Genomic DNA, 56,033 nt, shown 5'->3' with positions numbered 1-56,033 from the left:
CGGTAAGCATTGTCAAAGAATGGTCTGTCTGTTCAACTGTTGTCTGAATTAAATTCATCTGTGAAACAGTATCTTCAACAAAAACAGATCCTTTTTGAACTTTGTCATTCGTCGATACAGACAGCTCCATGGCATGATCAGCCTGTTTTGCGATCTCTTTTGCATCGTGCAGTACTTCCTGCGCGAAAGTTGAAGATTCCTCAGACATCTCTGTTTGCTGTGTAGCAGCATCTGAGACATCCTGAATCGAGATGGAGATGAGCTCTGTTCCCTTCATCGTTTCATCCGCACTGGCCATCAGCTCCTCGGCGGAGGCAGCAACCTGGTTGGCACTATTGGATACATGTGAAATAATATCCTTCAAATTGCCGGCCATCTGTTTGAAGGACTGCTGTAAATCCGCCACTTCATCACGCGTATGGATTTCCTCAAACTGCACACCTAAATTGCCATCTGCAATTTGCTTTGCATTTTCGGTCATATTGCGAATCGGCGCAACAATCCGATTCGTGAAGTAAAGTGCTGCCCCGATACTTACTACTAAAATGATCGTTGCCAGTATAATAGACATCCAGACAATCTTTGTAATTTTACTTTGCAGCTCTGCCTGCATGGAAGCATACCCTGCACTTACGTCTCTTTTTAACTCAATCACATCATTGACAATCCCTTTTGTCCGCAGAGACTGCCGTTTGATTTCCGTTACATTGGCCGTTTGCAGGGATTCTGCTGTCACGGCTGCAACGTCGGCAAATTTCATTTCAAACCGTTTGCCGAGTTCGTGCTGCCGTTCGGTTGTATAAGCGGCTTGCAGCTGTTGATAGATTTCCTCTGTCCCGGCCATATCATTCTCAATGTCCTGCTTATTGCTCTCCGAAACATTTAAGGAGTACACGCTAAGCGATTTTTGCAGGCTTTGCACAGAGCTGTTTAACTCTTCCACTGTAACGAGAGACGCCACTACCTCCTCAGTCGATGAATTCAAGCTTGTCAATTGAACGATATTATAGCCAATCACGCCAACCGCAAGCAGTAAAGGGATAATGGAAAGCATCAGTATTTTGGGTTTCAGTTTCATTTTTTTCACCTTACTTCCTATTCAGTAATCGTCAAACTTCCATCCGAAAGCTTTTCCTGCAGTGCATCAAGTTGTTTTTGCTCTTCTGCCGTGAGCGATAATACGCGGATAGGTGCAAGACTTACACCATTTTCCTTAATGCCTAGTACTTTATGTTTCTCAGACAACTTTCCTGACTTCACTATTTCCTCAATCGATTGATAAACAGCCGTATCCACACGCTTTAACAAGGAAGATACAATCGTTTTCTCAGCTAGGAAAAACTGGTCAATGTCTACACCAAATGCATAAACCCCTGCCTCCTGCGCTGCTAAAATCGACCCGACGCCAGTAAAGCCGGCAGCAGGGTATAAAAAGTCTGCCCCCTCTGCAATCATGTCTTTTGCGATAGTGGCACCTAAATGATCATCCCCGAAAGTGCCTGCATATTCGGACAATATTTTGGCATCCGGATTCACCTGCTTAACGCCTGCGGCAAAGCCTTGCTCGAATCGGTGAATTACCGGATTATCGACACCGCCTATAAAGCCGACTGTTCCAGTTTTCGATTTCATGGCGGCAAGAGCACCTAATAAGTAGGAGCCTTCATCCTCCTTAAACAGCACCGTGTTAATATTCGGTGCATCCGACATGGCATCAATTAATAAAAACTGCTGGTCCGGGTATTTTGCAGCGGCCTTCTCCATCGCCTCCTGTACGGAAAAGCCCAGCCCAATCACAAGATCCTGACCCCCTTCCACAAGCTCCTCAATGCCCTGCTCATATGTATCGGTTTCCGAAAGTTCACGGTAGTCAAAAGTAATATCCAGCTCATCCCGCGCTTTCTCCAGTCCTTCAAAGGCAATATCTGAAAAAGACTGGTCGCCGAGCCCTGCATCCGACAGCATGACCCCAACCTTCATACGTTCTTTCCCAGATACTTCTTCATTGCTGCTGGAGCACGCAGAAAGAAATAATAGTACAAAAAGACTTAACGATAAAATCCAAACTTTTTTCATATAATCAGTCCTTATCTTTTAATACATTAGACATCCGACAAATTCATCTGCCCAAAAACTTATAGTATAATGGTCCACAATATAACAAAAGATACAATATACCTATTTCACTTACTAATATTGCATAAATCGATTATTATAAGTTTATATAACTTGAAAAACAATCCTTGTTTAGTAGATTTTTTCCCGCAGGATTTTGCTATACTGAATTAAACCAATACGTTAGGGCAGCTGGATTACCTTGAGTGTATCATCGGAAGGCCATTATGGCGTCTAGACTGTACGCCTTGTCACAGGCAATATTGAGAAAAATAAAATAAGGAGGTGGCATCGTTGGCGCATGTTTTCATCCATGGACTTGGGCAGAATTCATCGAGCTGGGAGAGAACGGTTTCTTTGTTGCCGGAACATCGCCATGTAGATTGCCCGGATTTACCTGGAATGCTTGACCAAAAAGAGGTTACGTACAACAGCCTGTATACTCGTTTTGTAGAATACTGCGGAGGTATAGACGAGCCGCTGCATCTTTGCGGCCTGTCTTTGGGCGGGATTTTAGCACTGCATTATGCGATAGATCATCCAGAAAAAGCAGCGTCTATCGCTTTGATCAATACACAGTATCAAATGCCGAAGTACTTGCTGGCATTTCAAAATGTGATTTTCCGCTTTGTACCAAAGGCTGCTTTTCAGGAAATGGGATTTACGAAGAAGGACTTTATCCAGCTGACCAATTCAATGATGGATTTGAATTTCAGTAAACAATTACACACGATTTCTTGTCCCAGCCTGATTGTCTCTGGACGGAAGGATTATGCAAACAGAAATGCTGCTAAAGGGTTAGCGGAGCGAATTCCAGATGCAGAACTTCAGGTTATTTCAGATGCAGGGCATGAAGTAAACACGCAAGCACCGCATAGGCTGGCAGAGGTACTCGAAGTTTTTTATGAAAAACATCATTTATAAAAGCTGCTGATACATTCACACAGCAGAAACTTTACTAACACAATAGCCATTACAAGGAGAGCAAGATGAAGAAAACACTGAACAAACTATTTTTATCCCTTACGATTTTATCTTTCATTTTCATGGCGGTGCTGGATTTCTTCCCGTCCATTGGAATCAGCCCGAAAGCCGCTGTCATCGGTGTCGTCGTATTTGTGATCTTGACTGCGGTTACAGAATACAGGCCGTACACGACCGCTACACCAAAGAAGCGCTTCCGCCAATCCCTGATCATTACACACGCCATTTTAGCCGTACTCATACTGTTGACATTGGCTGGCGGACAATCCCAAAGCGGTATCAGCCTTTCAAATCCGCTTCTTTGGGTCCTTTATTTCTTTTCTGTTTTCGCATCATACATACGGTATAAAAAGCAGCCGACTGAGGCGTGAGCCTTTCGTTACAAAGATTGGGACTGCCCGGTATGTTTTATTAAAAGTGAAGAAAATAATTACAGAACCTGATAACTAACTATCCAATTATAATGTCACACATTATATAAGGTATTAAGAAAAGGATAGATGAACAGGCATTACACCTGCTTGTATCTATCCTTTTTGTACAGCATATGAACACATTTACTACTACAACCTTTATTCATTTATTAATAGAAATAATGCATAATCCTTCACTCACTCATCTTGTCAATCAGCTTTTTTATCGCACTTACTACCTCTTCAGATTCGACATTTTGAATATAATGAGTACTGTTTTTAGCTATTACCAATTCGCCATCAGCAGATATTTCAAGAATTTCTTCCTGCATTTTATTCCATAGCTCTTGTGATTCGTTTGAGTAATGATCTTTTTTACCAGCTGAAAGAACAATTACTGGGACAGTTAATTTTATTTTAGTATCTTTTAACTGTTCTAGACTTTCCATAAATTCATCATAGTTGCCTTCATAAATGAATTGCTTGTTGTATGCTCTTTGAAACTCTTTGGACATCGTTGGGAGGAATCTTTCTCTATAGTCTTCAGGTGTAGAGTCAACCAGGACAAGCCCGCAAACATCATTTTGATATTCAGTTGCAAATATTCGCATATTGACTCCACCGAACGAATGACCTACTAAAAGGTATGGTGGTCCTATATTAGCTTTAACAAGAAGCTCTTTCAATTCTTTTACCATCTCACGGCTGGTTCTTGGGTTCGAACTTCTTTCGCTTTTCCCAAGTCCAGCTCTATCATAAATTAAAACACTACCAAGTTTTGAAATATCCTCAATTACTGAATCCCAAGCCTTTGAGTAATCTCCATATCCTGCGTCCATAATGATAGTTGGTTTTCCCGTAGTTTCACTCAATAATTTAGCATATAGCTTATAATCACTTACTTGCACAAACATCTCTTTACTCATTTATTCGGTTCCTCTCATTTTACTAACTAATTACTATTTTATAGCCAAATAGAATGGATTGTTTATTTAGCGAGTAATCAATCACATACTCATTTACACTATATATATTTTTTACTTTCCTCGCGAACATGGGCTCCCAAGAAAACAGACGCATTTCTTATTAAAGAAGGTACTGCACCCGATTGTGGAATAACTTTATCTACTATATGAAATCCAAATTCTATATACTTCTTTACTATCGTCTACCTCGATCTTATCTCTATGCATGGTAACATGTACATTGGTGTATTCCGCCCATTGTGGTAGTAGTTCCGTTAAACAATCAATTACCTTTACATCAGGAGTTGCATAATCGATAGTTTCTTTTCTCCATGTTGACTTGGAATAAAGTTTGAGTAAAAATGCTCTTCAATCCTTATTTAACAACAAATGCAAAAACGCCATTTTGAAAAAAGATTGATCAAAATGGCATTTTTCGTTTTAGCTAAGTATGAGAACTTTATAAAAAAGTTTGATTATTTCCTCATAGTGTTGCTACATTTTTTTATTTTAAAGCAATATAAATTTCAATATCCCCTGTCGGTGTATATTTTTCAAAATCTACTGTATAAGCACGCTGCAATTCTCCGGTTTCTTCAAGCCCCCATATTGTTTGCCACATTTTATACACACCTTGCTCAATTTCTTTGTCTACAGAGAATACACGATATTGCTGTTCATCCTTTATTCTAATCGTTTCGCCACTGTTAGAAGATTCTACCGCAACTGACAATCGATAATCACCCTTATAGTTGGACATATATTTATCATACACACCATATACCGTACCTTCATAGCCCTGTAAACTTGCTCCTGCACGTTGCCAAAGCTCTCCTATAACTGTCGCCATATTAGGGTCTTCGAAATTATTTGTCTTAATGCTATCTACTACATTCAACTCCACAACTACCGCCTCCTTATAACTATAATACAAACATTCGTTCCCTTTGTAAAACTTAATATATAAGTTAATAAAATCCAAATCGGTAAACGTAAGCTAAACTATTTACGGCCAATATAATTTTATTTAAAGCCGTACGACTTTATTTCAAAGCTATAAGTAAAATGATGTCTAAACTTACTGTTTTGGAGAGATTGTTTTTAAAGACCGAAAAAGAAGAATGAAAGATTGTTGAGGCTTAAACCGTTAGTTGGTTTTATTAATTCAAAGGATTGTCTATCATCCGTAAATTTCTTTTATTTTTTCTCTATCATGTTTTCTCTAATACTGTCTAGTGTTAAATTGGAATGTTGTATTGTATTTTTAAATGTTGCACAGGTATGTTCTCCAAGATGATAATACTTTAAAATATCCGTATCCTTCAGAATATTTCCTGTCAAGATACATAATACAGATTCTTCTTTATCGATTACCTGCTTAGAAACTAAATTACGTAGTCCAGCAATTGTTGCTGCTGAGGCAGGTTCACAACCAATACCACTTCTATCAATGATAGCCTTTGCGTCAAGAATTTCCTCATCCGTTACTGAAATTGTAATTCCTCGTGTTTTGATTAGAGTATGTAGCGCTTTTTTCCAGCTTGGTGGATTGCCAATATTCAACGCAGAAGCTCGAGTGTATGGAAAAGGCTCAGGGGTAAGTTCTCTTTTTTCTTGAGATACCATTTTATGAAATGGGCTGGCCCCCTCTGCTTGAACGATTGCCACTCTTGGCATCTTATTTATTAATCCCAGTGTAAATAAATCATGTAATCCTTTACCTAATGCTGTTGCATTACTTAAAGCTCCACCAGGAACGATTATCCATTCAGGTAATTCCCAGTTCAAATACTGTGCGATTTCATAAATGATACTTTTTTGCCCTTCAATTCTAAATGGATTGATTGAATTACATACATATAATTCAAGATCACTGCTATATTTCTCTAAAAATTGTATGCCATCGTCATAAGTCCCCGCAAAACTAAATACTTTTGCACCATAAGACAATGTCTGCAGAACTTTATTTAAAGATATATCTTTATCTGGAACGAAGACATAAGAATCTGCATTAGCAATTGAAGCATACATCGCTAAAGAAGAGGAGGTATTTCCAGTTGAAGTGCAAGTAAATTTTTTATAACCTAAGAATTTACCATGAGAAACAGCAACAGTCATACCGTTATCCTTAAATGAACCACTAGGGTTCTCACTTTGTGCCTTTACAAAAACTTGTTTAAGTCCGGTATAGTTCTGTAGTAATTCTGAAGTATATAACCCTGTGTTCCCTTCATATTTTGTGACAATACAGTTGTCGGGCAACTCAGGAAATATCAACTCTTTGTACCTCCATACCCCACTCGCATAGGGGGTCATACGTTCAGAAAGTCGTTCTTTAAATAAATGTTTCAATAAGTCAGCATCGTATCGGTGGAAATCATGCACTATATCAAGCAGCCCGCCACATACACAATGAAATTCAAACTCGCTCGTAGGCGATTCCTTACCGCAGTCAATACATACAAATTTCATCATCACAAGGGTACCAATTTAGACCCCTTTCACCTCTCAAAAAGAATATTTTATTGCGAATCGATTTTCCTAATCTTAGAATAAAAGAGATCCATCAATAAATCTAATATATAATTATTTCGTATTAATAATTTTTATTTATGAATATAGAGGTGTAAAATGAATCTTCATGCATTGAGGCTATTTCACATAGTAGCTGAAAAAGGAAATGTTACTCGAGCTGCTGAGGAGCTTAATATAAGTCAGCCTGCTGTAACAGCACAAATAAAAAAATTAGAACAAGATATCGGTCTGATTTTATTAGCCCCTAAGGGCAGAGGAATTTTATTAACTGAAGCAGGGATTCAACTTGCTAAGCACACTAAAAGATTGTTTTCGCTTGAAGCAGAAATCGAAACCTATATTGAACAATATAAAAATGGATCTATTGGAAAACTACGTATTGCTGCAACATATCTTCCCGCAAATTTTCTACTGCCAAAATGGCTAGCGAGTTACAAACAAAGATACCCCGATGTTGAAGTAGAATTAACCACTACAAATTCGCTTAAAGCGATTGATCAATTAATTAATTATCAAGCAGAAATAGCTTTCATTGGTGGAAGGAGAGAGTTGCACCCTTTAATAAATAGGAGGGAATTATTTGAAGATGAAATGTGGTTTGTAGTGCATAAAAACCATAAGTTTGCTTCAAAAAAAGTTACTTTAGCACAAATTGTACAAGAGCCATTTGTGTTTCGAGAAGAGGGCAGTTCTGTACGTGAAAAGTTAGTTTCACTCTGTAAAATAAACAACGTAAATCAACCGACTGTTGGATTACAAATTAATGGATTAAATGAAACGATTAGGGCTGTTATGGAAGGTTATGGAGTTACTTTTGCTTCATCTCTAGAGGTTAAAGAATATATTGCTCGTGGCGACGTTGGGAAAGTTAATGTAGATGGGATTGAGTTAAAAAACCCTATTTCAATTTGCACGAGAATAGAAGATGGACTTTCAATACCTGCAAATCATTTAATACAAATGGTTATTAATGAGGTTAATAATTAACACATATTTTAATTTTATTAACCGCAGCGATTGTAAAAGGGAACAATAAAAAAGGGTCCTCGAAGAGAGACTCCTTTAACAAAACGGAACAAATGATGGATACCTTACCATAAGGAAAATTGGATAGGCTACACTAAGTTGGACAGATAAAATATGGGCTTGTAATCTTAGACTATCAATTAAAGGGAGCGTGCTATGATGACACGCGGGCGCCCGAACCTTTACATCCGAATTTAAACTGCAATTAGTGAAGCTTTATGGAAATGTTAGTCACGTGCTGATATTGCTCGAAAATAGGATATGACGACTTCTGCGTTGGATCGATGGATTAAAAATCAGCAGGAAGCAGAATCATTCGCAGCGAAAGATAATCGAACGGAAGAAGAAAACGAAATCGCTCGATTACGCAAAGAAAATCTACGTTTGCTAATGTTGAACGACATTTTAAAGCAAGCAGCCCAGGCCTCGGGACGAAAATAAATGTGATTCGTAATAACGCTCACAAGTATTCGGTATCAGCAGATGTTTTATGGGTGAAATGATTATGTTCATCGGTTCAACAACACCCGCATTCACGGAACACTAGGCTATTTAACGCCTTTGGAGTTCAAACAACAGCCCCTTAAATAAAAAATGTTAAGTAAGAACAGATATTCCGTTTCATTATATACAAAATGTTGTTGTAATAATAATTACTAAATGTTTTAGAAAATGACGTCATATAAGAGGCCTACTAAATAAAAAAGTACATCACGAATATATAAGTGATGTACTACTTCTCATATAATGGGTAACATTAAAGATAACTTACTGTTTTTAAAATAAAAACATACATTCACTTATCCTTAATCTTATAAGGTGGACAGTCCCCTTTCCTTTTGTTTGAAAGACATTAATTTTGATAGCATGTTTCATAGTCATTTTTCATCAGCACGCTTTTACAAGCCAACCCATTTTCGTGATAGATCTCTTTTTCAACAGTTAACGCTATACTTCTATCTGTATCCGGTTTTTCATCCTTATTCACAATAGATAGCGTATCCTCGTCAAGCCAATCCATGAAAAATTGATTTTTTGCATCCGCATAATAGACAGTCTTCGTTATCTTATCCTCATTGTTTGTTATTTCTACCCATACATGAACGCCTCCACTCGGCCCGGCACCCCCGTACGGTTCGTAATACGCATTGGCCGTATATTTCCCTGTTGGCGATAGTACAAGTTGAGGCCCTTCTTGCATATACTCTTTATTTATAACGTCAAACGTAAAGAAATATTGAATATAAACAAATATCCCTAAAAATGCAGCAGTAGCTATTATGGTGACTGTTAGCGTTTTTCTCGGGAAGTCTCTCTTTTTAAAAAAGAAAATGAGTAAGTTCACAATAAAAAGTAAGAGACATATTAATGTGAACACAAATAGAAAGAAGCCTGTTATATTAAGTAATACATTCATATTATTACCACCTTACTATAAAGAACGTATTAACAGCTAATATAGTTACAACAATTACGTTTAAACAAAGCTATATAATGCAATGAAGATACTATTTTTACCAAAAGAGCCCTGTACAAGCTATTATATGGTATAATTTTACTTGGTAATAAAAGGAGGCACAAGTCCAATGGTAAAAAACTAAAATGAGAAGATTTTCTATTGTTACTACACATGTAGATCTTCTCTTTCATAGAATCACGATTTTAACTAGAGGAGAAATGACATGTTAAATAAATTAAGTGATACGATTTATTATTTATCAAACGAAGATGAGAAAGAAAGACCAACATTAGGATTGGTATGTGGTGACCGATATAGTTTAGTAATAGATGCCGGCAATTCCACTCAGCATGCGAAAGATTTTTCACTAGAAATCGAGAAGCTCAATGTACCGCCAGTTAAATATCTCGTTATTACCCACGCGCATTGGGATCATTTCCTAGGAATGAATGAATTTGATGCAACGGTAATCGTGAATCGTCAAACAAAAGAACTGTTAAACGAATGGCAAAGTTATACGTTCGATGATCGTTCCCTGCAAAAATATGTGGATATGAACCAGATGAGCGCTAAGTGTATGGAGATTATCCAGGCTGACATGCCAAACAGGGATAGTTTTCAGCTGCATCCCCCTGCTATCATCTTTGAGAATACGTTAACAATCGATTTAGGCAATAAAATCTGTATACTCGACAGGATCCACAGTACGCATACAGACGACTCTACCGTCATTTACATTCCTGATGAAAAGGTTTTGTTTTTAGGTGATGCGGCATATGGGACAACAACAAATTCCCTGTTTCATATCAAGCAATCATTGCTGAAACCTATGATGGACGACATTCAAAGATATGATGCTGAATGGTTCCTGCTTGGTCATGAATCCATATGTGATGTGAAGGAAATGACTATTTATTGGGAAGAGCTAACAACAGCGAGTCTAGCTGTTACATCCGCCTCATTAAATGATGCAATAGAGTGCTTCACGGCAGAAATGAAAAGAGATCCGAATGAAAATGAGCTATTTTTCATCAAAGCTTTTATAAATGACCGAATCATTCAATCTCAATAATTGCATATAAGGTTTCCTTCAACGATAATCAGCAGCCGCTTCATTTTCAATTGTATGGGGCGGCTGTCATTATGCGCCACGTATACAGCACGGGCTTGCCCTGCCATAACCGCAAGTCTCAGGTAACTACTCCCTCTCTTTTTTGATTTTCTTCAAGGAAATTTTTCCAAAAATAGGTTAACCAACACTTCCCTTTATGTTAACATATTGTTAATCCCATTATTTGGAGGTGGTTGTTTGACTGACAAGAACAGTACATTAATAAGCTCCGTTAGTGGTTTGGCGTTATTTACTGTAGGAGCTTATAGAATCTTCACAAACAATCTGGAAGCCATGTCACTGCTAGTCGCCTATATTTTCTTGATTGGCGGATTGATAGGTTTTGTCTTTAGTGTTGCAAGGCTGTCTAAAATGAATCGAACTTAGCGTTGCTTTGGCAGCGCTATTTTTAATGCCACCGCACAAATCGTTTCTGTTATTCAATTGTTCCATTACCTAAACCTTACAAAACTATAATCATATTGTTAGTTAATCAAATAGTATAAATTTCACGTATATCCTACAATCAAAATGTACATACGAAAAAATGAAAAGAGATGGAGTTGTTTAATCATGCAATTAAAACTAGTAAGAAATTTATCCATTATGGGGGGTATTGTATTACTGGCCGTTGGAGCTTGGATCGTTGCCATCATGGATAACGGTACACCAGACGAATTCAGCCAAAAAGCTTGGCCGAACACAAAAGAGCTGGCTGAACAGGCTGCCATCAATCACTTTAAAAACGAAAGTAACGCAGATATTGTTATTAAAAGTGTAAGTCACTCAGGTGAATATGCAACATCTGAAATTTATATTTACGGGTATGTATCAAATGATCAAAACCAAAAATTTTCTGCTACTGTTAATTCCTCCAAGAACTATAAAATCACAAATCTAACACTGCATTAAAGCAGCCCCCCGGTTTCATACCGGGGTTTTTCCTTATGCACTTGTGCCTGCTGCGCATTGTATGGCAGCCGCTTATTATTCTCGAGATGCAAAATAAGAAATATGGTATTATTTTCAATATCATTTGTATTGGAGGCAATCAATATGTTATTTGCAAATACGCCCGCTCCTCCTTATTATGCGGTTATTTTTACCTCACAAAGAAACGAAAACGACCCTGACGGCTACCATACGATGGCTGATTTAATGGCAGAACTTGCTTCAAAGCAGCCAGGGTTTTTAGGCGTTGAAAGTGCTAGAGAAGAAAACGGACTAGGCATTACCGTCTCCTACTGGGATTCATTAGAGGCGATTCAGCAATGGAAGGAAAACCGTTCCCATATGAAAGCACAGAAAAAGGGAAAGAACGACTGGTATTCTTCTTATAAAACGCGCATATGCAAAGTTGAAAGAGATTACACAAACAGTATCTAATTTATGGAGCTTCACGACTTTTTAGTGAAGCTCTTTCTTACTATGTTTTTTGAAACCACTAACGGCATGGGGACGATTGCAGGTTCAGCAAAAATAGAGTTGTCAGCCCTATGTTTTTCGAGGGTTGTAGTTAACATGTTCAATGTATAGTTTCAATCGTGAAAAAGATAGTGCACCTCCTGCTTTTGCTTTTGCAGAAGAAGTTTAAGCAGTAATCTTGTTTCTTTGCTGCGATTGCTGTTACAAAGAGTGAAAGTAAATTTGTAGTCAATCCAATTCTAATAGGAGCGGCTCAATTTGTTTTTTTATCATGACAGTAAATGGTACTAACTTAAATGAACTTGGAATTTCCTGGTAATCGTTAAATTGCAGCGTATAAATGGTACGATTATTAATGAAATCGATAGATCCACGATCTGGAATAGTCAACCGATTATTCGTTACAATCTCCCACCCTTTAATACGGATTTTTGGCTCGCCTTCCGTGGAAATTTGAATGTTTAGTGTGCCTTGCTTTATTTCTAATGCATCAATAGAATAGGTTGCGTTTTCAAACTGAAATGGCTGTAAATGTGCTGAAGTCACTTTCGTTTCGTATAAATCAAGCACCTCTGCTTCCATTGCCAGCACTTCGAGTTTCGCTGGTTTTGTATAGCTCGGAACAGATATGGTGTAGATCATTTCCCCCAATACATCAGTTCCTTTACCACTAACTCCCCAATTTTCAAGCATAGGTTGCTCCCCTTCAACATGCCCTGCAATTAATTCCCCTGCTTCATTTCGAATAGCGATATGAGCGTTTGTCATTACTTTACCGAAAAATTCGTCCTGTGTATGATCGATCTGCGCTTGGTCAGCACGTTCTTCATAGGGATATCGCGTTCGAACCTGATCATACAAATTATCATTGTATCGCTGGTATTTATCGTTGAATTTGACACGATAAGAGATGTCAGTGTTGTCTCCGTTTTCCATCACCTCATTAATCGACACATCCAAAAATGGCTCATCATATCTTGGTACTTGTTCACTTGTTAAAAATTCTTCCTGCTCATTTCCATTCGTTTCGACTGATTGCGTTGGCCTGTCAATCGGCTGTGCAACTTCATTCGGTGTATGATTCCAATAATAAAATGCAAAGCTTAACATAATAACCGCTGCACTGATTATAGATATATTCAAAGTGCGCCAGGATTTTTTTCGCTGAGCATTCGAATGAATATGCTTCATAATGACATGACTTTGACTATGGGTCATCATCGTTGTATTGAGCTGTGCAACTAAAGCTTTTTGTTCATTTACTAATTGCTTATATTCATTTTGACAACTTCCGCAGCATACCAAATGAGCCTCGATTTTTTGCAGTTCGCTCGTTTCTAAAAAACCTTCTACATAATCTTCCAACAATTCCAAATCACATTTCATAAAAATAGCCTCCCTTTGTCGTTACAATTGACCGTAGTTTTCTTTTACTGCGGTGCAGTTTGTTACGTACATCGTTTAAAGAAATTTGTAGCACTTCACTAATCTCATAGTAGCTAAGCCCATTTACATATTTCAGTAACAATACCAAGTAATCAATTTCATCTAACTGTTGAAGAAGCTGTTCTAATTGCTCATTCCTTTCACGTAGTAAAACTATTTTTTCAGGATAACGACTATCCGGTATATCGATATCAACGGGTGTTGTTTGATGCTTCTGTTTTCGTAAATAATCAAAACAAATGTTGACGACGATTCGGTAGATCCAGGCATTAAAAGAGCCGGTTTTTTCATACATATGTAGGCTATAGTAAACTTTAATGAAAATATCCTGAACGATATCCTCTGCAACAGCACGGTTGCGGACGATTCGTATAACGGTAGTAAAGATTTTCTGTTCATAGTGTTTAATAAGGTGTACGAAATATCGATTCTCTCCGTTTATTACCTTTTCAATCACTTCATCCATCTCCATTCGATTCACCTCCCTACTACTATAACGAACAAATCATCGTTTCCTCTCAACATATTTTAAATTATTTCCATATAAGGAGGGATTGGTAAATTGATTGTCGCGATAAAAATAGAGGCTGTCCATTATTGGACAACCTCTATGAAAATTCCTCACTTCTATACTCCAGCCCAAATATTAGGACCTATTATACCAATCAATTTTAAAAGTGCTAATTTCTTTGTATGTAAAAATAACTTTTGCTATCGAGTATATAGAAAATCCAATAATCCTTATAGTAAGAGCTAAGCTTCGTTCAAGCACTTTAGACGGACAAAAACGATGCTGTTTCGCTTCTATTTTGCTCGGTAAATAGCACGCTCTATCACCGACTGACGAATTCGGCTTTTTATTATTTTGTAACCTTCTAGTTTCTATCCTAAAGATTTTTGTTCTGCTGTTTATTCCCCAACCCTCCTATAAAGGGATTGCCTTTCAATTTAGTGTTTATACTTTTCTCTACTCCTTATGGATAGACCATTATCCCCGAGTTGATTTTCGCTTTACAGAATCGGCTATTTTTTATTTCACCATTCACTTTAAATTCATTTAAGCACTGTCCATATAAATATAGGTGCAAGAACATTTCAAGTAGTTGTTTAATTACTGGCTTACCACTAATAATCAAAAAAATTACTAGTTACCTAAGATATTCGTCTATAGCTTTTTGCGACTGAAGAATACTCTATGAAGGAAAGAAAAAATAAACGAAAAAGGAGAAGATTTGTCTATGTCAAGTAATGGAAATGCAAAAAAAGCGCCACAACAAACTGAGAATAATCTAGAAGTAAATCAATTTCAATACCAAGGGTTATTTATTCGTAACTCTCATACTGTTGATGTGACACAAACGGAAGTTCAAGGGCTTGTTTTAGTTCAGGCTGCCCTGCAAGCTGCTATCGAAGCTGCAATTATAGCATTTGGTTCAGATGATAATGCTGATGTAAGAAACCTTCAAAAAATTGCTCAAAATTTAGAAGTTACGCAAAGCGAAACACAAAGAGTTGCGATTATTGACTCTGATGCAATTACTGTTAGACAAACGGAAGTTCAAATTGATGTAGTAGTGCAAGCAGCAATCCAATTATTAGCTCAGCTAATCATCAAATTTGGTTCATAAATAGTCTACCTTTCAATTTATACTGTTCTGAAGAGCCATCCTCTACACTAGTGGGGATGGCTTTTACTCATGGTAACGAGTCACCATATGTTTCTGCTGTTCATTAGCGGAATGGTCAATAATTATAGATATACTTTTACAACATTTTCAATGCATTCTCACGGATTAAACGCAATCCCACCCTATAAAGCTTCCCTTCAATCATATATATTCCTTACGATTAGTTCCTTTGTTCCCTATAGTAAAAGGCGTACCCACTACTCGATAAATCTCTTCTTCATACATTTCAACGTTACCTCTGGATTCTAATCAATATGTAGGCCTGCCATAAAATATATTGCTTAAACATTGTACTTTTCTAATAAATCTAGAACTGCTAGTATGTATTTTTTATGTGGGACGCCTTCAAAAGTTAGCGCCATAACTTTTTCATTCGTATTTATCTCTTATAAAATCTGCCCGGCTTCTTCAGGTGCTTTCTCTCTTTATGCGCTGAAGAATCTTTGTTTACTATAATGACTGAGTTGATCAAAATACATAATAGCCCAATCACCAAAAGATTTTCTTCTCATCCACCTATCCTGCAATGAACGGATGTAGTTCTAATTATTTGTTTGACTAAATAAAACATACCTGCCATTTGTAAAAACGAAAATTCAGATTACCTTTTATAAAACAAATGCATAAGATGTTAGGACGATTCGCGTTTCCATTCCAAATTAAGGAGGATATTTGGATGAATGACAAAAGAAAATCGGAAAACTCCTCTGACTCACTAGAAATTCAAATCGCAAGACTCGAATTTATTGGCGCATCGATTGTTACGCTGGGAGATGCTATCGAGACAATTGCCGCTGGTCTGGCGCTAGATGCTTTGCTGAGGTCAAGTAATCAAAATTCCGCAAATTCCGATGAACAATCAAAACATTCCTCAAAAATGCAGCGGGAAATAGACTATATAATAAACGAATTGAAAGAAGTCAAAAGGATGATGAAATAAAAATGTTCCCAATATAAGGGACATTCGGCTAACTAAGCTTAACTTCACTTCATATTCTATAATATAAAATGATTACACCTTTCTAACACTCCACTTCTTCTGATATTTAGGTCACTTCGAATTTTGGGGTGACCGTTTTCTATTTATTTTTTATCCATAAATGTTATCGTCTATCACCGGCTGACCAAGTCGGTTTTTTATTGTCTTTACACCTTCTATGTTTATACTGTGCGGTTTGTTTCAAACAGGCCGTTTCGTTTTGAAACAAAGTTATATTGTTTACAAAAAAGCCGTACCGGCATTCGCTACACGCCGATATTTCACTAACGGAGTCAGTATGGTTCAACAAGAAGGGAATAATTAATACACGACGAATTAGACCTATATAGCTAAATTTGGAGGTAATTTATGAACCCTATTTTAAATCAAGTTGGCACTATTTTTATTCCTGTAAGCAATATTGAAGAAGCTCGGAACTGGTATTGTGACATATTAGGTTTGTTACCGGATGGTGAAATTTTATTCGGGCATTTGTATATCCTACCTATGAACGGAACGGGAATTGTATTAGATAGCAAGATTTATTCAGAAGATACGATTTTCAAAACTCCGCCTTTTCATTTGAATACTCATCATATAGAACACGCATATGCGTTTATGAAGAGTAAGAATGTCGAATTAACAACAGAAATTGAGCATGGCCAATGGTTTAACTTTAAAGACCCTGATGGTAACCACTTAATGGTTTGCCAATGTTAAAACTGTCGCATGGTTAGCGTTTGAGGGATAAGACACATTGGAATAATCGATCGTTTCATAAAACATTCATGGATATTTAAACGTATTGCTACATAAGGCTTTAACAGTCGGTTTTATAGAGTCGTTTACTGGATATGCAGCTATTGGCCGTTCTGTATTGTTAAAAACCACTTTTATTGTATATAAACAAGCTGAATGAGCAGCCATACAGTCAAGCTGACTGTCTACTTGATAAATCTTGTGCTGCTACACGGTCAATTTCGTGTAGGCAAAGCATATTTTGCTGCCACATGGTTATGTTTCAATAAATAAAGTTTGGCTAGTTCCACCGCCATTCCATGTACATTATTATGAAAAAGATAAATTTTTTTACCGCATAATAAAACCTCCTGTGTACAGACTAATTGCAGGAGGTGAAATTCATGACAAACAATAAAAACTTCAACCAAAAAATGAATACTGAATTCGGTACTGAAACGGACGTTAACCAAGTGAAACAACAGATCCAACAAGCGGAAGCTAGAAAACAACAGGCTTCTGGTTCAGTTGTAAATAATGCTAACCAAAGCATTACAGGTGCAATGAACGTGGAATTCGGAACTGAAACGGACGTTAACCAAGTTAGACAACAGATCCAACAGGCGGAAGCCAGAAAACAACAAGCTTCTGGTTCAGTTGTAAATAACCGTAACCAAAACATTGCAGGTGCAATGAACGTGGAATTCGGAACTGAAACGGACGTTAACCAAGTTAGACAACAGATTCAACAAGCGGAAGCCAGAAAACAACAAGCTTCTGGTATATTTGCAAATACTGCTAACCAAAACATGGCAGGTGCAATGAACGTGGAATTCGGAACTGAAACGGACGTTAACCAAGTTAGACAACAGATCCAACAAGCAGAAGCTGGAAAACAACAAGCTTCTGGTTCAGTTGTAAATAACCGTAACCAAAATAATAATCAATAATCTCATTAAGCTCTCCAACCGGCAAATTTTTTTTGCCGGTTTTTTGTTATCCACCTTACGGCTTACTCATTCACCTAATTCGTTACTCAACAAAGTGTTTCCATTACGTATTGTTCAGTATCAAAATTTTCTATATCAGCTGCCCCATACATTTTATAGTCAGAATAATAAAAGAAGCTGTTCCTGTTCTTTTGCCCTGCCTTCTCTCCTTTTGATGAATACAATAAGGAAAAAGGAGGGATTTTCATGGGATACTCAGGATACGGTAATAGTTATGGAAATAACAACGGTTCAACATTCGTTCTAATTGTTGTCCTATTTATTCTTCTGATTATTGTCGGGGCTACTTTCGTCTCGTATTAACAAAACATAGTGTGTGCTGGCTGCAGTAGTTACTTAATCATAACTTGGCCTCTCTCATTAATTTTTGGTTTAGGATCACTTTCCGCCGAGTGATCCTTTTTATCATTCTTCCTATACATATTTAGTTACATCTCACTTACTCCACAATTTATTTCTTTCCTAACTTTACTTTTCCGTTGAAGCTCACGCAGCGTCATGATTTATACTCCTGATCAGGAGGTGATTGTCATGAAGAAATATTTTCAATGGAAAAATATTGTTATCGGTAAGATCGACCAAAATCATCCGAGCTCAAAGGAAGTCAACAAAGCAGTAGAGGAAACACTTACTTCTGTTAGCAATATGATAAATGACTTATCATCAGCTACTGACCGTAAATAACCTGATTGGCGGGCACTTTCCGGCGCCCTTTTTTGATGAAGAAATTTTTGATTACGAAAAAGAGACCGCCCCATGAGGACAGTCTCTTTTTCATTAAGACGATACGACAGGTATATTGATTTCGCTTACATGTACAGCTGGTTTTCGGTCCTTCCAAGGTGCTGCTTCCTCTAGCTGCCTGCCTAGCTGCAGCAATGTTAATTCGTCTGCAAAGCGTGCTGTAAATTGCAGACCGATTGGCAAACCTGATTTACTCATTGCTAATGGCAAGGATAATGACGGCTGCCCGGTAGCATTAAATAAATTCGTAAATGGTGCATAGGTGAAAATTTGCTCCGTCCATTCTACAGCTGAAATATTCGGGTTGTTGGCGTTTAGTTCACCGATTTTCGCTGGCAGTGTGCCAATCGTCGGGCTTAAGAAAATATCATATTCCTCAAAGAACGGTGCGACTTGTCTAGAGACGACAGCGTTTGTGTTGATTGCGTCCAGCAATTCACTTGCTTTTAACTCTTTGCCATATTCATAGCATTTCCAAATGGCCGCTTCCACTGTTTCCGGGGAAGGCACGTTTCCTGTCCCTTGCGCGGCTCCTGCAATCATTTTATAAATATTGGCTGTCCAAATATCAACAGTCGCTTTTGTGAAGGAAGCTTGCTCGTATACAGGGCGGGCTTCTACTACTTCATGCCCTAATTCTTCAAGTAGTTTCGCGGTTTTTTGAACGGCTTCTGCGCACTCCGGATCAACATAGGCACCCGAATTTGCCTCGGTTGTCCATGCAATTTTTAATGGACGGACAGTTTGTAGAATCGACTCACGATAAGGTGCATGGTTTATTTCCAATGTTGAATAGCATCCTAAATCAGGGCCGGCTACTTGGTCGAGCAGTGCAGCTGTATCACGGATGGTTTTCGTCACCGCAAATTCAATGGCAATTCCGTTCAGTGGCTCACTATTATACGGCCCCGCTGGAATGCGCCCGCGTGTAGGCTTTAAGCCAACCAATCCGCTGCATGCCGCCGGGATACGGATCGAACCGCCGCCATCGTTTGCATGGGCAAGCGGTACAATGCCGCTCGCTACGGCTGCAGCAGAACCGCCACTGGAGCCGCCTGGACTATGCTCGAGATTCCAAGGATTGCGCGTCGCACCATAAATGACAGCTTCTGTTGCTGCGTTGTACCCGAACTCCGGCGTTGTCGTCGTACCTGTTAATACAAGCCCTGCTTGTTTAAATCGTTTCATCAGTTCGCTGTCCACCGGCATGACGGTATTTTCCGCTACCCGGCTCCCCATGCTGTGAGCAACCCCTTTGGCATGAAGCACTAATTCTTTTATTAAAAATGGAACGCCGGCAAATGGCTGATTTTCGTTTAGATTTGCAATACCGGCAGCTGCCTGGTCTTCCAGTACACTGACAACAGCATTAATCGAAGGATTTACTTTTTCAATCCCTTCCACAGCCAGCTTTGCAAGCTCTTCAGGTGTCACTTCCCTACGTTTTACTAACTCTGCCAATCCAAGCCCGTCATATGAAGCATACTCTTTTAAATTCATCCCATCACCCCAAGTAAGTTAATATGGTACGATTTCAGTTTAGAGAATGTAAGATGAAAATCCTATTACCCAAAAGGGTAATTTTGCTTAAAAGAGAATATATAGTTATATATCTAGAAAAAAGGAGTGTTTCTTATTTTTAGAGATAAACGTCACAAAATACTATTAGAGGCGGTATATAAGATTTCACATATCGATCCGAACCAGCGGAAAGAACAAGTTAAATTAAACGTTTTACATGTACTGGCGGAATGCTTTGGTTATGAACACACATTGTTTTGGGATGTAATAAAAAATGACTTGCACGAAGCACCGACTTGTTTCAATATTGAGGATTATACGCTGCGTGATTACTTAACGATCTATCAATATTACGACCCGCTGCATCCTAGTAATAGGCAAGATCAGCAGGCAATCCAGCGCATGCAGCATAATAGCGGGATGTCTTCCGATAAACAAACGTTTTACACCACTACCTTTTTGCATTCCCATTCATATAAGGATGAAATGGTCATGTACTTATATGAAAATGATATGCCGACTGCAGCAATCGGCTTTTTAAGAAAAGACGGAGAGCATCATTTTACGAATCGTGATATGTGGATTTTAGCTTATTTAAAGAAAACGATTGAACATCTGTATCTATTAAATCGCTATGTTGAACCAATGCGCTTATCACACATTACGGCAAGAGAAGAAGAGCTTTTACACTATGTATGCAAGGGCTATAAAAACGCGGAAATAGCGCGGCAGTTATTTGTCAGTGAGAATACCGTGAAAAAACATCTTCAAAATTTGTACCGTAAGCTTCAAGTGACAAGCAGAACACAGCTGGCATCTAAATATTTTAATTATTCAGTTATTTATAGCGATAACGAAATGTAAAATATCTAAAAATAGTGCGGGGCCGGCTCGAAAACGTGATGATCGCTTTCGAAGCCAGCCCCATAAATTGTCAAGCACTCTTCTGTATGTAAAGACCGCGGGAAACCTTGTACGATGTTTCGGTTTACAGAGCCTATAGCGCCCTTTCCCCTTCATCAAAGGAAAGAATCCAGTAAAGATCCTCTTCCCCGATAATCTGTATATCCGCACCCAGGCTGTTCAACTGTTCAGCCTTTCGCTGTTTCGTGCTTTTATGATTCCGCTGCTTGCCTACGAAAAGAAAATCGGTTTCTTTTGTGACAGCTCCCTGTATAACAGCGCCACAGAGCCTGGCCCTCTTCGCCGCTTCTGCCCGTGTCATCCGGGAGAGCGTACCAGTGAACACAATTTGCTTATTTACAAGCGGATGTCCACTATATCCCTCTCGTTCCGTAAGAAAAATAGTGTTGCTGTCCTGCATCTCAATACCTCCAAAATTGTCCCGATATCTACTCTTTCTTAATCATTTTTGCATGATCAAATGGCCAAAATACCAGACTTGCCTTACCGACGACAGCTTCTTCCGAGACAAAGCCCACTTGCGGATCACGGCTGTCAACACTTGCCCTTCTGTTGTCACCCATCACAAAATAATGGCCTTCCGGAACGACAGACTGGCCAAGCACCTCTTCCAGTGTAAAGTCTCTAGTTAATGGACTGCTGTCGGCCAGCTTCAGCTTATACTCATCCAGATAAGGCTCATCCAAACGCTCGCCGTTGATCCATAGCTCGTCTTCTCTATATTCGATATGATCACCCGGTAACCCGATAATCCGTTTGATGTAATTTTCATGCTGGCCGGTTTCAAACACGACAATATCAAACCGGTCATAGTCAAATAGCGTAGGACCAAGCTTATTTAACAGTACATAATCGCCACTTTCAAATGTCGGCATCATCGAAGCCCCGCTCACCGAAGCCGGTGTAACGAAAAAAAGCCGGATGACTACAACGGCAATCACTGCCATAGCTACTGCCTTCACCAAGCCGAACAGTTCTTTTCTTCTCATATTTCTATCCAACATCTCACCTCTTGTGCTGCCATCGCAGCATATAACCTATTTAAACTTTTGCTTGCCGAACGAGGCCTTTCCCCGCTATTATAGCATACACGCTTGAAACGATCGCTGTAATGATGAAAAGCGGGACAAACCATCTGCTGCCTGAAGAGCTTGCTTCCAGCAAGACGCCGACTGCTCCAAAAGAGAGGACAGCGACAATGCCAAAATAAAGAAGCGCTTTTCGTTTCTTCAAGCGCAGCAGTATAAAGCCGCAGATCAATACGATATACAGAATGCTGGCCATCATGATGAGCGGAAAGGCCGGTTCATACTTCGCTGCATAGTAAAAGAAGTCAAACGACGAAATATCCGAAGCCTGTCGCACATCCACTCCCAGTAAGCTTGTAATCGGTGTAGAATAGCTCCATTCCCATGAATTGTCTGCCAGCGCACTCCCCTCATAGAAAGCAGCAAATGCGGAAGCAAGAAAGATAGCACATCCAACCGCTACGTGGACAAAGTATTTGGACATAATTCCGCTCACTCCCCTTTCCTATTTCTTCCTTCTTATAGTAACGTTCTATTTCCTTAAAAGTTCCATTTATTTTAGGTTAAATTCAGCGCTTTTCTTCTATGGACCACTTTTGCGCCTGCTGCATATGTTTACATAGAGGAGCTGATTCAGCGTGTTGACGATTTTGCTGCTGGTTGCCATTATACGAAGAGCGCTGACCAAATTAAAGGCTCTCTCTACGCATTCATGATCCGGCAGAACTTTAACTGAAATCTTTTCATTCATCAATTTGCTGCCAACGTTCTCGCATTTAAGCTTTTATGCTGTCAATGCAGGCGTGTTGATTTACCTCTTATTATTAGTGAAACGTATGGAAAGTTGATTTCCGCTTCAGCGGGCTCGCTTTCCACGGGCATGGCTTCAGCCTCCTCGTCACTCGTACCTCGTTTCTGCGGGGTCTTCACCTCAAGCGGATCCCGAAGGAAGCTTTGCTCTGTAGTGAAAGGCGAATGCCATCAACTACACCCTCGCCACTTGCACTTCAATCAACTGGCGTGTCATTTCTATGGGCCTTTATCTAATAAACACGCTTCTCACTAACTAATATTTTGATAATCAACACACGTGCTGCCAATGACCCCTAGAGGAAAGGATGATTTATTTGGTTACGATTGAGACATTGGAAATCGGGGGGCACCCTTTTACCGCTGTTACCGTTGCATTGCCAAAAACAACATTACTGACGGTGTCAAACGATAACGGTTATATTATGTGCGGTGCTTTAGACGTCGGTCTTTTAAATAGCAAGCTGGCAGATCGGCGGATTCTGGCAGGACGCGCAGTCGGCGTGAAGACGATTGAACAGCTGCTGGAAGCCCCGCTTGAGTCCATTACGATTGAAGCCGAGGCAATCGGCATTTACCCGGGAATGATCGGGAAAGACGCTTTGCTGAAGATGATTTAACGCCTTTTAGTCAGCCATTTCTAGACGTCCTTTGTTGGCATGCAGCCAATCGAGGGCGTCTTTCATTTTTTCAACCCCCCCTTAAACTAGACACCTTATTTCAAGTAATTGACCGCTTATAACGATTTTTCATCATTTCATTTCATTTTCCTGTAAACGGTAAAAACGGATGCTATAGTTAAGATAACCCGGGGAGGTTTTTTATGAAAATTCAAGTAACGATAGAAAAACAATATGAGGAAATTGAAGTTCATCTTTATGCTGATGCATATTCCGATGAAGTGGAACGACTGATGAAACGCCTGAAACTGCCTGAAGTCAATAAGGTCGACGGTTACAAGGAACAGGAGATTTATATGCTGAAGTTAGAAGATATTTACTCCGTCTATGCGGAAGGGGCAAAGATTTTCTTTCAGACAGAGGAAGAGGAGTTCGAATCGAAAAGAAAGCTATATGAACTGGAAGAGCTGCTGGAAGAACAATTTACGCGGGTGAATAAGTCGACACTCGTGAACATGAACAAAATCGCTTCCATACAGCTCGGAAGATTTGGTACACCTACTCTCATACTTGATAACGAGGCAACGGTAGCGGTCAGCAGAAATTACTTAAAACCGTTAAAACAAAAACTAGGAATTGGGAGGAATGCCCGATGATCATTAAAATAATCCGTTCCTGCCTTATTGGCCTATTAATCGGTCTCAGCTGCTCCTATACGCTTGTCACAATCAGCGCAGTGACTGATCCCGACGCTGTAATAACCGGCGGCGCTTTAATGGAACAGCTGATCATTGCCGCAGCGATGGGCATCGCGATTGGCTTGGTAACGATGATATTCGACACATCCTACTTTTCCTTGCCTGTTCAGCTATTGATTCACCTATCCTTTGTTACGCTTTGTGTATTCATTGGCGGATTATACGGTTCGTGGTTTTCAGATGTCTCTACATTCATGTTCGTATTTCTGAACGAGCTCATCATCTATGCTCTTGTATGGTTTTTCATCTTACTTACTATGAAACGCGAGGTTGATGAAATTAATGAACATTTACAAAGCCGTAAGCGGCACGAATAATATAGACCCCATTATTGAGGTCCAGAAGCTTGTAAAAAACTACAAGGCGCATCAGGCAGTAAAGAATATCTCCTTTCAAGTGAAAAGAGGTTCCCTATTTGCCTTCCTTGGAACAAACGGTGCCGGCAAATCAACGACGATTGAAATTTTATGTACCCTGCTCGAAAAATCGTCGGGCACTGTAAAAATAAACGGGATAACTCTAGGCAGTCCCCAAAATAATGAGCAGATCCGAAAATCCATCGGCATCGTCTTTCAGCAAAGCCTGCTGGATGAAAAACTGTCTGTAAAGGAGAATATTCTGCATCGCGGCCGTTTATATGGCTTTTCCAAGAAACAATTAGCCGAAAACTGGCAATTCGTCAAGCAAGCTCTCCATTTGCAAGACATCGAGCAGCAGCACTATGGAACATTATCAGGCGGTCAAAAACGCCGGGCAGATATTGCAAGAGCCATTATTCATAAACCGGCCATTCTGTTTTTGGATGAACCGACGACCGGTCTTGATCCGCAGACACGCCTGTTTGTATGGGAAGCCATTAAACGTCTTCAGCAGCAGCTAAACATGACAATCTTTCTGACAACCCATTACATGGAGGAAGCGGCGGTGGCAGATGAGATTGTCATTATGAAACGCGGAAAAATCGTCGCTGCGGGGACACCAAACGCGCTAAAAGAACAACATGCAAGCGATGAACTATCCATCACTTTTCTCGATGAGACTGCTGGTCAGCACCTTCTTCTAGCAAAAGGCTTGCCCTTTACACAGAAAAACGGCATTTTTATCATTAAAATTCATTCAACGCTGGAAGCCCTCGCGTATTTAACGGAGATGGAGACGATGATCAGCTCCTTTGAAGTAACGAAGGGCAGTATGGATGATGTATTCATACGGCTGAATGAGGAGGAGGTTTACGATGAACAGCATGTTACAGTTAGTCATTCGGCACAATAAATTATTCCGGCGGGACCGTATGCTTGTCCTTTTTTCCCTGTTAACGGTCTTTATCGTCATTTTGCTATACGCGATTTTCATTCAAAAAACGCAGGTTGACGCGATTGAACAGCTCGTTCCTGCTGCGCCTGAGTTGAAGGTGATGGTAAATGAATGGATGGTAGCTGGTCTCCTCTCCATCATTACCGTGACATCTACCCTGGCAGCTTTCGGTATTGCGATTAAAGATATGGAAACAAAGGTGCTCGCTGATTTTCTGACAGCCCCTATCAGCCGCGCCAAACTTCAGCTCAGCTATGTCATCAACGCGTTTTTGGTCGGCCTTGCGCTTTCTCTATTCGGACTTATTTGCTGCCAGATTTTCCTTGTGGTGATGGGTGGACAGTGGTTTTCACCAGGTAAAATCAGCATGCTTGTCGGAGTGATCCTTCTATCCGTATCGCTCAGCAGTGTCTTTAATCTATTTTTTACATTGCTTGTTACAACACAAACGGCTTTTTCCACATTAAGTACCATTATCGGGACTTCCATTGGATTTTTATGCGGTGTGTATGTACCGCTTGGCTCTGTGCCTGAATTCGTCCAGAAGGTCATCATGCTATTTCCGATTAGTCATACTACCGTACTGTTTCGCGAGATCCTTATGCGGGATTCTATAAATACGGTATTTAACGGGGATGCTGATGCAGCCAGCTACTACGAAGTGTACTTTGGTGTACATTATGAATGGAATGAAACAATCATCTCTAACGGTTACAGCCTTCTGTTTATTTCCCTATCAATTGTTGTTTTCACTGTTCTTTCCTTATATTTTTATAAGAAAGTATGTGACGCAAATCGTACTTTTTCCTAGGTATTACCCGTAAAGTTTCCGTACTTACAGCCACTTGGTCGTGTATTTTTTATTCTAAATGTCTAATAAGAATACGTACTGGTACGCCCTTTCTGCTGATTTTTTATTAGATTTTCAAACGCTTGGATTTTTTCCAAGCGTTTTCGCTTTATTCAAACCCTAAAAGTCTGTCCATACCAATAGAAAAGAAGAAATGTGCTCCTTCGTGTATCTAAATGAGGTTTCATTTTTTATAATTTTATCTGATAAAAAAGCATTTCACTGATAAGAGATAGCCTGCCTTCGTTTAAATTTATTATGAAAAAGTAGGAGCGGGGAATTCATCAATTCTCATACGAAGTAAGCTATATGGTTTTTTCCGCAGGTCTCTTCCATAATGAAATCTTGCCTGCCGGTGTAATTGGTTCACAATGACATATAAATATTGATCGGGACCAATCGAAAAAGTATCCGGCCATAAAATTCTCGGGTCATGGGCGATGGTTTCCATCGCGCCATTCTGCAATATCTTCCGGATACTATTGTTTTCATAGTCTCCCGCATAAACGGTTCCTTTAGCGCCGGTGATCATTCCATCAGATGCACCTTTTTCCCCCCAATACTGCACATATCGGGATAAATCCATATCCTGTATGCTTTTGTCTCTTAGGATTGCTGTTGAGATCGAGAACAGTTGACGGCTGGTTAACGGCGCATAAAATAATACCTTTCCGTCAGGAGAAATCGCTAAACTATCGGAAGCCAATCTAAATGGGAAAGTCGAGCCGTCCGGGTTTCGATTCATCAAAATTTTACCTTCAACTTTCGGTAGAAAATAGGGATCAGGTGAAGTTGATATTGCCCCACTTAATCTTCTAAACGCGTTCCCATTATCTAAATCTACGACGATAATAGCCCCAGGCCCCCTGGAAGAAGAATCCGTTATATATGCATACCCTGCTCTTCCAACCCGAAAATCCAAACGGACATCATTCAAATAAGTTGTTGGCAAGACAACATCTTCTGTAAAGGTATATATTCTCTTTATTGTATTCGTACGTAAATCAACAGCTACCAATTTTGCTCCCCCTTGAATGGGTTCAGAAAAATTTGGTGCCCCCGTATCTAGTACCCAAAGTGTTCCTCTTCCATCAGCAACGATACTTTGGACACTGACGAAAGACATCGCAATATTACCATCATTAACCGAATTAGCTGCTAAATTGGGATAAGGTATCAATTCACCGTCCACAATTTCCGCCACAGTAAATGGAACGTCATCTCCCCATTTCGGAAAACAAACAAAAATACGGCCGGTTTCGGAAACGCTGACACCTGTAGGCATAGCCCCATAAAAAGCATGCACCAGTTCAAACTGTCCAAAATATTTTTCCATAGGTAACATAGGTTGCATGATGTCCTCCTTATTAAATTCGAACGGATATCAACTATATATGATAAAAAATTTTTTTGGTGCCTAATTCTAGATAGATTTTTCAATCGTGAGGGCTGTTTTGATTTCCAATTTCCCATTACTAAAAATATTGCTTTTATTAACGCTGGAATGAAATGATTTAAGAACCTTATTTACTTATGATAGTTCAGTATGATACATGATGAAAATTAAACTGTTTATAGAATAATCATGGTAAATTAAGCAGGAGGGAGAGATTAACTCCCCCATCCTCCTATACCATCGTATGTACGCTTCTATAGACGGCGGTTCAACTAAGATGAATAACAAAAAGCTTCATAACGAATTTGCAGATTCCTCAGCCCTGGCTTTCCCAGTAGGAATTGCCAGAGCTTTGTGTAATATGGGGCTAAGGGAATTCCTTCTTCTAAACCAAGAAGGCTACAATCATACTAAATATTTTACTTCAACTATTATTTCCTTTTATGGCCATTCACTCCGTTACCGTTTCCTACTTCTTTTTATAGAAGGAACGAGTTAAACGAAATGCCCAAATAATGATGAGGAAACAAAAAATAGCTATTTCAGCTACCTCCATTACCAAAAAAGGATTTACGGCATTCTTAATCGAAGTTTTTAAGTCAAATCCTAAAAGTACGTCCATACCAACGGAAAAACTAGTTAATAACACCAAAATCAAAATAGTAATACCGAGAATCTTCAATCTTTATCACGCTCCACAAGCGAAAATTTCCTTTTCACCAATTCAATCTCGAATATCTTTGCTTTGCTTTTTCCTATTCTTAAAAAACGCAATAATAAGAAGGAGACCAGGAATAATTACTTGAAAAGGAAGGTGCACATATAATGGGACAATCTGTAGTCCTTCATAAACTTGTTCTGAAAAATTGCTGGCAACGGTCATAGATAAAACTAAAAGGAGCAACCCCAATGGAAACGCCAATTGTGCCGAATTTTTAATATTGAACAAATTTGCAGTGCCTGCCAGGGAAGCATAGAAAAACAAACTGAGTTTAAAAAAAACCCCGATTACCGTGGAAATTAGAAAAGCAATATCCAGCCGTTGCAAAAATCCTGCATAATCAATGGTTTGTATGGTCGAAAGAAGGGGGAAATGTGAACGTGAAATAAGGTTTACACCGAGCACACTGATATTTACAGCTATGATTAGCGCTATGGCCAGTCCACTTAGTCCAATTCCGAGTAACCCGGTTTTCATCGACTTTGATGCTTTGTTTAAGTAGGGCAAAATCATGGCAAATACAATAACTTCGCCGAAGGGGAAAAACAAAGTTTGAGTAAATGCCGTTTTTATGACCGGCTTTACTCCTTCTTCAAGCAATGGTTCGATGTTAGAGGTGTCAAGAATGCCTGAACTCATAATTAAAACCATGCCACTGATGCCGATCAATATCATGACTATAAATAGCAGTTCTCCTGTTCGCGCAATCACCTCAATCCCTTTACGAATTGTATATACAACCACTAAAAACATTAATAAATTCATAACAAATAATGGAGTTTGTGGATAGAAGACAATAATCAGCATTTCCCCAAGATCCCTCAGGATTCTTGCCGCAATATACATAAAGTACAGAACATAAAAGAAGGCTAAAACCTTCCCTAAAAAGCTTCCAAGTATTCTCTGCATATATTCAGTAAGCGGAATATCCGGATAATATGAATAAAGGCTATGATAAATCCAAAATAAACAGCAGCCGCCTGCCAACCCAATCAAAACAGCCAGCCAAGCGTCCTGTTTCGCTTCATGAGCAAGAGGCACTAAAAAGGTATTGCCAATTTCGAATAAGAAAATCAGCACTAAAAGTTGGTACGCGCTAATTTTTGCCTTTTCCAATTAATCGCCCCTCCATTCCCGTGCTTAATCTTTTATATCGGAAAAAAATGAATTGGATCTTAGGCCGGTGCGCCGTATAAAAGCTTCCACTTTAATCTTTACATTTAGGTTTGGAAAGTAATTATTGTTCCATTCACTTTTCATATTTTTCCATTTTTCAGGGTTAGAACGATGAACTTCTTCGCCAAATCCAAAAATATCCGTCCTATTTTGTTGTGTACGCTTAACCGTCTCTTCCAACATTGTCTTAATATGTTCCTCCAGTTCTTTTTCTATTTCCAATATAACTTTCGGATCCTCCAGGTTAACAGGTGTCCTCACTTCGCGAATATCGCCTTCAGCACGTACATTAATTGTAATGGCAGGTATGTCATTTTTCGTATCTACCGAAACTTTTGTTTTTTGCCGTATAACATTGTAAACGATGCCGTTTTCCTTTCCATCCTTGTCTAGTTCCAAATCAGTTTGTTTCATTTTATCCAGTATCCATATTACCCCTTTGGCCATATCATCTTGGTACCAGTCAATCAACTTTCCTTCTTTGAAAATGGCCAGCCCATCTGCTTCTAGAGTAGTATCGAGTTCAGATTTCTGGACATTCTCCATTTTTTTCCCAAGCTCAATATCTCCTTTCATACTAAAACCACTGATTACCGGTTCTTTCCCTTCGGAGGTAAGTGCCTTAATAACATCCTGAAGAGTAACTTCCATATTTGTACCAATGGATTGCTCAGTAGTTTGCAAAGTTCCATTCACTTTATCAGCTGGAATTTTATCAACTGCTGTCAAAGATTTAAGCAGATCTCCCGCTTTTGTATTATGAGCAATCACAACCTTTGCTGTCGGCCGAATTTCCGGCTCCCGTTCGAAGGCATCTAAAACATTTTCCAATCCATCTTCTTGTGCCACCTCTTCACCCAATACAATCAAATTTGCATGAGCATGATAAAGTTTTCGGGAGATTTTGGTTGTGGCGTTGAAATGGGCTTCAAGTACACTGTCTCCTGTTGCAGAGTAAACGGTAATAGCGGGACTTTGCCCAGCCCCCCCTCCCTGTAATCCTCCCGTTACGTTTGATGGGTTGATCAGTTGAATGGTCTTGGTGTATCGCCCTTCTTCATTTTTATCAATCGACGTGGCAGAAATGATTGCCAGTTCATTTACCTCTCTCTTACTCCAACAGCCCGATAGGAATGAGATACTTACTATTATTAAGTAAAGAGAAATCCATTTACGGCTCATTTCAATCTCCTTCCTCATAGGCAGAATTTTTCATGGTGCGAGTTCCTGGAGGCTGTGGTTTCTGATTTTCCCCTTGACCAACATTATTTCGGCCGCTGATCATCTTTGGTCTATTCTTGTAACCCCAAAGTGGTCTTCGGACAATGGTATCCCCAAGTTCCTCTCTAACGGATGGTGCAAGTGGTGTCAAATATGGAACACCGAATGAACGTAAGCCGGATAAGTGAACGACAAGGATGATAAACGCCAGAATCATTCCGTAAAAGCCGAATGTTGCTGCGCTGACCATAAACAAAAATCTAACCAATCGGGCAGATATCGCAACCGCATAGGAAGGTGTTGCGAAACTGGCAATAGCAGTCATTGAGACGACAATGACCATGACGGGTGAAACAATCCCTGCCTGAATCGCTGCCTGCCCAATGACAAGCGCCCCTACGATAGAAATCGTAGACCCTATTGCTTTCGGCATTCGGATACCGGCTTCTCTTAAAATTTCAAAAGTTATTTCCATGATAAGGGCTTCTACAAACGCAGGAAAAGGAACAGACTCCCGCTGAGCGGCAATGATGACAGCGAGCTTTGTTGGAATCATCTCCTGGTGAAAGGTGGTCGCAGCAATGTAGACTGCAGGCCCAACAAGGGATATAAAGAAGATCACAGTACGTAATAAACGAATGGCTGATGAGATGTCAAAACGTTCATAGTAATCCTCGGGCGATTGAAAAAAGTCAATAAATAAGGCTGGAATGATCAGCACAAAAGGTGTCCCATTTACGAATATGGCAATCCTTCCTTCAAGAAGATTACCTGCTACTGCATCGGGCCTATCTGTATGATGGATAGTTGGGAAGGTGGTATTTGTCTGATCTTCAATCAGCTGTTCTATAAAACCGGATTCCAGGATGCCATCGATGTCAATCCTTTGTAAACGTTTACGTACTTCATCTATGATTTCATTTCTTGCTATGCCATTTATATACATGATAGAAACATCTGTTTTCGTCATTTTGCCAATTTTCATGGATTCAATCCACAAATCCGGCGTATTAATAATCCGACGTACCATGGCCATATTGGTATCAATTGATTCAGTAAACGCTTCTTTCGACCCGCGAATCGAGACATTGGTAGTCGATTCTTGAATGGAACGTCTCTCTCCGCCTTGGGTACTGACGCTTAGTGCTACACTAATTCCATCGACAAATATAATCGTATTACCTGACATCAATTCTGTGAACAGTTCGTCCCATTCACTTAAATTTTTTATTGCACCGACAGCAACAACATCTTCGCCAATCATTTCGATCAGCTCTTGAAGAGCTATCTGTTCTTTGAGTGCGGGTTTATTAATCATCGCTTCAATTAAAGAATCGTTAACAGTTTGAGTGTCTACCAGTCCTTTAACATACACAATGGCGGTTTTAACCTTAGGCTGTTGACCGAGTTTAACCGGCCTTGTGATTACATCTGTACTGTTTCCTGTTCTTTGTTTAATAGCTTCCAAATTCAAGGTCAATGAGGTATAAATAGTATTCGACAATTTATCAATAGCTTGAATGGGGCTGTTTTCCTGCTGGTTTTTACGATTCTTCTTTTGCTTTATCCATTTTAAAAACGAAAACATGGCACGAGACCTTTCTTTGCTTTTCATACAGTTATTTCAATCAAGCCGCCCTTTTATACAAGATTTTCTAACTATCAATATAGATTTAGAAATCCAATTTAATCCAAAAAATAGGGCGGAATTGTATAAATAGACTTGCTGCAGGATAGACTTGCTACAGGTTGGCTTTTTAAAAAAACTCTGGAGGTGCGATTTACGTGTTAGAGAAAAAATTAGCACTTCATGAAACAATGGAATTTCATGAAGTCATTAACTTTATGACAACTAGTTTACTTAAATCGAAGCTGAGTCAAGGTGTAGTCTTTGATGATGATTTAAGAGCATTGTTGGATAAAAACGTAAAATTATCTACCCCGGCACTCACTGCTATGGTTAAGCTCTACTCAAAATCGGAATTGGAATATTAGGAGGAAAATTGTATGCAAGACTATTTAGATCCAATAAATTCAGTTGGAATGCCTGAACTGACTGATTCGGGGCTTGCTCTTGAGTTTTTACTTACTACAAAAACGGGTATTCGAAATCTTTCAATTGCCCTAACAGAAACAGCTTCTCCTGCTCTTCAGAAAATCTTGAGAACTCAGCTGGATGTCATGATCGATTTATATTTCGAAACTTCTGAACTGATGTTAAAAAAAGAATGGCTGAAACCTTATGATCTGGAAGGTCAAAAGGAACTGGATATTAAATCTGCAGAAAATGCAATTAATATTGCACAGTTGGATTTATTCCCTAAAGACATGAATCGAAAAGGAATGTTCCCTACCCCACCGAAAAAATAAACGAAAATGAGGGATTTTTTAATGAAAGCTGTCACTTTTCAAGGTGTAAAAAATGTTGAGGTCAAAGAAGTAAAAGACCCTAAAATAAAAAAAGCCGATGATATTATTGTCCGTTTAACCACTACTGCCATTTGCGGGTCAGACTTGCATTTGATTCATGGAATGATTCCGAATCTTGGACAAGATTATGTCATTGGCCACGAACCGATGGGTATTGTAGAGGAAGTTGGAAAAGATGTCACTAAAGTTAAAAAGGGAGACCGGATTGTCATTCCTTTTAATATTGCATGCGGGGAATGCTGGTACTGCAATCATGATCTGGAAAGTCAATGTGATAATGCAAACGATAATGGGGAAATGGGTGCCTACTTTGGTTATTCAGACACAACAGGAGGTTTTCCGGGAGGACAGGCAGAGCTTATGCGCGTTCCCTATGGCAATTTTATCCCTTTCAAAATTCCAGAGAAATCAGAAGTTCCTGATGAAAGTCTTGTTCTCCTTGCCGATGCCGCCTCTACTGCTTTTTGGAGTGTAGATAATGCCGGTGTAAAGAAAGGAGATACTGTTGTTATTCTTGGCTGCGGACCTGTTGGACTGCTGGCACAAAAATTTGCTTGGTTGAAAGGAGCAGAAAGAGTAATCGCAGTTGACTACATCGGGTATCGTCTTAAACATGCAAAGAAGACAAACAACGTCGAAATCGTTAATTTTGAAGACCATGAAAACTGTGGTGAATACTTGAAAGAGATTACCAAGGGCGGTGCAGACGTTGTCATTGATTGTGTAGGGATGAGCGGAAAAATGACGCCTCTAGAATTTCTTGCAAGTGGCGTAAAACTTCAAGGTGGTGCTATGGGAGCCCTTGTCATAGCCAGTCAAGCTGTACGTAAAGGCGGAACAATCCAAATTACCGGTGTATACGGCGGTCGATACAACGCCTTCCCGCTCGGAGATATATTCCAACGCAATGTAGCGATTCGTACTGGACAAGCCCCAGTTGTTCATATCATGCCTCATGTCTATAACTTAATGGCTGAAGGTAAAGTGAATGCCGGTGATATCATTACACATGTCCTCCCTCTTGAAAAAGCAAAATATGCTTATGAAATATTCGATACAAAACAAGAAGGTTGCATTAAAGTGGTTTTAAAGCCCTAAATAGAAGTGTTTAGGTACTTTTGTCTCTGTATTGCAAAAGTACCTTTTTCTTTTGAGCTGTCTCCCTATAACATATTACTTTATTAACGTCCTTGTCAGTTAAGATGAACCATTAAAACGTTACTAACAAGTTAAAGTTCAGTTAGTGCTTTTACCTTTTAGTTATTTGATGAAGGATTACCTATTTATTTACTCTTTAAATATTTTTTACTCCACTCACCCATACTCTCAAGTATAGGAATAAAACTCTGGCCCAAAGGTGTTAACGAATATTCTACTTTAGGCGGGACTTCTTTATACACTTCTCTGTGAACCATCTGGTCTTCTTCCAATTCTCTCAACTGACGTGTCAGTATCCCTTTTGAAATATCAGGTAATAATCTTTGAATTTCATTAAATCTTCTTGTCTTTTTACTTAAATGCCATAGAATAACGATTTTCCACTTTCCTGTAATTATGTCTTGGGCTTGTGTAACGGGACAAACCTCTATTTGATTCTCTGGAGGTTCACCGGCGAACCGACTTCGAGCCATTATACATACCTCTCTTTCCTAATGGTACTGTTTTTGTAACTATGTTATAAAAAAATGACTACTTTTAAAAGAATGCCTAATACTATAATATTTGATTAAGCTTGAACAATAAACAAAAAGATTGGGGAGATAAATCATGAAATTATTAGTGACAGGAGCAACGGGAAAATTCGGCACCAAAGTTGTAGAGACTTTATTAAAGACTGTACCAGCCGGTCAACTGTCTGTAAGTGTTCGTACTCCAGAGAAAGCGAAAGAATTGCAGGCTCATGGAGTAGAAGTTCGACACGGAGATTTCAATTATCCAGAAACACTGGATTCCGCTTTTGCAGGAGTTGAACGTTTATTAATTATTTCTGCGGATGGAGACAATGAAACAAGAATCCGCCAGCATGCCAATGCGGTAGCTGCAGCAGAGCGTGCAGGCGTTAAATTTATAGCGTATACAAGTATCACAAGTGCACAGGAAAGTACAAATCTGTTCGCCCCAACGCATAAGGCAACTGAGGACGCGATTAAGAAAACAGGTATTCCTTATTCCTTCTTACGTAATAATTGGTACTTGGAGAATGAAATTCCAAGCATTCAAGGTGTCCTAGCGGGAGCTCCTTGGGTGACATCAGCCGGAAATGGCAAAGTAGGATGGGCATTACAACAAGATTATGCCGAAGCAGCGGCAGCGGTATTATCTGAAAATGGACATGAAAATACCATTTATGAACTTTCAGGTAAGCCTTTTACTCAGGAAGAATTTGCTTCTGTCCTTGGAAATTTACTTGGCAAAGAAGTACCTATTCAACAGGTTGATGATGCTGCATATGCGGATATCATGAAGGCTGCAGGCGTACAAGATTTCGTTATCCCTCTACTTGTTGACATCCAAAGAAGCATTCGAGAAGGCTCATTGGATATCGAGAGCAATGATTTCGAAAAAGTTATTGGCCGTCCAGCTACGCCAATAAACGAGGCACTTACTCAAATTATAGATGGAATTACCCAAGATAAATAATTGACCTGAATCGGCCCTATTTATCCTAAATAGGGTAGGTCTCTTTTATTACGCTTAACAAAAAACTAGGGATAGACACAATTCCCTAGTTTTTCTTATTTGTATCAAATATCATCAGTGTTTTCTAATCCTTTAAATGGAAATATATATATTCCTTAATCAAGCTTGCCTGATTGTTGAAGATTCTTATTCAATTAACATCCACCTTAATTTAATAATTTTTGAACATGGTAATCAAACTGGACATGGATGTTGCCAATAAAGTAATTGTTCGGTACGCAGGAAACTTACTTCAATTGGTATGGAGAATTAGAATGTTTTAATAAAAACAGCGCTAAATTTGTTTTATCTTCCATTTCCACTGATTTGTTAGTAATGACCAAAACATCAATATCGCTATTTTTAGGATTAAATCCACCCATAGCTAAAGAACCATGTATATAAAAACCAACGTAATTGTCATCTATAATCTTAATACCCTTATTAAGATTATAGATAAATTCTTTTATGTCAGAAGAACACGTTTCCCAAAAATACCCCCTCTTACAACCTTCTCTTCTATCCACTTTTATTTTTAATAATCTTACTGCTTTTAAAAAACAATTTTAATAAAAATTAAATTCAAATTCAAAAAACAAACAAAGCATAAACTATCAAGATGTTTTCAGCAGTAGCTAAAAAAGGGCGCCCGGTCCGTATACTTCATCGGATCAGGCGCCCTCTCTCCTTCATCGGCTTGTCTGCGCTTTAAAGCGTTCTATACAAAGAGGATGATTTTAATTGAGTCTCATACCGCTGTTTATGTTTGAACTTGAAAGCTTTCTTCAACTAAATCTGAGACGATACCAGCCGCTGCTTTACTGCCCTCCGCTGCTGCCATTATCAGCTGGGAAGGGGTGCTGATTGAAATATCTCCGCATGCATAAACGCCTTCCACAGTTGTTCGTCCAAGTACATCCACTTTGACGCCTCCGCTTGGACTGATCGTACAGCCCAGCTGTTCTCCAAAAGGAGCAGACTGCACTAAATCCGTTATCACAATACCTGCATCCCGGTGGATTTCCTCGCCATTTTGCAGCCGGATCGATGTCAATTGCCCTGCTTTTGATTGAAGCGCTTCAATCCTATCTTCCACGATGGTCACCTGCTGCAGCAGCACCTTTTTTTTCTCTTCTTCTAGCTGATAGCCATTTGTAAAGACAATCACATCACGGCTCCAATTCGTCAGCATTTTTCCCATGTGAAACGCCCGCTCATTTTCCGCAATAACCGCAAGTGCCTGATCTTTCATTTCCCAGCCGTCACAGAACGGACAGCTGAATACACTCGTCCCGTATACTTCTTGAACACCTGTAATTTCAGGCAAAACATCGCGGAGTCCTGTTGCGAGAAGCACTTTTTTCGCCATGTACACTGTCCCGCCTTTTGTCTGGATTTTGAAGGCATCAGCGTTTTTTTCAATGTACTCCACCCGCTCTTCCATCATGGTAACAGACGGATACTTTTGGACATCCATCCGCGCGTGTTTTTTGAACTCCGCCGGCTTCACCCCGTCCTGCGTTATAAAGCCGTGCGATTCCTGTGTTACCCGGTTACGCGGTTTATCTTCATCAAACAACATTGTCTTCCGTCCAGCACGCCCCAAAACGAGTGCTGCATTTAAGCCCGCAGGCCCTCCTCCGATAATTGCACAATCCAACATAGTAAACACTCCTTTTTATAAAATCTATTAAAGACCCTTAATATCCTTAATAGGTGTAAAAAAATTTTTTTATTTTTTTGTCTTATGATAATGTGTGTTTTCCGCCTGCTCGGCAATACTTTGAATCGTCCGTCCTGCCAGCTCTTTCTTCATATTGCCTTCAGCCTCGCTCATTACCCGTTCGATTAAGCAATCGCTTTGCTCATGCTCGAGCGTGCAGTTGAACAGTACGGATTGTCCCTCCACTGCTTCAATGACATCCAGGAATGAAATATCCGGTGTGCGCCTCGAAATACTGTAGCCGCCTTTTGCCCCTGGAACTGACTCAATCAGTCCTGCCTTTACAAGCTTTGTTAAGATTTTCGACAGGTATGTCGGAGACAAATCCTGCATGGATGCCAGCTGCTCCACGCTTACTGCCTGGCCTTTTGGCTGCATTGTTAGATGCACCATTGTATGGAGTGCATAATTAGTTGCCTTTGAATATTTCATTACTACACCTCATAATCAAAACTATTACAGACTTTTAATGTCTGTAATTGATTGTAGCTTAGGCTATAAAAAACCGCAAGCTTTTTGAAACGGCATACTTCAAGAAAAATGGAACAAAAAACCGTTCAATCAGCAAGCGCCCCACCCACCCCTAGCACTTCCAGATAAGACGCCCGCCCATACAGACCGCATACTTTCGTTGTAAGCCGGTCTAGATCTCATAAAGAAAATAGGAATAAAAAGAGGATAAAAACAAATAGAACGATAATCGGCAGCATCTCCTGTATGCCATCCTTTACGCGGACATGCGTAAAGATCGCACCGATACATATACAGAAAAGAAGCAGTAAGCCGTACAATGCCAATCCGTGAATGAGCAGCCCCATCAGCAGTAGTAGTCCTGCGATCATTTCGAGAAATCCAGTGAGCATAAGAAACCAATACGGCAGCCTCCATTGGATGAAAGCCCTTCGATAGGTCCTATTGCCGGAAACTTTTCCAAACCCAACAAAGACAAAAACAGCGCTAATTAGTATTTGCACAACCAATGTTACGTGATCCATGTTGTCACTCCCGTACGATTAGAAAGGATAAGTACCTAGAGAGGAACCCACTACTTCCCCTTCTATATCCTATGCTCACAAGAAAGATACAGACGGGCTCACTCTTGCCCCTTGCAATCAATGTGTACTTTTTTCATGTCTACATGGAAAAATCGGAATCTTGGATGATCTCATCCGCAGATAATTGATATAACGCTTCCTGTTTAATTGATTCGTTTTTTTGAAGATAGGACTTCACAATCCGGTAGCCTATGCTGTAGCCTGCCCATGGCGGCAGCCTCCTTTTCCTATCTCCGTATAAAAAGGGACGGTGATTGATCACGCCTTTTATTTCAAGGGACGGTACAAAATGCCGAGCCCATATTTCCCTTGTCTCCTCTTCTGTATAGCGTTTTGCCCATGGCGACAGCCACTCTTCGCCGTATAGTTCTTCTACGGCAGCTTCTGCCATCCCCTCGATGATAAGCGACTCCTTCAGGGAATGCTCTGCCGGCGAGGAGTTCCGATGAAAAATTCTGCAAATATGATGGTATTCATGCGCCAGCAATGCATATAGTTCCTGCTCTTTAAGCTCGGGTGTTACGAACAAGAAAAGAGCATTTTTATACGCCACCCCGTTCTTGTTCACCGCGATTCCCCCAATCGATGGCCTTTTCTTCGTTAAAGGATAAATATAGATATCCACCTCAGGGCCGTTCCATAATGTTTGGAGACGGGCATATTCTTGTGCCAAGAGCTCCCATATTCCCCTCTCATCCAGACTTACCACGATTTCCTCAAGTTCCACCCATTCGGCTGGCTGAAACAGGCCGTTTTGTAAAAGCTCATGATAGATCGCTTCCGGCGGTGTTTCTGGAAATAACGGCAAAAGCGGTTTTGTAATATTTTCACTCTGGATAGACGCGATGAGGTTTCTCGGCTTTCCTTCACATTCTTTACAGATTTTACGCAAAGTTTTATGAGTCTTTTTGACAGACATTCTCTTATCATCCTTTTTCACAGTATATGTACTAGACGATTAGCACGTGTCTATCAATAGTTGCAACATATATTAATAAGTAGTTTAAGGTAAAAGGAGGGTAGATTTATGGGTCAATATAATGATATGTACAATATGTGCTGCCAATATCAAGGCAAGCGCGTACGCATCACCGATACTCAAGGAAAAATGCATGTAGGAACGATTACGCGTGTCGATAGAAGACGGGTTTGGCTTATGCCTGATGGAGGCATGGGCGGCGGTGGTTACGGCTTCGGCTGGGGCTGGGGCTACGGCGGAGGCGGCTTCGGATATGGTATCGCGCTTGGCGCAATTGCAGGAATCGCGTTAGCAGGAGCATTCTTCTGGTAGGATTCAACCTATTTGAGGATGGAATATAAATAAAGCTCTCAGACGATTTGACACATAGAAGAGATTCCCTCCCCTCATCAAATTGTCTGAGAGCTGTTTTTCTAATTTTTCAGTACAAACTTGATGCTTTGATCCTCATGGTCATGGAACATACGGTAGGCATCACTCGCCTGCTCCAGCGGCATGCTGTGTGTGATGATGTCCGTCGGGTCGATTTTTCCTTGGACAATCATATCAAACAGCATCGGCATATAATGGATGACCGGTGCCTGACCTGTCTTCAATGTGACATTCCGCTCGAAAATATTACCGAGCGGGAACATGTTGTAGCTCGATCCATAAACGCCCGTCAGCTGGATTGTACCGAATTTGCGTACAGCTTTGTGGCCGATATCGATGGCGCTCAACGAACCGCCGTGCATTTTCAGCTTTTGCCCAACCTTTTCAAGTGGAGACATCTTTCCATCCATCCCTACACAATCGATGACAACGTCTACACCACCGCGGGTAATTTCATGGATATGGTCACCGACATCGTCGAACTTATCCATATTGTAAACTTCTACTTTATTGGTACGCAGAGCATGCTCCAAACGGTAATCGAGAGGATCAACCGCAATGACACGGCTTGCACCTTTCATCCATGCGAATTTCTGTACCATCAGTCCGATTGGTCCGGAACCCAGCACGGCGACTGTATCCCCTTTTTTAACCCCGGCATGTTCCACGCTCCAATAGGCTGTCGGCAATACATCCGACATGAATAATAGGGCCTCGTCCTCCAATTCGCATGATTCAGGAATTTTAAACGGGACAAAATTGCCGTAAGGTACACGCAGAAGCTCGGCCTGTCCGCCCGGATAATTGCCGTAGCGCTCTGTAAAGCCGAAGTAGGCACCTGAATCTATTGCAGGATTTTCATTCGCATTGTCACACTGACTTTCCAGCTCGTTCTGACAATAGAAGCATTCGCCGCACGAAATATTGAATGGAATGACGACGCGGTCGCCCTTCTTTACTTTTGTCACTTCAGGTCCGACTTCTTCTACAATTCCCATTGGCTCATGCCCAATGACATACCCTTTGGTTGTCGGCATCGCACCTCGGTAAATATGAAGATCGGAACCGCAAATCGCCGTCGTCGTAATTCGGACGAGAATATCATCCGGCTTTTCGATCTTTGCATCTGGTACATCTTTTACTTGGACATCCTGTGCCCCTTGATACGTTACTGCTTTCAATTTCATCCCTCCTACATCGATATAGTTCTCTTATTACCCACTCTCCCAATAAACTAACTTCAAATGTAGAATGCGTGTTTATGATAAAGCAAATCAGGAAAGCAAACATATATACGATTCTTTAGAATGGAGGTTTTTTACGTGGCAAAGGAAATGGATTATGGAGATGACTATAAATACATTCCGATGACGTCCATGCTAAGTATGGTTGGACAAGCGGTAACGCCTGATATTTATTGCTATACGATTCAAGTAGTGAATGTGTGTTTCATCGGAGATCCCGGGAAAAATGACGGATGGACGCTGATTGATGCAGGCATGCCCCGTTCTGCTGCATCCATTATCGAGGAGGCGGAAAAGCGATTCGGGGCTGGTACAAAGCCGGAAGCTATCATCCTGACGCACGGTCATTTTGATCATGTAGGCGCGATTGTTGAATTGCTTACGCACTGGGACGTACCCGTTTATGCGCACCCTATGGAAATTCCGTATTTGACAGGGGAAAAGAATTATCCGAAGCCGGACCCTTCTGTAGGCGGCGGTCTTGTAGCAAGAATGTCACCATACTTCCCGAACGAAGCGATAAACCTGGGAGACCGCGTAAAGCCCTTACCGGCTGATCATTCGGTCCCTACTATGCCTGGCTGGGAATGGGTGTATACGCCGGGGCACGCACCAGGGCATGTTTCTCTCTTCCGTAAAGCAGACCATGCCCTGATTGCAGGGGATGCTTTTGTTACGATCAAACAGGAATCGCTTTTTAAAGTACTCGTACAGGAAAAAGAAGTGAACGGTCCGCCGAAATATCTCACTACCGACTGGGAAAAGGCACGTGAATCCGTACGGACGCTCGAAGCATTAAAGCCGGCAGTCGTTGTTACCGGACACGGTATGCCAATGTCTGGAGAAGAGCTGGCACATAACTTGTCGATATTAGCAAATGAGTTCGACCAGCGTGCAATTCCTACACAAGGACGTTTTGTGGATTAAGCGCACCCCGCCTCTAACTGCCGAATAGTTGGTGTAGCTTTAGAATAAAGTTTGATCAAAAACGACCCACAGACCCATATTTTAAGTTAAATTAAAAGAGCCCGTTTTGAAAAAAGTTTGTTCAAAACGGGTTAATTATTTGTAAAACACGAGGCAATTTTTATAAAAAAGTTTGATCATTTTCTACTGTCGATCTTCAACAATCGCGCCCGATTGTTGAAGATTGTTTTTCTGTGTCCCCAAACTTTTATTTGGGAACGTTATTTTGTATAGGCTCGTATATTGAATTTTAATTATTGCTTAAACTTTTACTGAAACCTGTACTCTTCCCTATGTATCCTAAATTTTTATAAAAATTATGTGCAGCGATTCGTTCTTCTCTATTCCCGCTGTTTAATGTGATAGCTATACAATCGTTCTTTTTCGCCCAATCTTCAACTGCTAACATAAGGTTTTGCCCAATATTTTTTCTACGATAATCCTCGTGAACTACTAGTGCTAAAACTCTTACATATGGCTCATCAAATTCATATGCGATTTGCTTACACATTCCTACAAAGCCAACTAAATCTCCGTTTATTTCAGCAACAAACGTTTCGTAATTTGGTAAATCCAAGATTTTATCCAATCTTTCTTGAATTTTTTGATTTGAAGAAGGATAGCCTAACTGATTCATTAAAACATCCATATTATTAATATCATTTCTAATCATTGAACGAATATGCATAGTAGCTTCACCTTTTCTCTATAAGTTATTGATAAGAAAATTATAAGTTCCCTAAGTGTCATTTGGGAACTTTATTACATATGTTTATGTATATTTTATAAATGCGTTAACGATGCCCATCTTTCCGTGCTTGTATAAAGCCATAATATACACAAGCGCCATGTGTAGATAAATCCTTCACTTCAAATCCACAAGCCTCGTAAAACTTAAAATTATTGGCGGAAGTGTTTGCAAACCAATCCCCATGAGGAAGTTTTTGAGTACATAATTCAACAAGTTTTTTTCCTATGCCTTTCCCACGATAATCTGATGAAACAACTAAGTCCATGATATTAGCTGCCATTACTTTGTCTGATATTACGCGAACCATTGCAATCATTGTTTCACCATCCCACACAGTAAATGCCCACGTTGAATTTTTAAATATAAGTGAGTATTTTTCTTTTTGCCATGAAGGGATATTAGTTGCCCAGCCAGCATCTTTAAACAACGCTTCAACATAATCAGCAGGAATTCCTTCAGTACCCTCTCTAATTACTAAACCATTAAAATATTGATACATACGCCTCTCTCCTTTCATTACTTAGTTATTACATAAAAGGTTTCATATTTCCTTTTTCATACAGCATGGAATTTTAAATCTTTCATGTAGAATAGTTCACAAGCAACCAAAAATGCCTTATCCAATTGAATAAGGCATTTTAGTTCCCAAAGCGGTGTTTGGTAGCATTAAGTGCTTAACGTTGGAAAGGCGATTTTCTGACGCTACTCTATATTTTACTTTTAAAATACCTAATCGCTATAGGTAATGACCACATACAAATTAAAAGGCATCCTGTTATTATTCCTAATCCAATTAAAATTCCCAATAAAGTCTCCATTGTATCCCCTTTGTTTAACTTATTTAATGAAATTCCATTTTTATCAATCCTTAATATAATGTTCTACTGGTTAGTGTCAAAAAAAGTTTCACATTATATCAAAAAGTGCCCAAACCGTCGTTTGGTAACAGTTCTTTCCTAAACATTGTAAATCCATAAAAATCTTATGAGCCAGCCCCACTAATCACTTTTTATAAATCATTAAAATAAAAATATCAATACTTATGTTCATAAGTATGATCTAGAAATGAGAGGTTTTTTATGATTTACGGTTATGCGAGGGTATCCACTGTAGCGCAAGAATTAGATGCCCAACTCCAGGCATTAGAGAGTGAAGGAGCAACAGTCGTATATAAAGAAAAATTTACAGGCACAAAAACAGATCGACCTCAATTAAATGAGCTGCTGTCTATATTAAAAGAAGGTGACAAGCTCGTTGTAACCAAATTAGATCGGTTGGCTCGTAACACCAAAGAAGGTATCGAAATCATTGAACAATTATTCGCCAAAGGCGTAAAAGTACATGTACTTAATGTGGGATTGCTGGAAGATACGACAATGGGGCGCTTCTTTTTACAGACGCTACTCGCTGTAGCTGAAATGGAGAGGAATCTCATCATTGAACGTACCCAGGAAGGGAAAGCCATTGCGAAACAGCAACCGGGGTTCCGTGAAGGCAGGCCCAATAAATACACGAAAAAACAATTAGATCATGCGATGAGCTTACGTAATACGCATTCATTTAAACAAATTGCTGATATTACAGGCATCTCTATTAGTACGTTAAAACGAGAAAGTAAAAGACGCAAAGAGAATTAGCAAAAGGAAAAACACTTGACTGAATCTTTGTAAGTTCAGGAAGAGTATTAAAGGAGAAATTAAATATGGCCCAAGCAATTTTCAGGTTTAGTGATGATGAACGTTCATTAGAAGCGGTATTAGTTGTTGAGTACACAGATATGAAAGGTGTAGCTTTAGAATAAAATATGATTAAAAACAACCCACAGATTCATATTCTAATTTAAATTAAACGCTGTTTTCGTATAGATTGTTGCTATTTAACCATACTATGAATAGGCTGATATAATGCCGTTTATGGAGGTGTTAGGATATGTGGAGACACGTTTATCATGATTTTAGTGACCTATCAAGAGCAGAACAATTAGCGTTGTATGAAGCGATGAAACAAGACCTATTTCCAGAAGAACGAGAAGATATTTCGAAGATGTTAAAAGACATTCGTGAAACTCGTTTTTCTGGTGGTTTGGCGTGTCTTCACTGCGGGAGTGTGTCGGTCAAGAAAAACGGCAAATATCGTGCGAGACAACGATATTTGTGCAAAGACTGCGGAAAGACCTTTAACGATATGACCAATACTCCATTGGCAGGTTCTCGATATCCTCATAAATGGCTTAAATATTTTGAAATGATGGTAGAAGGTTATACACTGCCTAAAATCTCTGAGGATTTAGAAATCCATATTTCTACGGCTTTTTATTGGCGACATAAAATCTTGAATGCTCTCCGTTCATTAGGCAATCAAACTTTAAAAGGGATTGTTGAAAGCGATGAAACCTTTTTCTTGGAAAGTGACAAAGGGAAGAAGTCTATTACTCACAGAAAACCTCGCAAGCGTGGCGGTGTCGCTACTAAAAGAGGCATCTCGAAAGAACAGGTTTGTGTTCTTGTTGCACAAGACCGAAATGGACAAGTCATCTCTCAAATGGCTGGAAAAGGTCGCATTAAATCAACAGATATAGATAAGGTGTTAGGGAATTATATCGACACCTCTGTTTTTTTATGCTCAGATACAGCGACAAACTACAAGAAGTTCGCAAAAGATAAGGAATTACAACACGAAATGGTGAATGTGCGGAAAGGGATTTATGTGAAAAAATCTATCTTCCATATTCAACATGTCAATGCTTATCACAAACGGCTAAAACAATTTATGAACCGTTTTCAAGGTGTGGCAACCAAATACCTTGATAACTACTTGTTTTGGTTCAGATACCTTGAACATAGCAAAAAGGTGGCTCACAAAGAACGAGTGAAGAAACTTTTATTTAGTGCTGTTAATAAATCTAACTATACGACAGTTGAGATGTTTAGAAGAAGTGCATAATAAAAGACCTCGAATTAGAGGTCAATAAATTACATTTCTACTGTGAAATATTCATCATCCTTTAATCTTGTAACTTCGCACCCTTCAAGGATTTCAAATTCTTTTAGTCTATCTTCAATTGTCTTGTTCGTACTATCCTTGAACAAATCTTCTCGGTCATAGTGAGGAAAAACAAGTTTGTCCGTTAAGCCTAATGCAGAAAAATCCTTAGTATTTAATGCATCCATTTGCGGTGTGAAGAAATGAACGACTTTAATGTTTGGACCAAGTAGAACAGCACCAGCACTTACACCTACAATAACAACATTTTTGTTCACTAAATCTCGGAAGATACTATCTGCTCCACTCTGTTTAGTATGAAATAATAAATTAAATGGATTACCACCATTGATGTATATGACATCTTTATGTGCAAGACTTTTTGGGTTATCAAACTCTATATCAATGAAATCGATGTTTTGAAACCCCATATCCTTAAAGTCCTCTTTCGTCTTCTGAGCAAACCTATTATTATCCTTTTGTGGCGATGCAGTTGTGATAATAGCAACGTCCAGTTCGTTAGGTTTGCCATTAATGAGTTTTAAAAATTGCTCCTTGATAGCATCATTGTAAAAACCGTTAGAGGTTAGTAACAATTTCACTCTAATCAACCCCGTTCTATTCTCTATTTGGCATTGGATATATCCTTATTTTAACAGAAAATATAGGAAATCAGGAATTTTTCACATCTAAAACAACATCTTTACGAAAACAGCCAAATTAAAAGAGCCCGTTTTGAACAAAGTTTGTTCAAAACGGGTTAATTCTTTGTGAAACAATGTGCAATTTTTTAAAAAAAGTTTGATCATTTTCTACTGTTGATCTTCCACAATCGCGCCAGTTTGTTGGAGAACGTTGTTCAACTAAAACTCCCATTAGTGAAACAACTACAAATTCTCTGGTAAGTAATGTTTATACATTTCTAATGCATTCGTATGTTGCTCTAGAACAGCTACTGTTTTAGGATGAGGCTTAGCATAGATGATTGGATAATCTTTTTCATCAAGGACCTCATTAATTGAAAAAGCTAATTTTACTTCATCAATTGAAAATTGAGCATCAATTCCTTTTTTATTCCCACGGGCATCTACCCTAACCCATTTATTAAGTGACTTAAAAAAGATAGCATTCAAAGCGTGGATACAATACCCTTTGGCTGGGGTGTCAAACAACATTAATCTTTGATAACAAAAACCTGTTGGTATTCCCTGTGAACGTAATAAAGCAGCTAATAGGTGGGACTTTGCATAGCAAATTCCTTCTTTAAAGTTTAATACATCGGAAGCATTACAAGTTATTCGTGCTGATTGAATATCCCAAGAATGAGAAATCTCATCTCGAACAAATTCAAAAGCCACTTTTGCTTTTTCAATTTCCGTTTGGGATTGATTGAAAATCTCACTTACTTTCTCTTTTATAATGAGATTAGAATAATTTACTTCATTTAATTCGAGTAAATAATCCTCTATTTTTTCAGATTCACAGACCAAGTTCACAGAATCCCCCCTAATAATACGAATAAATATTTACAAATAAGTATTATTATACAAGAAAATTCACCTTATTTAAAGATGTTTTATTTACTTAACCTGAGCCGAGTAGTTTAAGTATAATCCCTCACAAGTTCAATTGCATTCTGTATAAATATTTGTTTATTGTCCTCCATAATATGGCCCTTTATTGGAATAACTTTATTATCACTTAACAGGTTCTTAATCCACAAGAAAAACCGAAATCCCTTCTTTATAGAGATAGGAAATTCCGGTTCATCTTTTTTATAAACGGTTAAACTTTTTTCTAAACGGTACGACTTTTTTATAAACAGTTCAACTTTATTTCAAAGCCACAGTTAGGGGCTTTTTATTTCCCCTTTTCTCACTTTTTTTGAAATGGTACCCCAGTTTTTCTAATTCTTCCGTTTAACTTTTGGAAGCTCGTGGAACTGTACGGTATACGATCATAGGTCTTTTATGCAGTATGCGATGTCCATATTGCATAGAAAAACACCTTCCTGTTTTTATGAGGGGCTGTGCGCCCCTTCCTGTAAAGGAAACGCTATTCCAGTTATTTTGTATATTTCCCAACTTCTTTCAATACATTGAAAGAAAGTACTTGTTTATAAGGAGAATTGTCTATGCCGAAAATCGCTTCCGTTGGTACATATAAACCACCCTATCCGTTAGCACAAACCAATATTGAAGAGCTGACAAAAGAGCTCTTTCAGGATAAAATCCCGCGACTTGAACGCCTGTTAAAAGTCTTCAAAAACGGGCAGATTGAAAACCGCAATTTCTGTGTACCTTCCGACTGGTACCGGGAGCCTCATACATTCGAAGACCGCAATGAACTTTATATTAAACTCGCCGTAGACTATAGCGTGGAAGTCATCCAAACATGCCTGGACAACCAGGCTTTTCTCGATACACCTATTTCCACTGAAGAAATAGATGCAATCATCTTTGTCAGTACGACCGGGATTTCCACACCGAGTATTGACGCCCGCGTTATGAATATTCTCCCCTTCTCTGATCGAACGGTTCGCATGCCCATCTGGGGTCTCGGCTGTGCAGGAGGCGCTGGCGGTGTCAGCCGGGCATACGACTACTGCAAGGCACACCCAAAGGCCAAAGTGCTCGTCGTCTGTGTTGAGCTGTGCAGCTTGACCTTCCAAAAGGATGATTATTCGAAAAGTAATCTTGTCGGCACCTCCCTATTTGCGGATGGGGCTGCTTGTGTCCTTGTATGCGGAGATGAGGCAGAGCTCCAGCAGGACAAGCCAATGCCGTATATTCATGGGTCAGCTTCCAAATGGATGCCTGAATCAGAGGACGTGATGGGATGGGATGTGAAGAATAGCGGACTCCATGTTGTATTCTCGAAAAGCATTCCATCCATCATTTCTAAATGGCTGGGGCCGTTCATCCATGAATTTTTAGGAGAGCATGATCTATCAGCAGAGCAAATTGAAAATTTTGTTGCCCACCCGGGAGGCAAAAAAGTACTCGCCGCCTACGAAGAAGCCCTGCAGTTACGGGAAGGCCAGACGAATGTGTCGCGCGACATTTTACGGGAAAACGGCAATATGTCCTCACCTACTGTTCTCTATGTACTCGAGCAGTTTATGCTGATGAAAAACAATCCACATACATTCGGACTACTCGTTGCACTCGGACCAGGCTTTAGCGGCGAAGCCGTCTTGCTGGAATGGAGGTAACGATATGCTATTCTTTATTATCCTCTCTCTTGTCATTGTGCAGCGTCTGCTGGAATTAGTCGTCGCTCGGAAAAATGAAAAAAGAATGCTCGCAAAAGGCGCCTATGAAGTCGGAGCGAATCATTATCCGTACATGATTGCTCTCCATACAGGATTTTTCATCAGTCTCATAATCGAAGTCACATTTTTCGACCGCGGGCTTTCTCCTTATTTCACATGGCTGTTCATTCTATTCTTAGCTGTGCAGGGCCTGCGCATCTGGTGTCTTGCCTCGCTCGGTCCGTTCTGGAATACGAAAATTATCATCCTGCCGGGTGCCGATGTTGTCGCAAAAGGGCCCTACCTTTATATCCGGCATCCGAACTATCTGGTCGTATGCATTGAAATCGCCCTGCTGCCGCTCATGTTCGGTGCGTACTTCACAGCCATTGCCTTTACGATCTTAAACTTCATTATGCTGTCCGTACGTATCCCAACGGAGGAGAAAGCACTGCGTGAACTGACAAACTATAACGAAGTATTTCAGCCCAAAAGCTAAAAGCTGGCCGAAAGCAGATTTTCTGCTTTTGCCCAGCTTTTTTTGCGGGTATTTTCCCCTAGCCTTGTCCATGTTACTTTTGGTATGGAATTTCCACTCGTATTGAACATAATAAAGAGCTTTCTCTGTGAATCCATGTTACAGTTAGATAGAAAATTTTTTATATGATGAGGAGAACAACATGATTGAAATTAAAACATCACCACTAAGTGATGGAGAATTTAATAGAGGCGTATTTGCTACACGCGATATCAAAAAGGGAGAGCTCCTGCACGAAGCGCCCGTCATTGCTTACCCGAATGAAGAGCATGAATACATAGAGAAAACACTTCTCGCCGACTACGCCTTTGAATACGGAATCGGTCGTTCTGCCATCCTGCTTGGCTATGGCATGCTGTTCAACCATTCGTATGAACCGAATGCAACGTATGAAATCAATTTCGAAAACCAGACTTTCGACTTTTTCGCTTTCAAGGATATAAAAGCAGGCGATGAAATCCTCATTAACTACAACGGTGATGTAGATGATATGGATCCATTGTGGTTTGACCAGGAAGAAAAATAAACAGCAACGAAAAGCAGTACAGGTGTGTAATCGATCCTGTACTGCTCTTTTTTAATTGAAGGAAGCAGACTACTCAGCTTCCTCTTCATTCGTCATCTCCATAAACGGCTGATAGTTGCTCAGCAAAAATGTAATCGTATACGCATCCCCTTGAATTTCTTTCACCGTTTTCTGCAAAGACAGATAGGCCTGTACCGCCTGCTGCATGCGCTGCATCTGTTCCTCTGCCGGATGCTTTTTCCAATCCGTATTAACCCAAATCACTACCTTTTCTTCCTCTATTTCAAAAGAAATACCTCTAAATAAATAGGCCGATTTCCACCCGAGTACATTATGGAGCTGACTCACAATAGACTGCCAGCGCCGCTCCTTCATTTCGAGCGTAATAGAAATGGGTGTCACGACTACCTCCCTAATCGCCAATTGCTGCTCCTTCAAGGTCCTGTTCAAATCAGCCAGAATCAGCTGGGATTCCTGAATATGATCAGGCATGTTAACATGCAGAACATACGAATCCCCCTTCTTCTGAAGTTCGGCTAATCCGTAATGTGTTTCTTTCGCATACCCATGCTGGATAAATACTTGGTCGACAAGTTCAATTACCTCACTATAAATAGGGTTAGTTACTAATTCAGGCACTTCTATAAAATGCACCTTCATTTTCCTGTTACCCGTTTCAGCTAAATAATTATTTACAATAGGTTCGAGATGCTTTCTTGCGTCCTGTAATGATGAATCGTTCAATACAAGTGCCATTTCAAAAGTTTCAACATCTTCATTTTCCTCAGTGTAAATACCTATGTACTCAACTACATAACCCTCTTCTTCTACCTTCTCAGTGACCACACTAAAAATTTCTTCATCTTCGATTATAGATGGAGGATCTATTGGCGATATCTTTTCCAAAATCATGCCATCGATCACTGATGAATAAAAAGGAAGGATGATCAGCAGTAAACAAAACGCCGCCGCAGCGAACCCGTACTTCTTACTATACAGCCTTTTCGGTGTATGGGATTGCTGAATGATTCGTTTATCTGATTCTTCATTTGCCTGCAGCACTCTCTTTACATCCGCTCCCAGTTCCTTCAGGAAGCCACCTAAGTTTTCCTCATTCGGAACCCCCTTTTTCACCAGCTCTTTTTTTAATTCAGCCAGCCCTTTTTGTAACGTCCTTTCTACTTTGCTTTCTGATCTGCTTAAGATAGCGGCAGTATCCCCGGCTGAGATATCCATTATTTTTCGTAAAACGATTACTTCACCATATGTAATAGTTAACCGCTGGATTGCTTCGTATAATTGCCTATGTAGATGATTCAGTCCGTCAACCTGCCCGAACTGCAGCTGGCTGCCTGCTTGATTCATCTTCATACCGAAATAATACTGAAACGGACGCTTTTTTCGAAGATAGCCCTTCATCTTCTTATGAGCCATGAACAAAAGCTCAGTTTCTAATGATTCCTTACCTTCCAGCTCCTGAAGGTTCCGGGAAGCTTTGATGAACGTTTCCTGTGTCAGCTCCTCGGCAAGCCGGTAGTCTTTCACCATCATGGCGAGATAGAGGAAAACAGATTCTCCATATTTATCAAACCAATTGGCCATTCTCCCAGTTTCCATTTTTTCACCTCTTCTCTATCGTGTCTTTTGTCTATTGGTTCGTAAGATTGCCTATGATGCAACATATTTTCATTCATAATATATTGTTCTGGAAATTCCATTATAGTAAATTATGGTTTATTTTGGAATATACTTTGTGATACATTAAGTAGAAAAGGTAGTAGAATAATCGAAGTAGAATTATCTAATTTTAGTGGCTTATTTGGTTAGCTATAAAAAAGTTTAGGGGGATGACGTTAGATGGATATGCAATACCCAATTGGCTCTTTTCATTTTGATGGAGAAATGACGAGCAGCGTTACAAGTGCTTGGATAAGTGAAATCGAGGCATTACCTACATTATTACGGGACGCGGTAAAAGACTTAACTGATGAACAACTTGATACAGCTTACCGGCCTGGCGGGTGGACTGTCCGGCAAGTGATCCACCATGTGGCAGATAGTCATATGAACGCCTACATCCGCTTTAAACTAGCCCTTACAGAAGACAATCCTGTCATTAAACCATATGACGAAACAGGATGGGCGGAACTATCAGATTATACACTAGCAATCGATATTTCCCTTTCACTCCTCGACACATTGCACAAACGCTGGACCAACCTTTTACGCAGCCTAACTCCTGCTGATCTGGAGAAGACATTCATTCATCCGGATTCAGGTGAAGTTTCAGTAGGCAAAAATATAGGAATCTATGCTTGGCACGGAAAGCATCATCTTGCACATATTACGTCTTTATGTAATCGAAACGGCTGGTAATAGTTTTTGTGAACAATTTCAATTAAGAGATGCTTATGTAAAAAATTACACAACTTGATAATCACGCTGCATGAAGGAGAAATGGAAGGTATAACGATGAAACACTACTCGCTTTCTCTTTTATTATTATGTTTTCTGTCTGCTGTTCTGCTGGGCTGTCAATCTGCTAATAGCGAGCTTCTTCCAGCTGGAGAGTTATCAAAGATCAGCATTTCAATATCAAATGGTTTTGGCAAAGTGGATGGTGATTTTCTTGCGGAATATGAAGACCAGGAAACGCTTGACTTATTCAAGCATGCCATTTCCCATGCGGCAAAGAGAGAAGGCATCGCGGATATGGCTGAACCTGAATTTGATGTAAAAATCACTTTTACAAATGGCAAAAAGCAGAGCTATCATCTATGGGTAGGAGAAAAAGGACAACAAAGTATCTTGATGAATGTGAAGGATACAAATACTACGTACGTGATTTCAGAAGAATTAACTGATTGGTTCATGCAATTTCTGAAATCAAAAGAGATGTAACCGGTTTTAAATGGCGTATATCGTTTGGAGTACCACTACTATTAAAGTCAGGATGAAATTGCTGAAGCTGCAGCCAATCCGGTAGACACAGTTGATTGGATCAAGAAATTGTCTTCTATTTTTCATAATCTGAATGGGAAAGAAGGGGGAAAACGATGAAAAAAATGTACCCTGCGCTGGTGCTGTTACTAATTTTCCTCGGAATAATGTATCTAGATTTTTCAACTCCGAGTATAAAAGGAACCTCCGATGATGGCACGTGGAAAGTAGTCTATAAAAAAATAAACGAAGTTGAAGCTGGAGGAGCATGGGTAGTATCTGTCACACAAGCAGATGAAAAAGAAGTAAATGTAAAGAAACTTGAATTCCTAGAAAATAATAAAGTAATCTCTGATAGAAATGAATTTTATGAAGGTACAGATATTGATGCTACCGTATACACGTTGCACCCGTTCTCTTACCCTGATTTATATTACGGCGATGCACCAAAAGAAGAATCCTCTTATTTTGTCGTCATTACATGGGAAGATGCACAAGGTAAAGCGCATGAGGACAAAATAGAATTAAAATAAAGCCGCCCAATGGGGAAACACAGGCAGAAAATGATTACCCTTTATTTCAATGCTCCAAAGAGTGCAGAAAAGCATGGTCCCCCACGCTTTTCATGCTCCCATTTAACCTCAGCCCCCAACAAGCACAAACACATTTCCGTCTGGTGCTTCCAGTACGGCAACATGGCCGCCGAGGGCATTTGGAAACGGGGTGCGGATCCATTTTACTTCCTCATGACCTTTTAATGACTCGTACACGGCGCGTACATCCTCTACCCTGATCTCTGCTTCCATCATCGTTAAATCCGGGTTGTTTTTCAGCACGAGCTCTGTATTGCCTTCTGGAAAGCTCATCCCGACAAGGCGCCACTTTTTGTCCTCGTCCTGATACGTATCCCATGCCTTTTTTAAGCCAACAGCTTCATAAAACGCAATGGATTTTTCAATTTCCTCCGTATAAATCGCCACACATTCAATTCTGCTCCACATTTTATGTATCCCCCTTCTCAAAAAACGTACATTTGTTCTCTTTTTTACATTCTACCTTTTATGGATATAAAATACAATATAAAAAACCGATACAAAACTTCCGTACCGGCTTCTTCTCTATTTTTATCCAACCTGTCTATACTTCCTTCACCCAATACGTTGCTCCGTCGTTGCTGCGGTCCATAAAACCGTACTCGATCAGGTATCTGCGGATTGTCACGAAATCCGAATAGGCAGTTTTCAATATTTCGTTGACCTCTTTTTCGTTATACTGCTTTCCGGTTTCGAACCGCTTCATGATTTGCTGCAGGATCACAATCTTCCGTTTTTCCTTGCTCGGGAAAGTCTCAATTGCCCCGCCAAGCCCATTTTTAAAATACGTTTCTAGTATTTTTTCCTTTTCCCCTGACGTGACTGCATAGCGTTCATCCATCATCGTTGCCCCCTTGTGAATTGGTTCATATTGCTCCGTTGGTTCCAAGTTTTCCATAATCGCAAGGAGCACCTTTGCCTGACGTTCCTTTTCCTTCAGCTTGAATCGGTGCTGACGGATTGTCGATACACTGTTCGCTGAAGTTTTCTCTACTATTTCTTTATCCTGCAGCCCTTGGTGAAACAACTGCAGCAGCTCGGTCTGCACTTCCGATAAGCCCGTATGCCTTTTATCCAATGCGATCAATGAATCGAATACGGACCCGTGAACCATTTGGATATGATAGTCAGCCGCCCGCCCTGCCTTAAAAAGACGTCCATTAATCGGGAAAATTTCCTCTACATCAAAGCTTTCATCACAAAACAGGCATTGGTACGCCTTTTGATCCGCTGTTTTCCTATAGCCTTTTGCCAGCTCTTCAACTGAAACATCGTCAAAATTCATTTTAAACACCCCTTATATAAACAATTATAAATTACGTTTATTAAATAGTAAACACTTTAATCATAAATCATCAAATATGCCCACATTTTCTTTATTAAACCTCTTTCGTTATAATAAAAGGAAGAAATTACAAGAACCTAAAAGGGAGAATATTTCGATGTCATATAAAATTGTGTTCTTTGATGTGGACGGTACGTTAATTGATTACAAAAACGGACGTATATCTGCAACAACCCTCAGCGCCATCCAGCAATTACAAGCAAACGGCATAGAGGTAGTCGCTGCTACCGGCAGACCGCTCTCGATGTGCAAGGAGCTGCAGCAGCTGGGAATCCATACATTTATTACCGCAAACGGGGCTCACGCGAAGCATGGGGATAGCCTCATTTTTGAATCCGTTCTTGAAAAAGACATTGTCGCAGCGATTCAGGCATATGCAAACCAAAAGGGACACGCACTTTCCTTCTTTACCGAATCCCTTTCAATGAACGGCATCCAAAATGAATCGACATTACTGGCCCTGCAGCAAACATTGTCATTGCGGGACTATCCAGGGGTCGATCCCTTCATTACGGAAAAGGATATTTACCTGATGTGCCTTTATGCGAATCAGGAAAGCGTCGAGGAATACAAAGCGGCGTTTCCGCATCTGTTGTTCCAGCAGTGGCATCCATATATTGCGAATGTGCTGCAGCGAGAAGTATCAAAGGCGGTTGCTGCAAAGGCTGTACTGAATTACT

66 protein-coding genes and 1 pseudogene (2 of these 67 running past the window's edge) are annotated in these 56,033 nt (G+C 39.8%); 37 read left to right on the top strand and 30 right to left on the bottom strand.

Annotation, left to right across the window (positions count from 1 at the left end):
* Positions 1–1,078, bottom strand: partial view of a methyl-accepting chemotaxis protein gene (locus AA0Y26_RS09460; protein WP_413367269.1) — the 5' portion only. The gene continues 575 nt to the left of window position 1, outside the view; 1,078 of the gene's 1,653 nt are visible here — the first part of the coding sequence; the start codon lies at positions 1,076–1,078; its stop codon lies beyond the left edge, outside the window.
* A 17-nt stretch (positions 1,079–1,095) separates the two neighbouring features.
* On the bottom strand, positions 1,096–2,076 hold the full coding sequence (locus AA0Y26_RS09455; RefSeq protein WP_413367267.1) for a BMP family lipoprotein: 981 nt from the start codon (positions 2,074–2,076) through the stop codon (positions 1,096–1,098).
* A gap of 333 nt (positions 2,077–2,409) precedes the next feature.
* On the opposite strand from AA0Y26_RS09455, the gene AA0Y26_RS09450 reads away from it, so the two are divergent.
* Both AA0Y26_RS09450 and AA0Y26_RS09445 read left to right on the top strand, forming a co-directional pair.
* The gene (locus AA0Y26_RS09450) at positions 2,410–3,039 is read left to right on the top strand and encodes an alpha/beta fold hydrolase (protein ID WP_413367265.1); all 630 of its coding nucleotides are present in this window, start codon (positions 2,410–2,412) and stop codon (positions 3,037–3,039) included.
* Positions 3,040–3,104: 65 nt separating this feature from the next.
* Positions 3,105–3,470, top strand: coding sequence for a hypothetical protein (locus AA0Y26_RS09445; protein ID WP_413367263.1), 366 nt, complete (start codon positions 3,105–3,107; stop codon positions 3,468–3,470).
* A 236-nt stretch (positions 3,471–3,706) separates the two neighbouring features.
* Here the strand turns inward: AA0Y26_RS09445 and AA0Y26_RS09440 are convergent, their stop codons facing one another.
* The 3 genes from AA0Y26_RS09440 to thrC all read right to left on the bottom strand — a co-directional run bounded on the left by AA0Y26_RS09440 (position 3,707) and on the right by thrC (position 6,949).
* The gene (locus AA0Y26_RS09440; RefSeq protein ID WP_413367261.1) at positions 3,707–4,438 is read right to left on the bottom strand and encodes an alpha/beta fold hydrolase; all 732 of its coding nucleotides are present in this window, start codon (positions 4,436–4,438) and stop codon (positions 3,707–3,709) included.
* Between the two features lie 544 nt (positions 4,439–4,982).
* Positions 4,983–5,381, bottom strand: coding sequence for a GyrI-like domain-containing protein (locus AA0Y26_RS09435; RefSeq protein WP_413367259.1), 399 nt, complete (start codon positions 5,379–5,381; stop codon positions 4,983–4,985).
* Positions 5,382–5,674: 293 nt separating this feature from the next.
* Complete coding sequence (thrC, locus tag AA0Y26_RS09430) at positions 5,675–6,949, bottom strand: threonine synthase (protein ID WP_413368129.1); 1,275 nt, start codon at positions 6,947–6,949, stop codon at positions 5,675–5,677.
* Between the two features lie 159 nt (positions 6,950–7,108).
* Between thrC and AA0Y26_RS09425 the strand changes: the two genes are divergently transcribed.
* The 3 genes and pseudogenes from AA0Y26_RS09425 to AA0Y26_RS09415 all read left to right on the top strand — a co-directional run.
* Positions 7,109–7,999 carry a LysR family transcriptional regulator gene (locus tag AA0Y26_RS09425; protein ID WP_413367257.1) on the top strand — a complete coding sequence of 297 codons (891 nt, stop codon included), beginning with the start codon at positions 7,109–7,111 and terminating at the stop codon, positions 7,997–7,999.
* 315 nt (positions 8,000–8,314) lie between these two features.
* Positions 8,315–8,479 (top strand): hypothetical protein, encoded by a 165-nt coding sequence (locus AA0Y26_RS09420; RefSeq protein ID WP_413367255.1) that lies wholly within the window; start codon positions 8,315–8,317, stop codon positions 8,477–8,479.
* Positions 8,480–8,551: 72 nt separating this feature from the next.
* Positions 8,552–8,629 (top strand): annotated as a pseudogene (locus AA0Y26_RS09415) (IS3 family transposase); the annotation flags it as partial.
* A 262-nt stretch (positions 8,630–8,891) separates the two neighbouring features.
* On the opposite strand, the gene AA0Y26_RS09410 reads toward AA0Y26_RS09415, so the two are convergent.
* On the bottom strand, positions 8,892–9,455 hold the full coding sequence (locus AA0Y26_RS09410) for a DUF5412 family protein (RefSeq protein ID WP_413367253.1): 564 nt from the start codon (positions 9,453–9,455) through the stop codon (positions 8,892–8,894).
* Between the two features lie 265 nt (positions 9,456–9,720).
* Here AA0Y26_RS09410 and AA0Y26_RS09405 point away from each other — a divergent pair, with 265 nt between their 5' ends.
* The 4 genes from AA0Y26_RS09405 to AA0Y26_RS09390 all read left to right on the top strand — a co-directional run bounded on the left by AA0Y26_RS09405 (position 9,721) and on the right by AA0Y26_RS09390 (position 11,994).
* A complete protein-coding gene (locus AA0Y26_RS09405) occupies positions 9,721–10,569 on the top strand; it encodes an MBL fold metallo-hydrolase (RefSeq protein ID WP_413367251.1) in 849 nt (282 codons plus the stop codon).
* Positions 10,570–10,806: 237 nt separating this feature from the next.
* Positions 10,807–10,995, top strand: a complete 189-nt coding sequence (locus tag AA0Y26_RS09400) for a hypothetical protein (protein ID WP_413367249.1) — start codon at positions 10,807–10,809, stop codon at positions 10,993–10,995.
* Positions 10,996–11,181: 186 nt separating this feature from the next.
* Complete coding sequence (locus tag AA0Y26_RS09395; RefSeq protein ID WP_413367247.1) at positions 11,182–11,520, top strand: phosphoglycolate phosphatase; 339 nt, start codon at positions 11,182–11,184, stop codon at positions 11,518–11,520.
* A gap of 144 nt (positions 11,521–11,664) precedes the next feature.
* The gene (locus tag AA0Y26_RS09390) at positions 11,665–11,994 is read left to right on the top strand and encodes an antibiotic biosynthesis monooxygenase family protein (RefSeq protein ID WP_413367245.1); all 330 of its coding nucleotides are present in this window, start codon (positions 11,665–11,667) and stop codon (positions 11,992–11,994) included.
* Between the two features lie 267 nt (positions 11,995–12,261).
* Here AA0Y26_RS09390 and AA0Y26_RS09385 read toward each other — a convergent pair whose 3' ends face one another.
* Positions 12,262–13,419, bottom strand: coding sequence for an anti-sigma factor family protein (locus AA0Y26_RS09385; RefSeq protein ID WP_413367243.1), 1,158 nt, complete (start codon positions 13,417–13,419; stop codon positions 12,262–12,264).
* On the bottom strand, positions 13,409–13,951 hold the full coding sequence (locus tag AA0Y26_RS09380) for an RNA polymerase sigma factor (protein WP_413367241.1): 543 nt from the start codon (positions 13,949–13,951) through the stop codon (positions 13,409–13,411). The genes AA0Y26_RS09385 and AA0Y26_RS09380 overlap by 11 nt, the downstream gene beginning before the upstream one ends.
* Before the next feature lie 766 nt (positions 13,952–14,717).
* Here AA0Y26_RS09380 and AA0Y26_RS09375 point away from each other — a divergent pair.
* From AA0Y26_RS09375 to AA0Y26_RS09350, 6 genes are all read left to right on the top strand, one after another.
* Positions 14,718–15,107 (top strand): spore coat protein, encoded by a 390-nt coding sequence (locus tag AA0Y26_RS09375; protein ID WP_413367239.1) that lies wholly within the window; start codon positions 14,718–14,720, stop codon positions 15,105–15,107.
* 736 nt (positions 15,108–15,843) lie between these two features.
* Complete coding sequence (locus tag AA0Y26_RS09370) at positions 15,844–16,107, top strand: translation initiation factor 2 (RefSeq protein WP_413367237.1); 264 nt, start codon at positions 15,844–15,846, stop codon at positions 16,105–16,107.
* A 408-nt stretch (positions 16,108–16,515) separates the two neighbouring features.
* Positions 16,516–16,866, top strand: a complete 351-nt coding sequence (locus AA0Y26_RS09365) for a VOC family protein (protein ID WP_413367235.1) — start codon at positions 16,516–16,518, stop codon at positions 16,864–16,866.
* 413 nt (positions 16,867–17,279) lie between these two features.
* The gene (locus AA0Y26_RS09360; RefSeq protein WP_413367234.1) at positions 17,280–17,834 is read left to right on the top strand and encodes a gamma-type small acid-soluble spore protein; all 555 of its coding nucleotides are present in this window, start codon (positions 17,280–17,282) and stop codon (positions 17,832–17,834) included.
* A 246-nt stretch (positions 17,835–18,080) separates the two neighbouring features.
* Positions 18,081–18,197 (top strand): YjcZ family sporulation protein, encoded by a 117-nt coding sequence (locus AA0Y26_RS09355; protein ID WP_413367232.1) that lies wholly within the window; start codon positions 18,081–18,083, stop codon positions 18,195–18,197.
* A 228-nt stretch (positions 18,198–18,425) separates the two neighbouring features.
* A complete protein-coding gene (locus AA0Y26_RS09350) occupies positions 18,426–18,578 on the top strand; it encodes a hypothetical protein (protein WP_413367230.1) in 153 nt (50 codons plus the stop codon).
* 93 nt (positions 18,579–18,671) lie between these two features.
* On the opposite strand, the gene AA0Y26_RS09345 is transcribed toward AA0Y26_RS09350, so the two are convergent.
* Complete coding sequence (locus AA0Y26_RS09345) at positions 18,672–20,138, bottom strand: amidase (RefSeq protein WP_413367228.1); 1,467 nt, start codon at positions 20,136–20,138, stop codon at positions 18,672–18,674.
* 126 nt (positions 20,139–20,264) lie between these two features.
* On the opposite strand from AA0Y26_RS09345, the gene AA0Y26_RS09340 reads away from it, so the two are divergent.
* On the top strand, positions 20,265–21,023 hold the full coding sequence (locus tag AA0Y26_RS09340; RefSeq protein WP_413367226.1) for a response regulator transcription factor: 759 nt from the start codon (positions 20,265–20,267) through the stop codon (positions 21,021–21,023).
* A 133-nt stretch (positions 21,024–21,156) separates the two neighbouring features.
* Here AA0Y26_RS09340 and AA0Y26_RS09335 read toward each other — a convergent pair whose 3' ends face one another.
* The 3 genes from AA0Y26_RS09335 to AA0Y26_RS09325 are packed head-to-tail and all read right to left on the bottom strand — an operon-like array spanning position 21,157 to position 22,595.
* On the bottom strand, positions 21,157–21,483 hold the full coding sequence (locus AA0Y26_RS09335) for a BRCT domain-containing protein (RefSeq protein ID WP_413367224.1): 327 nt from the start codon (positions 21,481–21,483) through the stop codon (positions 21,157–21,159).
* A 28-nt stretch (positions 21,484–21,511) separates the two neighbouring features.
* Positions 21,512–22,072 carry a signal peptidase I gene (lepB, locus tag AA0Y26_RS09330; protein ID WP_413367220.1) on the bottom strand — a complete coding sequence of 187 codons (561 nt, stop codon included), beginning with the start codon at positions 22,070–22,072 and terminating at the stop codon, positions 21,512–21,514.
* Positions 22,073–22,124: 52 nt separating this feature from the next.
* Positions 22,125–22,595 carry a DUF4306 domain-containing protein gene (locus AA0Y26_RS09325; protein ID WP_413367216.1) on the bottom strand — a complete coding sequence of 157 codons (471 nt, stop codon included), beginning with the start codon at positions 22,593–22,595 and terminating at the stop codon, positions 22,125–22,127.
* Positions 22,596–23,229: 634 nt separating this feature from the next.
* On the opposite strand from AA0Y26_RS09325, the gene AA0Y26_RS09320 reads away from it, so the two are divergent.
* The 5 genes from AA0Y26_RS09320 to AA0Y26_RS09300 all read left to right on the top strand — a co-directional run bounded on the left by AA0Y26_RS09320 (position 23,230) and on the right by AA0Y26_RS09300 (position 26,424).
* Entirely contained in the window at positions 23,230–23,541 is a 312-nt protein-coding gene (locus AA0Y26_RS09320) for a YunC family protein (protein WP_413367214.1), read from the top strand.
* 203 nt (positions 23,542–23,744) lie between these two features.
* The gene (locus AA0Y26_RS09315; protein WP_413367212.1) at positions 23,745–24,197 is read left to right on the top strand and encodes a LytTR family DNA-binding domain-containing protein; all 453 of its coding nucleotides are present in this window, start codon (positions 23,745–23,747) and stop codon (positions 24,195–24,197) included.
* Positions 24,194–24,616, top strand: coding sequence for a DUF3021 domain-containing protein (locus AA0Y26_RS09310; protein ID WP_413367210.1), 423 nt, complete (start codon positions 24,194–24,196; stop codon positions 24,614–24,616). The genes AA0Y26_RS09315 and AA0Y26_RS09310 overlap by 4 nt, the downstream gene beginning before the upstream one ends.
* Positions 24,582–25,571 (top strand): ATP-binding cassette domain-containing protein, encoded by a 990-nt coding sequence (locus AA0Y26_RS09305; protein ID WP_413367208.1) that lies wholly within the window; start codon positions 24,582–24,584, stop codon positions 25,569–25,571. Before AA0Y26_RS09310 ends, AA0Y26_RS09305 begins: the two co-directional genes overlap by 35 nt.
* On the top strand, positions 25,534–26,424 hold the full coding sequence (locus AA0Y26_RS09300; protein WP_413367206.1) for an ABC transporter permease: 891 nt from the start codon (positions 25,534–25,536) through the stop codon (positions 26,422–26,424). The genes AA0Y26_RS09305 and AA0Y26_RS09300 overlap by 38 nt, the downstream gene beginning before the upstream one ends.
* 295 nt (positions 26,425–26,719) lie before the next feature.
* On the opposite strand, the gene AA0Y26_RS09295 is transcribed toward AA0Y26_RS09300, so the two are convergent.
* Positions 26,720–27,817 (bottom strand): L-dopachrome tautomerase-related protein, encoded by a 1,098-nt coding sequence (locus AA0Y26_RS09295; protein ID WP_413367204.1) that lies wholly within the window; start codon positions 27,815–27,817, stop codon positions 26,720–26,722.
* A 286-nt stretch (positions 27,818–28,103) separates the two neighbouring features.
* Between AA0Y26_RS09295 and AA0Y26_RS09290 the strand changes: the two genes are divergently transcribed.
* Positions 28,104–28,358: a hypothetical protein gene (locus AA0Y26_RS09290; RefSeq protein WP_413367202.1), complete on the top strand. Its 255-nt coding sequence runs from the start codon at positions 28,104–28,106 to the stop codon at positions 28,356–28,358.
* Between the two features lie 225 nt (positions 28,359–28,583).
* Here the strand turns inward: AA0Y26_RS09290 and AA0Y26_RS09285 are convergent, their stop codons facing one another.
* From AA0Y26_RS09285 to AA0Y26_RS09275, 3 genes are read right to left on the bottom strand one after another with little or no spacing between them, the layout of a single operon-like run.
* On the bottom strand, positions 28,584–29,696 hold the full coding sequence (locus AA0Y26_RS09285; protein ID WP_413367200.1) for a GerAB/ArcD/ProY family transporter: 1,113 nt from the start codon (positions 29,694–29,696) through the stop codon (positions 28,584–28,586).
* Positions 29,697–29,720: 24 nt separating this feature from the next.
* Entirely contained in the window at positions 29,721–30,938 is a 1,218-nt protein-coding gene (locus AA0Y26_RS09280) for a Ger(x)C family spore germination protein (protein ID WP_413367198.1), read from the bottom strand.
* A 1-nt stretch (position 30,939) separates the two neighbouring features.
* Entirely contained in the window at positions 30,940–32,565 is a 1,626-nt protein-coding gene (locus AA0Y26_RS09275) for a spore germination protein (RefSeq protein ID WP_413367197.1), read from the bottom strand.
* 197 nt (positions 32,566–32,762) lie between these two features.
* Here AA0Y26_RS09275 and AA0Y26_RS09270 point away from each other — a divergent pair, with 197 nt between their 5' ends.
* From AA0Y26_RS09270 to AA0Y26_RS09260, 3 genes are read left to right on the top strand one after another with little or no spacing between them, the layout of a single operon-like run.
* Positions 32,763–32,972, top strand: a complete 210-nt coding sequence (locus AA0Y26_RS09270; RefSeq protein ID WP_008407170.1) for a hypothetical protein — start codon at positions 32,763–32,765, stop codon at positions 32,970–32,972.
* 12 nt (positions 32,973–32,984) lie between these two features.
* Positions 32,985–33,347: a spore coat protein gene (locus tag AA0Y26_RS09265; RefSeq protein WP_413367195.1), complete on the top strand. Its 363-nt coding sequence runs from the start codon at positions 32,985–32,987 to the stop codon at positions 33,345–33,347.
* A gap of 21 nt (positions 33,348–33,368) precedes the next feature.
* Positions 33,369–34,505, top strand: a complete 1,137-nt coding sequence (locus AA0Y26_RS09260) for a zinc-dependent alcohol dehydrogenase (RefSeq protein WP_413368127.1) — start codon at positions 33,369–33,371, stop codon at positions 34,503–34,505.
* Positions 34,506–34,690: 185 nt separating this feature from the next.
* Here the strand turns inward: AA0Y26_RS09260 and AA0Y26_RS09255 are convergent, their stop codons facing one another.
* Positions 34,691–35,038: a winged helix-turn-helix transcriptional regulator gene (locus tag AA0Y26_RS09255; protein WP_413367193.1), complete on the bottom strand. Its 348-nt coding sequence runs from the start codon at positions 35,036–35,038 to the stop codon at positions 34,691–34,693.
* A 136-nt stretch (positions 35,039–35,174) separates the two neighbouring features.
* Here AA0Y26_RS09255 and AA0Y26_RS09250 point away from each other — a divergent pair, with 136 nt between their 5' ends.
* Positions 35,175–36,047: an SDR family oxidoreductase gene (locus AA0Y26_RS09250; RefSeq protein ID WP_413367191.1), complete on the top strand. Its 873-nt coding sequence runs from the start codon at positions 35,175–35,177 to the stop codon at positions 36,045–36,047.
* 287 nt (positions 36,048–36,334) lie between these two features.
* Here the strand turns inward: AA0Y26_RS09250 and AA0Y26_RS09245 are convergent, their stop codons facing one another.
* The 5 genes from AA0Y26_RS09245 to AA0Y26_RS09225 all read right to left on the bottom strand — a co-directional run bounded on the left by AA0Y26_RS09245 (position 36,335) and on the right by AA0Y26_RS09225 (position 39,783).
* Positions 36,335–36,613, bottom strand: coding sequence for a nucleotidyltransferase domain-containing protein (locus AA0Y26_RS09245; protein ID WP_413367189.1), 279 nt, complete (start codon positions 36,611–36,613; stop codon positions 36,335–36,337).
* A gap of 233 nt (positions 36,614–36,846) precedes the next feature.
* A complete protein-coding gene (locus tag AA0Y26_RS09240) occupies positions 36,847–37,749 on the bottom strand; it encodes an NAD(P)/FAD-dependent oxidoreductase (RefSeq protein ID WP_413367187.1) in 903 nt (300 codons plus the stop codon).
* A 69-nt stretch (positions 37,750–37,818) separates the two neighbouring features.
* Entirely contained in the window at positions 37,819–38,241 is a 423-nt protein-coding gene (locus tag AA0Y26_RS09235; RefSeq protein WP_413367185.1) for an Rrf2 family transcriptional regulator, read from the bottom strand.
* Positions 38,242–38,459: 218 nt separating this feature from the next.
* Positions 38,460–38,804, bottom strand: coding sequence for a DoxX family protein (locus tag AA0Y26_RS09230; RefSeq protein WP_413367183.1), 345 nt, complete (start codon positions 38,802–38,804; stop codon positions 38,460–38,462).
* A gap of 139 nt (positions 38,805–38,943) precedes the next feature.
* On the bottom strand, positions 38,944–39,783 hold the full coding sequence (locus AA0Y26_RS09225) for a DUF2268 domain-containing protein (protein ID WP_413367181.1): 840 nt from the start codon (positions 39,781–39,783) through the stop codon (positions 38,944–38,946).
* Positions 39,784–39,891: 108 nt separating this feature from the next.
* Between AA0Y26_RS09225 and AA0Y26_RS09220 the strand changes: the two genes are divergently transcribed.
* The gene (locus tag AA0Y26_RS09220) at positions 39,892–40,155 is read left to right on the top strand and encodes a hypothetical protein (RefSeq protein WP_413367179.1); all 264 of its coding nucleotides are present in this window, start codon (positions 39,892–39,894) and stop codon (positions 40,153–40,155) included.
* A gap of 101 nt (positions 40,156–40,256) precedes the next feature.
* Here the strand turns inward: AA0Y26_RS09220 and AA0Y26_RS09215 are convergent, their stop codons facing one another.
* Complete coding sequence (locus AA0Y26_RS09215; protein ID WP_413367177.1) at positions 40,257–41,396, bottom strand: zinc-dependent alcohol dehydrogenase; 1,140 nt, start codon at positions 41,394–41,396, stop codon at positions 40,257–40,259.
* A 141-nt stretch (positions 41,397–41,537) separates the two neighbouring features.
* On the opposite strand from AA0Y26_RS09215, the gene AA0Y26_RS09210 reads away from it, so the two are divergent.
* Entirely contained in the window at positions 41,538–42,386 is an 849-nt protein-coding gene (locus AA0Y26_RS09210; RefSeq protein WP_413367175.1) for an MBL fold metallo-hydrolase, read from the top strand.
* Between the two features lie 289 nt (positions 42,387–42,675).
* On the opposite strand, the gene AA0Y26_RS09205 is transcribed toward AA0Y26_RS09210, so the two are convergent.
* Together AA0Y26_RS09205 and AA0Y26_RS09200 are read right to left on the bottom strand one after the other, a co-directional pair.
* The gene (locus AA0Y26_RS09205) at positions 42,676–43,098 is read right to left on the bottom strand and encodes a GNAT family N-acetyltransferase (protein ID WP_413367173.1); all 423 of its coding nucleotides are present in this window, start codon (positions 43,096–43,098) and stop codon (positions 42,676–42,678) included.
* 121 nt (positions 43,099–43,219) lie between these two features.
* On the bottom strand, positions 43,220–43,675 hold the full coding sequence (locus AA0Y26_RS09200; protein WP_413367171.1) for a GNAT family N-acetyltransferase: 456 nt from the start codon (positions 43,673–43,675) through the stop codon (positions 43,220–43,222).
* Between the two features lie 580 nt (positions 43,676–44,255).
* Here AA0Y26_RS09200 and AA0Y26_RS09195 point away from each other — a divergent pair.
* Together AA0Y26_RS09195 and AA0Y26_RS09190 are read left to right on the top strand one after the other, a co-directional pair.
* Complete coding sequence (locus AA0Y26_RS09195) at positions 44,256–44,813, top strand: recombinase family protein (RefSeq protein ID WP_413367169.1); 558 nt, start codon at positions 44,256–44,258, stop codon at positions 44,811–44,813.
* A gap of 292 nt (positions 44,814–45,105) precedes the next feature.
* On the top strand, positions 45,106–46,119 hold the full coding sequence (locus tag AA0Y26_RS09190) for an IS1595 family transposase (protein WP_413367167.1): 1,014 nt from the start codon (positions 45,106–45,108) through the stop codon (positions 46,117–46,119).
* A gap of 29 nt (positions 46,120–46,148) precedes the next feature.
* Here AA0Y26_RS09190 and AA0Y26_RS09185 read toward each other — a convergent pair whose 3' ends face one another.
* The gene (locus AA0Y26_RS09185; RefSeq protein ID WP_413367165.1) at positions 46,149–46,760 is read right to left on the bottom strand and encodes a Type 1 glutamine amidotransferase-like domain-containing protein; all 612 of its coding nucleotides are present in this window, start codon (positions 46,758–46,760) and stop codon (positions 46,149–46,151) included.
* Positions 46,761–47,045: 285 nt separating this feature from the next.
* Complete coding sequence (locus tag AA0Y26_RS09180; RefSeq protein ID WP_413367163.1) at positions 47,046–47,654, bottom strand: transglutaminase-like domain-containing protein; 609 nt, start codon at positions 47,652–47,654, stop codon at positions 47,046–47,048.
* A 638-nt stretch (positions 47,655–48,292) separates the two neighbouring features.
* On the opposite strand from AA0Y26_RS09180, the gene AA0Y26_RS09175 reads away from it, so the two are divergent.
* From AA0Y26_RS09175 to AA0Y26_RS09165, 3 genes are all read left to right on the top strand, one after another.
* Entirely contained in the window at positions 48,293–49,372 is a 1,080-nt protein-coding gene (locus AA0Y26_RS09175; RefSeq protein WP_413367161.1) for a type III polyketide synthase, read from the top strand.
* A gap of 4 nt (positions 49,373–49,376) precedes the next feature.
* Positions 49,377–49,910: an isoprenylcysteine carboxyl methyltransferase family protein gene (locus AA0Y26_RS09170; RefSeq protein ID WP_413367159.1), complete on the top strand. Its 534-nt coding sequence runs from the start codon at positions 49,377–49,379 to the stop codon at positions 49,908–49,910.
* A 181-nt stretch (positions 49,911–50,091) separates the two neighbouring features.
* Complete coding sequence (locus tag AA0Y26_RS09165) at positions 50,092–50,475, top strand: SET domain-containing protein (protein ID WP_413367157.1); 384 nt, start codon at positions 50,092–50,094, stop codon at positions 50,473–50,475.
* Between the two features lie 69 nt (positions 50,476–50,544).
* On the opposite strand, the gene AA0Y26_RS09160 is transcribed toward AA0Y26_RS09165, so the two are convergent.
* On the bottom strand, positions 50,545–52,092 hold the full coding sequence (locus tag AA0Y26_RS09160; RefSeq protein WP_413367155.1) for an RNA polymerase sigma factor: 1,548 nt from the start codon (positions 52,090–52,092) through the stop codon (positions 50,545–50,547).
* A gap of 240 nt (positions 52,093–52,332) precedes the next feature.
* Between AA0Y26_RS09160 and AA0Y26_RS09155 the strand changes: the two genes are divergently transcribed.
* The 3 genes from AA0Y26_RS09155 (at position 52,333) to AA0Y26_RS09145 (ending at position 53,948) form a co-directional block, all read left to right on the top strand.
* A complete protein-coding gene (locus AA0Y26_RS09155; protein WP_413367152.1) occupies positions 52,333–52,851 on the top strand; it encodes a YfiT family bacillithiol transferase in 519 nt (172 codons plus the stop codon).
* A gap of 96 nt (positions 52,852–52,947) precedes the next feature.
* Positions 52,948–53,376, top strand: coding sequence for a hypothetical protein (locus tag AA0Y26_RS09150; protein ID WP_413367149.1), 429 nt, complete (start codon positions 52,948–52,950; stop codon positions 53,374–53,376).
* Between the two features lie 155 nt (positions 53,377–53,531).
* Positions 53,532–53,948 (top strand): hypothetical protein, encoded by a 417-nt coding sequence (locus tag AA0Y26_RS09145; protein WP_413367146.1) that lies wholly within the window; start codon positions 53,532–53,534, stop codon positions 53,946–53,948.
* A gap of 108 nt (positions 53,949–54,056) precedes the next feature.
* Here the strand turns inward: AA0Y26_RS09145 and AA0Y26_RS09140 are convergent, their stop codons facing one another.
* Positions 54,057–54,416: a VOC family protein gene (locus tag AA0Y26_RS09140; RefSeq protein ID WP_413367143.1), complete on the bottom strand. Its 360-nt coding sequence runs from the start codon at positions 54,414–54,416 to the stop codon at positions 54,057–54,059.
* A gap of 136 nt (positions 54,417–54,552) precedes the next feature.
* Positions 54,553–55,293 (bottom strand): DUF2087 domain-containing protein, encoded by a 741-nt coding sequence (locus tag AA0Y26_RS09135; RefSeq protein WP_413367140.1) that lies wholly within the window; start codon positions 55,291–55,293, stop codon positions 54,553–54,555.
* A 157-nt stretch (positions 55,294–55,450) separates the two neighbouring features.
* Here AA0Y26_RS09135 and AA0Y26_RS09130 point away from each other — a divergent pair, with 157 nt between their 5' ends.
* Positions 55,451–56,033, top strand: the 5' portion of a protein-coding gene (locus AA0Y26_RS09130) for a Cof-type HAD-IIB family hydrolase (protein WP_413367137.1). 191 nt of this gene lie beyond the right edge of the window; 583 of the gene's 774 nt are visible here — the first part of the coding sequence; its start codon is at positions 55,451–55,453; its stop codon lies beyond the right edge, outside the window.

Origin of the sequence: Lysinibacillus canaveralius, assembly GCF_047301505.1 — a bacterium.
GTDB lineage: Bacteria > Bacillota > Bacilli > Bacillales_A > Planococcaceae > Lysinibacillus_B.
Note: the sequence above shows the minus strand (reverse complement) of the source record. Positions and strands in the feature narration are given on the sequence as shown.

Bases quoted from the DNA above. Each gene is read 5' to 3' on its own strand.
- AA0Y26_RS09455 (WP_413367267.1), bottom strand. From the start codon at position 2,076: ATGAAAAAAGTTTGGATTTTATCGTTAAGTCTTTTTGTACTATTATTT.
- AA0Y26_RS09445 (WP_413367263.1), top strand. From the start codon at position 3,105: ATGAAGAAAACACTGAACAAACTATTTTTATCCCTTACGATTTTATCT.
- AA0Y26_RS09440 (WP_413367261.1), bottom strand. From the start codon at position 4,438: ATGAGTAAAGAGATGTTTGTGCAAGTAAGTGATTATAAGCTATATGCT.
- thrC (WP_413368129.1), bottom strand. From the start codon at position 6,949: ATGAAATTTGTATGTATTGACTGCGGTAAGGAATCGCCTACGAGCGAG.
- AA0Y26_RS09425 (WP_413367257.1), top strand. From the start codon at position 7,109: ATGAATCTTCATGCATTGAGGCTATTTCACATAGTAGCTGAAAAAGGA.
- AA0Y26_RS09410 (WP_413367253.1), bottom strand. From the start codon at position 9,455: ATGAATGTATTACTTAATATAACAGGCTTCTTTCTATTTGTGTTCACA.
- AA0Y26_RS09405 (WP_413367251.1), top strand. From the start codon at position 9,721: ATGTTAAATAAATTAAGTGATACGATTTATTATTTATCAAACGAAGAT.
- AA0Y26_RS09395 (WP_413367247.1), top strand. From the start codon at position 11,182: ATGCAATTAAAACTAGTAAGAAATTTATCCATTATGGGGGGTATTGTA.
- AA0Y26_RS09390 (WP_413367245.1), top strand. From the start codon at position 11,665: ATGTTATTTGCAAATACGCCCGCTCCTCCTTATTATGCGGTTATTTTT.
- AA0Y26_RS09385 (WP_413367243.1), bottom strand. From the start codon at position 13,419: ATGAAATGTGATTTGGAATTGTTGGAAGATTATGTAGAAGGTTTTTTA.
- AA0Y26_RS09380 (WP_413367241.1), bottom strand. From the start codon at position 13,951: ATGGAGATGGATGAAGTGATTGAAAAGGTAATAAACGGAGAGAATCGA.
- AA0Y26_RS09375 (WP_413367239.1), top strand. From the start codon at position 14,718: ATGTCAAGTAATGGAAATGCAAAAAAAGCGCCACAACAAACTGAGAAT.
- AA0Y26_RS09370 (WP_413367237.1), top strand. From the start codon at position 15,844: ATGAATGACAAAAGAAAATCGGAAAACTCCTCTGACTCACTAGAAATT.
- AA0Y26_RS09365 (WP_413367235.1), top strand. From the start codon at position 16,516: ATGAACCCTATTTTAAATCAAGTTGGCACTATTTTTATTCCTGTAAGC.
- AA0Y26_RS09355 (WP_413367232.1), top strand. From the start codon at position 18,081: ATGGGATACTCAGGATACGGTAATAGTTATGGAAATAACAACGGTTCA.
- AA0Y26_RS09350 (WP_413367230.1), top strand. From the start codon at position 18,426: ATGAAGAAATATTTTCAATGGAAAAATATTGTTATCGGTAAGATCGAC.
- AA0Y26_RS09345 (WP_413367228.1), bottom strand. From the start codon at position 20,138: ATGAATTTAAAAGAGTATGCTTCATATGACGGGCTTGGATTGGCAGAG.
- AA0Y26_RS09335 (WP_413367224.1), bottom strand. From the start codon at position 21,483: ATGCAGGACAGCAACACTATTTTTCTTACGGAACGAGAGGGATATAGT.
- lepB (WP_413367220.1), bottom strand. From the start codon at position 22,072: ATGAGAAGAAAAGAACTGTTCGGCTTGGTGAAGGCAGTAGCTATGGCA.
- AA0Y26_RS09325 (WP_413367216.1), bottom strand. From the start codon at position 22,595: ATGTCCAAATACTTTGTCCACGTAGCGGTTGGATGTGCTATCTTTCTT.
- AA0Y26_RS09320 (WP_413367214.1), top strand. From the start codon at position 23,230: ATGATTTATTTGGTTACGATTGAGACATTGGAAATCGGGGGGCACCCT.
- AA0Y26_RS09315 (WP_413367212.1), top strand. From the start codon at position 23,745: ATGAAAATTCAAGTAACGATAGAAAAACAATATGAGGAAATTGAAGTT.
- AA0Y26_RS09310 (WP_413367210.1), top strand. From the start codon at position 24,194: ATGATCATTAAAATAATCCGTTCCTGCCTTATTGGCCTATTAATCGGT.
- AA0Y26_RS09305 (WP_413367208.1), top strand. From the start codon at position 24,582: ATGAACATTTACAAAGCCGTAAGCGGCACGAATAATATAGACCCCATT.
- AA0Y26_RS09300 (WP_413367206.1), top strand. From the start codon at position 25,534: ATGAACAGCATGTTACAGTTAGTCATTCGGCACAATAAATTATTCCGG.
- AA0Y26_RS09295 (WP_413367204.1), bottom strand. From the start codon at position 27,817: ATGCAACCTATGTTACCTATGGAAAAATATTTTGGACAGTTTGAACTG.
- AA0Y26_RS09290 (WP_413367202.1), top strand. From the start codon at position 28,104: ATGTACGCTTCTATAGACGGCGGTTCAACTAAGATGAATAACAAAAAG.
- AA0Y26_RS09280 (WP_413367198.1), bottom strand. From the start codon at position 30,938: ATGAGCCGTAAATGGATTTCTCTTTACTTAATAATAGTAAGTATCTCA.
- AA0Y26_RS09275 (WP_413367197.1), bottom strand. From the start codon at position 32,565: ATGTTTTCGTTTTTAAAATGGATAAAGCAAAAGAAGAATCGTAAAAAC.
- AA0Y26_RS09265 (WP_413367195.1), top strand. From the start codon at position 32,985: ATGCAAGACTATTTAGATCCAATAAATTCAGTTGGAATGCCTGAACTG.
- AA0Y26_RS09260 (WP_413368127.1), top strand. From the start codon at position 33,369: ATGAAAGCTGTCACTTTTCAAGGTGTAAAAAATGTTGAGGTCAAAGAA.
- AA0Y26_RS09255 (WP_413367193.1), bottom strand. From the start codon at position 35,038: ATGGCTCGAAGTCGGTTCGCCGGTGAACCTCCAGAGAATCAAATAGAG.
- AA0Y26_RS09250 (WP_413367191.1), top strand. From the start codon at position 35,175: ATGAAATTATTAGTGACAGGAGCAACGGGAAAATTCGGCACCAAAGTT.
- AA0Y26_RS09240 (WP_413367187.1), bottom strand. From the start codon at position 37,749: ATGTTGGATTGTGCAATTATCGGAGGAGGGCCTGCGGGCTTAAATGCA.
- AA0Y26_RS09235 (WP_413367185.1), bottom strand. From the start codon at position 38,241: ATGAAATATTCAAAGGCAACTAATTATGCACTCCATACAATGGTGCAT.
- AA0Y26_RS09230 (WP_413367183.1), bottom strand. From the start codon at position 38,804: ATGGATCACGTAACATTGGTTGTGCAAATACTAATTAGCGCTGTTTTT.
- AA0Y26_RS09225 (WP_413367181.1), bottom strand. From the start codon at position 39,783: ATGTCTGTCAAAAAGACTCATAAAACTTTGCGTAAAATCTGTAAAGAA.
- AA0Y26_RS09220 (WP_413367179.1), top strand. From the start codon at position 39,892: ATGGGTCAATATAATGATATGTACAATATGTGCTGCCAATATCAAGGC.
- AA0Y26_RS09205 (WP_413367173.1), bottom strand. From the start codon at position 43,098: ATGATTAGAAATGATATTAATAATATGGATGTTTTAATGAATCAGTTA.
- AA0Y26_RS09200 (WP_413367171.1), bottom strand. From the start codon at position 43,675: ATGTATCAATATTTTAATGGTTTAGTAATTAGAGAGGGTACTGAAGGA.
- AA0Y26_RS09195 (WP_413367169.1), top strand. From the start codon at position 44,256: ATGATTTACGGTTATGCGAGGGTATCCACTGTAGCGCAAGAATTAGAT.
- AA0Y26_RS09190 (WP_413367167.1), top strand. From the start codon at position 45,106: ATGTGGAGACACGTTTATCATGATTTTAGTGACCTATCAAGAGCAGAA.
- AA0Y26_RS09175 (WP_413367161.1), top strand. From the start codon at position 48,293: ATGCCGAAAATCGCTTCCGTTGGTACATATAAACCACCCTATCCGTTA.
- AA0Y26_RS09170 (WP_413367159.1), top strand. From the start codon at position 49,377: ATGCTATTCTTTATTATCCTCTCTCTTGTCATTGTGCAGCGTCTGCTG.
- AA0Y26_RS09165 (WP_413367157.1), top strand. From the start codon at position 50,092: ATGATTGAAATTAAAACATCACCACTAAGTGATGGAGAATTTAATAGA.
- AA0Y26_RS09160 (WP_413367155.1), bottom strand. From the start codon at position 52,092: ATGGAAACTGGGAGAATGGCCAATTGGTTTGATAAATATGGAGAATCT.
- AA0Y26_RS09155 (WP_413367152.1), top strand. From the start codon at position 52,333: ATGGATATGCAATACCCAATTGGCTCTTTTCATTTTGATGGAGAAATG.
- AA0Y26_RS09150 (WP_413367149.1), top strand. From the start codon at position 52,948: ATGAAACACTACTCGCTTTCTCTTTTATTATTATGTTTTCTGTCTGCT.
- AA0Y26_RS09145 (WP_413367146.1), top strand. From the start codon at position 53,532: ATGAAAAAAATGTACCCTGCGCTGGTGCTGTTACTAATTTTCCTCGGA.
- AA0Y26_RS09140 (WP_413367143.1), bottom strand. From the start codon at position 54,416: ATGTGGAGCAGAATTGAATGTGTGGCGATTTATACGGAGGAAATTGAA.
- AA0Y26_RS09135 (WP_413367140.1), bottom strand. From the start codon at position 55,293: ATGAATTTTGACGATGTTTCAGTTGAAGAGCTGGCAAAAGGCTATAGG.